The 54,771-nt window shown below is 65.3% G+C and carries 57 protein-coding genes, 2 tRNA genes, 2 rRNA genes and 1 pseudogene (1 of these 62 only partly in view); 22 read left to right on the top strand and 40 right to left on the bottom strand.

Annotated elements, in window-relative coordinates; genetic code table 11:
• Nucleotides 1-829: the 3' portion of a DHH family phosphoesterase gene (locus MU521_RS18680; RefSeq protein ID WP_092690942.1), read on the top strand. Its footprint begins 254 nt before the window's first position; 829 of the gene's 1,083 nt are visible here — the last part of the coding sequence; its start codon lies off the left edge, out of view; the stop codon is at nucleotides 827-829.
• Nucleotide 830: 1 nt separating this feature from the next.
• Here MU521_RS18680 and MU521_RS18675 read toward each other — a convergent pair whose 3' ends face one another.
• The 18 genes from MU521_RS18675 to MU521_RS18590 form a co-directional block, all read right to left on the bottom strand.
• The gene (locus tag MU521_RS18675) at nucleotides 831-1,319 is read right to left on the bottom strand and encodes a DUF5807 family protein (RefSeq protein WP_092690939.1); all 489 of its coding nucleotides are present in this window, start codon (nucleotides 1,317-1,319) and stop codon (nucleotides 831-833) included.
• A 350-nt stretch (nucleotides 1,320-1,669) separates the two neighbouring features.
• Entirely contained in the window at nucleotides 1,670-3,424 is a 1,755-nt protein-coding gene (gene arlJ, locus MU521_RS18670) for an archaellar assembly protein ArlJ/FlaJ (RefSeq protein WP_092690937.1), read from the bottom strand.
• Between the two features lie 2 nt (nucleotides 3,425-3,426).
• Nucleotides 3,427-5,097 (bottom strand): archaellum flagellar ATPase motor FlaI, encoded by a 1,671-nt coding sequence (gene flaI, locus MU521_RS18665; protein ID WP_092690935.1) that lies wholly within the window; start codon nucleotides 5,095-5,097, stop codon nucleotides 3,427-3,429.
• Nucleotides 5,098-5,099: 2 nt separating this feature from the next.
• Nucleotides 5,100-5,864, bottom strand: a complete 765-nt coding sequence (gene arlH / locus MU521_RS18660) for an archaellum protein ArlH (protein ID WP_092690932.1) — start codon at nucleotides 5,862-5,864, stop codon at nucleotides 5,100-5,102.
• The gene (gene arlG, locus MU521_RS18655) at nucleotides 5,861-6,322 is read right to left on the bottom strand and encodes an archaellum stator protein ArlG (RefSeq protein ID WP_092690930.1); all 462 of its coding nucleotides are present in this window, start codon (nucleotides 6,320-6,322) and stop codon (nucleotides 5,861-5,863) included. Before arlG ends, arlH begins: the two co-directional genes overlap by 4 nt.
• Nucleotides 6,323-6,338: 16 nt before the next feature.
• The gene (gene arlF / locus MU521_RS18650; protein ID WP_092690927.1) at nucleotides 6,339-6,794 is read right to left on the bottom strand and encodes an archaellum stator protein ArlF; all 456 of its coding nucleotides are present in this window, start codon (nucleotides 6,792-6,794) and stop codon (nucleotides 6,339-6,341) included.
• A 1-nt stretch (nucleotide 6,795) separates the two neighbouring features.
• Nucleotides 6,796-7,233 carry an archaellum stator protein ArlF gene (gene arlF / locus MU521_RS18645; protein WP_092690924.1) on the bottom strand — a complete coding sequence of 146 codons (438 nt, stop codon included), beginning with the start codon at nucleotides 7,231-7,233 and terminating at the stop codon, nucleotides 6,796-6,798.
• Entirely contained in the window at nucleotides 7,217-9,061 is a 1,845-nt protein-coding gene (locus MU521_RS18640; RefSeq protein WP_092690921.1) for a FlaD/FlaE family flagellar protein, read from the bottom strand. The genes arlF (MU521_RS18645) and MU521_RS18640 overlap by 17 nt, the downstream gene beginning before the upstream one ends.
• Nucleotides 9,062-9,269: 208 nt before the next feature.
• Complete coding sequence (locus MU521_RS18635; RefSeq protein WP_092690919.1) at nucleotides 9,270-9,788, bottom strand: chemotaxis protein CheD; 519 nt, start codon at nucleotides 9,786-9,788, stop codon at nucleotides 9,270-9,272.
• Nucleotides 9,785-10,990 (bottom strand): chemotaxis protein CheC, encoded by a 1,206-nt coding sequence (locus MU521_RS18630; protein ID WP_092690916.1) that lies wholly within the window; start codon nucleotides 10,988-10,990, stop codon nucleotides 9,785-9,787. Before MU521_RS18630 ends, MU521_RS18635 begins: the two co-directional genes overlap by 4 nt.
• A 1-nt stretch (nucleotide 10,991) precedes the next feature.
• Nucleotides 10,992-11,351, bottom strand: a complete 360-nt coding sequence (cheY, locus tag MU521_RS18625; RefSeq protein ID WP_092690913.1) for a chemotaxis protein CheY — start codon at nucleotides 11,349-11,351, stop codon at nucleotides 10,992-10,994.
• A 149-nt stretch (nucleotides 11,352-11,500) separates the two neighbouring features.
• Nucleotides 11,501-12,010 carry a hypothetical protein gene (locus MU521_RS18620; RefSeq protein ID WP_092690910.1) on the bottom strand — a complete coding sequence of 170 codons (510 nt, stop codon included), beginning with the start codon at nucleotides 12,008-12,010 and terminating at the stop codon, nucleotides 11,501-11,503.
• Nucleotides 12,011-12,031: 21 nt separating this feature from the next.
• The gene (locus MU521_RS18615; protein ID WP_092690907.1) at nucleotides 12,032-12,685 is read right to left on the bottom strand and encodes a DUF7500 family protein; all 654 of its coding nucleotides are present in this window, start codon (nucleotides 12,683-12,685) and stop codon (nucleotides 12,032-12,034) included.
• A gap of 118 nt (nucleotides 12,686-12,803) precedes the next feature.
• Nucleotides 12,804-13,499, bottom strand: coding sequence for a flagellin (locus tag MU521_RS18610; protein ID WP_092690905.1), 696 nt, complete (start codon nucleotides 13,497-13,499; stop codon nucleotides 12,804-12,806).
• Nucleotides 13,500-13,751: 252 nt separating this feature from the next.
• The gene (locus MU521_RS18605) at nucleotides 13,752-14,030 is read right to left on the bottom strand and encodes a DUF7521 family protein (RefSeq protein WP_077206593.1); all 279 of its coding nucleotides are present in this window, start codon (nucleotides 14,028-14,030) and stop codon (nucleotides 13,752-13,754) included.
• 149 nt (nucleotides 14,031-14,179) lie between these two features.
• Nucleotides 14,180-14,515, bottom strand: coding sequence for an ArsR/SmtB family transcription factor (locus MU521_RS18600; protein ID WP_077206592.1), 336 nt, complete (start codon nucleotides 14,513-14,515; stop codon nucleotides 14,180-14,182).
• A 162-nt stretch (nucleotides 14,516-14,677) separates the two neighbouring features.
• The gene (locus tag MU521_RS18595) at nucleotides 14,678-15,403 is read right to left on the bottom strand and encodes an RAD55 family ATPase (protein ID WP_092690903.1); all 726 of its coding nucleotides are present in this window, start codon (nucleotides 15,401-15,403) and stop codon (nucleotides 14,678-14,680) included.
• Nucleotides 15,404-15,540: 137 nt separating this feature from the next.
• Entirely contained in the window at nucleotides 15,541-15,999 is a 459-nt protein-coding gene (locus MU521_RS18590) for a chemotaxis protein CheW (RefSeq protein WP_092690901.1), read from the bottom strand.
• 250 nt (nucleotides 16,000-16,249) lie between these two features.
• On the opposite strand from MU521_RS18590, the gene cheB reads away from it, so the two are divergent.
• From cheB to MU521_RS18565, 5 genes are all read left to right on the top strand, one after another.
• On the top strand, nucleotides 16,250-17,368 hold the full coding sequence (cheB, locus tag MU521_RS18585; protein ID WP_092690895.1) for a chemotaxis-specific protein-glutamate methyltransferase CheB: 1,119 nt from the start codon (nucleotides 16,250-16,252) through the stop codon (nucleotides 17,366-17,368).
• Nucleotides 17,369-17,371: 3 nt separating this feature from the next.
• Nucleotides 17,372-19,369 (top strand): chemotaxis protein CheA, encoded by a 1,998-nt coding sequence (gene cheA, locus MU521_RS18580; protein ID WP_092690892.1) that lies wholly within the window; start codon nucleotides 17,372-17,374, stop codon nucleotides 19,367-19,369.
• A gap of 1 nt (nucleotide 19,370) precedes the next feature.
• Entirely contained in the window at nucleotides 19,371-20,189 is an 819-nt protein-coding gene (locus tag MU521_RS18575) for a CheR family methyltransferase (RefSeq protein WP_092690889.1), read from the top strand.
• Complete coding sequence (locus MU521_RS18570; protein ID WP_092690884.1) at nucleotides 20,189-21,436, top strand: HEAT repeat domain-containing protein; 1,248 nt, start codon at nucleotides 20,189-20,191, stop codon at nucleotides 21,434-21,436. The genes MU521_RS18575 and MU521_RS18570 overlap by 1 nt, the downstream gene beginning before the upstream one ends.
• A 78-nt stretch (nucleotides 21,437-21,514) precedes the next feature.
• Nucleotides 21,515-22,381, top strand: a complete 867-nt coding sequence (locus MU521_RS18565) for a CheF family chemotaxis protein (RefSeq protein ID WP_092690883.1) — start codon at nucleotides 21,515-21,517, stop codon at nucleotides 22,379-22,381.
• A gap of 13 nt (nucleotides 22,382-22,394) precedes the next feature.
• On the opposite strand, the gene MU521_RS18560 is transcribed toward MU521_RS18565, so the two are convergent.
• From MU521_RS18560 to MU521_RS18550, 3 genes are all read right to left on the bottom strand, one after another.
• Nucleotides 22,395-23,264 (bottom strand): CheF family chemotaxis protein, encoded by an 870-nt coding sequence (locus MU521_RS18560; RefSeq protein WP_092690880.1) that lies wholly within the window; start codon nucleotides 23,262-23,264, stop codon nucleotides 22,395-22,397.
• A gap of 142 nt (nucleotides 23,265-23,406) precedes the next feature.
• Nucleotides 23,407-23,841 carry a DUF7112 family protein gene (locus MU521_RS18555; RefSeq protein ID WP_092690877.1) on the bottom strand — a complete coding sequence of 145 codons (435 nt, stop codon included), beginning with the start codon at nucleotides 23,839-23,841 and terminating at the stop codon, nucleotides 23,407-23,409.
• Nucleotide 23,842: 1 nt separating this feature from the next.
• A complete protein-coding gene (locus MU521_RS18550) occupies nucleotides 23,843-24,238 on the bottom strand; it encodes a 30S ribosomal protein S6e (RefSeq protein WP_092690875.1) in 396 nt (131 codons plus the stop codon).
• Between the two features lie 166 nt (nucleotides 24,239-24,404).
• Here MU521_RS18550 and MU521_RS18545 point away from each other — a divergent pair, with 166 nt between their 5' ends.
• The 3 genes from MU521_RS18545 to MU521_RS18535 all read left to right on the top strand — a co-directional run bounded on the left by MU521_RS18545 (nucleotide 24,405) and on the right by MU521_RS18535 (nucleotide 28,716).
• Nucleotides 24,405-26,198, top strand: coding sequence for an alpha/beta hydrolase family protein (locus MU521_RS18545; protein WP_092690872.1), 1,794 nt, complete (start codon nucleotides 24,405-24,407; stop codon nucleotides 26,196-26,198).
• Complete coding sequence (locus MU521_RS18540) at nucleotides 26,195-26,530, top strand: WNWW family protein (protein ID WP_490166457.1); 336 nt, start codon at nucleotides 26,195-26,197, stop codon at nucleotides 26,528-26,530. The genes MU521_RS18545 and MU521_RS18540 overlap by 4 nt, the downstream gene beginning before the upstream one ends.
• 269 nt (nucleotides 26,531-26,799) lie before the next feature.
• Nucleotides 26,800-28,716, top strand: a complete 1,917-nt coding sequence (locus MU521_RS18535) for an ABC1 kinase family protein (RefSeq protein WP_245681164.1) — start codon at nucleotides 26,800-26,802, stop codon at nucleotides 28,714-28,716.
• A gap of 1 nt (nucleotide 28,717) precedes the next feature.
• On the opposite strand, the gene MU521_RS18530 is transcribed toward MU521_RS18535, so the two are convergent.
• Entirely contained in the window at nucleotides 28,718-29,950 is a 1,233-nt protein-coding gene (locus MU521_RS18530) for an MBL fold metallo-hydrolase (protein ID WP_092690868.1), read from the bottom strand.
• 362 nt (nucleotides 29,951-30,312) lie between these two features.
• Between MU521_RS18530 and MU521_RS18525 the strand changes: the two genes are divergently transcribed.
• The 4 genes from MU521_RS18525 (at nucleotide 30,313) to MU521_RS18510 (ending at nucleotide 34,217) form a co-directional block, all read left to right on the top strand.
• Complete coding sequence (locus MU521_RS18525; protein WP_092690865.1) at nucleotides 30,313-31,029, top strand: SDR family NAD(P)-dependent oxidoreductase; 717 nt, start codon at nucleotides 30,313-30,315, stop codon at nucleotides 31,027-31,029.
• 97 nt (nucleotides 31,030-31,126) lie between these two features.
• A complete protein-coding gene (locus MU521_RS18520; protein WP_139171085.1) occupies nucleotides 31,127-32,353 on the top strand; it encodes a TRAP transporter substrate-binding protein in 1,227 nt (408 codons plus the stop codon).
• A 2-nt stretch (nucleotides 32,354-32,355) separates the two neighbouring features.
• On the top strand, nucleotides 32,356-32,922 hold the full coding sequence (locus tag MU521_RS18515; protein WP_092690859.1) for a TRAP transporter small permease: 567 nt from the start codon (nucleotides 32,356-32,358) through the stop codon (nucleotides 32,920-32,922).
• Nucleotides 32,923-32,924: 2 nt separating this feature from the next.
• Nucleotides 32,925-34,217 carry a TRAP transporter large permease gene (locus MU521_RS18510; RefSeq protein WP_092691408.1) on the top strand — a complete coding sequence of 431 codons (1,293 nt, stop codon included), beginning with the start codon at nucleotides 32,925-32,927 and terminating at the stop codon, nucleotides 34,215-34,217.
• Between the two features lie 184 nt (nucleotides 34,218-34,401).
• Here MU521_RS18510 and MU521_RS21875 read toward each other — a convergent pair.
• Nucleotides 34,402-34,599 (bottom strand): annotated as a pseudogene (locus MU521_RS21875) (hypothetical protein); the annotation flags it as partial.
• Between the two features lie 330 nt (nucleotides 34,600-34,929).
• Here MU521_RS21875 and MU521_RS18500 point away from each other — a divergent pair.
• Nucleotides 34,930-36,801: a CocE/NonD family hydrolase gene (locus MU521_RS18500; protein WP_092690854.1), complete on the top strand. Its 1,872-nt coding sequence runs from the start codon at nucleotides 34,930-34,932 to the stop codon at nucleotides 36,799-36,801.
• 64 nt (nucleotides 36,802-36,865) lie between these two features.
• Here MU521_RS18500 and MU521_RS18495 read toward each other — a convergent pair whose 3' ends face one another.
• Complete coding sequence (locus MU521_RS18495) at nucleotides 36,866-37,102, bottom strand: hypothetical protein (protein ID WP_092690850.1); 237 nt, start codon at nucleotides 37,100-37,102, stop codon at nucleotides 36,866-36,868.
• Nucleotides 37,103-37,244: 142 nt separating this feature from the next.
• Between MU521_RS18495 and MU521_RS18490 the strand changes: the two genes are divergently transcribed.
• From MU521_RS18490 to MU521_RS18480, 3 genes are read left to right on the top strand one after another with little or no spacing between them, the layout of a single operon-like run.
• Nucleotides 37,245-37,556 (top strand): cupin domain-containing protein, encoded by a 312-nt coding sequence (locus MU521_RS18490; protein WP_092690847.1) that lies wholly within the window; start codon nucleotides 37,245-37,247, stop codon nucleotides 37,554-37,556.
• Between the two features lie 40 nt (nucleotides 37,557-37,596).
• Nucleotides 37,597-39,024 carry an FAD-dependent oxidoreductase gene (locus tag MU521_RS18485; RefSeq protein WP_092690845.1) on the top strand — a complete coding sequence of 476 codons (1,428 nt, stop codon included), beginning with the start codon at nucleotides 37,597-37,599 and terminating at the stop codon, nucleotides 39,022-39,024.
• Between the two features lie 26 nt (nucleotides 39,025-39,050).
• Entirely contained in the window at nucleotides 39,051-39,293 is a 243-nt protein-coding gene (locus tag MU521_RS18480; RefSeq protein ID WP_092690843.1) for a glutaredoxin family protein, read from the top strand.
• 9 nt (nucleotides 39,294-39,302) lie between these two features.
• On the opposite strand, the gene MU521_RS18475 is transcribed toward MU521_RS18480, so the two are convergent.
• The 3 genes from MU521_RS18475 to MU521_RS18465 all read right to left on the bottom strand — a co-directional run bounded on the left by MU521_RS18475 (nucleotide 39,303) and on the right by MU521_RS18465 (nucleotide 40,946).
• Entirely contained in the window at nucleotides 39,303-40,271 is a 969-nt protein-coding gene (locus MU521_RS18475) for an oxidoreductase (protein ID WP_092690840.1), read from the bottom strand.
• Nucleotides 40,272-40,301: 30 nt separating this feature from the next.
• Nucleotides 40,302-40,598: a CPCC family cysteine-rich protein gene (locus MU521_RS18470; protein WP_092690838.1), complete on the bottom strand. Its 297-nt coding sequence runs from the start codon at nucleotides 40,596-40,598 to the stop codon at nucleotides 40,302-40,304.
• A gap of 63 nt (nucleotides 40,599-40,661) precedes the next feature.
• Nucleotides 40,662-40,946, bottom strand: a complete 285-nt coding sequence (locus MU521_RS18465; RefSeq protein ID WP_092691405.1) for a DUF6360 family protein — start codon at nucleotides 40,944-40,946, stop codon at nucleotides 40,662-40,664.
• Nucleotides 40,947-41,108: 162 nt separating this feature from the next.
• On the opposite strand from MU521_RS18465, the gene MU521_RS18460 reads away from it, so the two are divergent.
• Complete coding sequence (locus MU521_RS18460; RefSeq protein WP_092690836.1) at nucleotides 41,109-42,143, top strand: hypothetical protein; 1,035 nt, start codon at nucleotides 41,109-41,111, stop codon at nucleotides 42,141-42,143.
• A 66-nt stretch (nucleotides 42,144-42,209) separates the two neighbouring features.
• Here the strand turns inward: MU521_RS18460 and MU521_RS18455 are convergent, their stop codons facing one another.
• Nucleotides 42,210-43,973: a nitrite/sulfite reductase gene (locus MU521_RS18455; protein WP_092690833.1), complete on the bottom strand. Its 1,764-nt coding sequence runs from the start codon at nucleotides 43,971-43,973 to the stop codon at nucleotides 42,210-42,212.
• An 87-nt stretch (nucleotides 43,974-44,060) separates the two neighbouring features.
• Entirely contained in the window at nucleotides 44,061-44,399 is a 339-nt protein-coding gene (locus MU521_RS18450) for a DUF8134 family protein (RefSeq protein WP_092691402.1), read from the bottom strand.
• 330 nt (nucleotides 44,400-44,729) lie between these two features.
• Here MU521_RS18450 and MU521_RS18445 point away from each other — a divergent pair, with 330 nt between their 5' ends.
• From MU521_RS18445 to MU521_RS18430, 4 genes are all read left to right on the top strand, one after another.
• Entirely contained in the window at nucleotides 44,730-44,870 is a 141-nt protein-coding gene (locus MU521_RS18445; protein WP_175452826.1) for a DUF8595 family protein, read from the top strand.
• Nucleotides 44,871-44,926: 56 nt separating this feature from the next.
• Complete coding sequence (locus tag MU521_RS18440; protein ID WP_092690831.1) at nucleotides 44,927-45,595, top strand: DUF7119 family protein; 669 nt, start codon at nucleotides 44,927-44,929, stop codon at nucleotides 45,593-45,595.
• Nucleotides 45,596-45,650: 55 nt separating this feature from the next.
• Nucleotides 45,651-45,762: transfer RNA gene (locus tag MU521_RS18435), tRNA-Lys, on the top strand.
• A 325-nt stretch (nucleotides 45,763-46,087) separates the two neighbouring features.
• The gene (locus MU521_RS18430; RefSeq protein ID WP_092690828.1) at nucleotides 46,088-46,294 is read left to right on the top strand and encodes a DUF8123 family protein; all 207 of its coding nucleotides are present in this window, start codon (nucleotides 46,088-46,090) and stop codon (nucleotides 46,292-46,294) included.
• An 82-nt stretch (nucleotides 46,295-46,376) separates the two neighbouring features.
• Here the strand turns inward: MU521_RS18430 and MU521_RS18425 are convergent, their stop codons facing one another.
• From MU521_RS18425 to MU521_RS18375, 11 genes are all read right to left on the bottom strand, one after another.
• Nucleotides 46,377-47,210 (bottom strand): hypothetical protein, encoded by an 834-nt coding sequence (locus MU521_RS18425; RefSeq protein WP_092690825.1) that lies wholly within the window; start codon nucleotides 47,208-47,210, stop codon nucleotides 46,377-46,379.
• Nucleotides 47,211-47,281: 71 nt separating this feature from the next.
• Nucleotides 47,282-47,527, bottom strand: a complete 246-nt coding sequence (locus MU521_RS18420; protein WP_092690823.1) for a UPF0058 family protein — start codon at nucleotides 47,525-47,527, stop codon at nucleotides 47,282-47,284.
• Between the two features lie 98 nt (nucleotides 47,528-47,625).
• On the bottom strand, nucleotides 47,626-48,933 hold the full coding sequence (locus MU521_RS18415; RefSeq protein WP_092690821.1) for a DUF7405 family protein: 1,308 nt from the start codon (nucleotides 48,931-48,933) through the stop codon (nucleotides 47,626-47,628).
• On the bottom strand, nucleotides 48,933-49,979 hold the full coding sequence (locus tag MU521_RS18410) for a DUF7350 domain-containing protein (protein ID WP_092690818.1): 1,047 nt from the start codon (nucleotides 49,977-49,979) through the stop codon (nucleotides 48,933-48,935). Before MU521_RS18410 ends, MU521_RS18415 begins: the two co-directional genes overlap by 1 nt.
• Before the next feature lie 53 nt (nucleotides 49,980-50,032).
• Nucleotides 50,033-50,965: a DUF7282 domain-containing protein gene (locus MU521_RS18405; protein ID WP_092690816.1), complete on the bottom strand. Its 933-nt coding sequence runs from the start codon at nucleotides 50,963-50,965 to the stop codon at nucleotides 50,033-50,035.
• Nucleotide 50,966: 1 nt separating this feature from the next.
• Nucleotides 50,967-52,034 (bottom strand): DUF7350 domain-containing protein, encoded by a 1,068-nt coding sequence (locus MU521_RS18400; RefSeq protein WP_092690814.1) that lies wholly within the window; start codon nucleotides 52,032-52,034, stop codon nucleotides 50,967-50,969.
• 50 nt (nucleotides 52,035-52,084) lie between these two features.
• Nucleotides 52,085-52,627 carry a DUF6789 family protein gene (locus MU521_RS18395; protein WP_092690811.1) on the bottom strand — a complete coding sequence of 181 codons (543 nt, stop codon included), beginning with the start codon at nucleotides 52,625-52,627 and terminating at the stop codon, nucleotides 52,085-52,087.
• Nucleotides 52,628-52,842: 215 nt separating this feature from the next.
• A tRNA-Cys gene (locus tag MU521_RS18390) sits at nucleotides 52,843-52,918 on the bottom strand.
• Between the two features lie 41 nt (nucleotides 52,919-52,959).
• Nucleotides 52,960-54,162, bottom strand: a complete 1,203-nt coding sequence (locus MU521_RS18385) for an acyl-CoA dehydrogenase family protein (protein ID WP_092690809.1) — start codon at nucleotides 54,160-54,162, stop codon at nucleotides 52,960-52,962.
• Between the two features lie 150 nt (nucleotides 54,163-54,312).
• Nucleotides 54,313-54,434 (bottom strand): 5S ribosomal RNA (gene rrf / locus MU521_RS18380).
• Nucleotides 54,435-54,596: 162 nt separating this feature from the next.
• Nucleotides 54,597-54,771: ribosomal RNA gene (locus MU521_RS18375) — 23S ribosomal RNA — on the bottom strand; the annotation flags it as partial.

The following is a 54,771-nucleotide window of genomic DNA, read 5'->3' as shown; positions in this document are numbered from 1 at the left end:
CCTCGAATACGTCGCCGAGTACGCCGAACCCGGGATTCCGGTGTTCGTCTGTGACCTCTGTCCCGACGCCGAGACTGACCTGGAACACCTCGAACTGGTCGCCGACCGCGCCAGCGAGATCCACTGGTTCGACCACCACCAGTGGGACGCGGACGTGGGCGCACGCGTGGACGACCTCGTGACTCGCCGCGTCGTCGGCGAGTCCGACGAGGAGTGTTCGGCCGACGTGGTCGCGCGCTCGCTCGACGCCGACGTGCCCGAGTACCTCGCCGAACTCGCGGTCGTCACCCGCGACCACGACCTCTGGCTCCGCGAGGACCCCCGGAGCGACGATCTGGCCGACTACGCCTACTGGGCCGACCCCGAGGAGTATATCGAGACCGTCCGCGAACACGGCGCTGACCTCCCCGAGGAAGTCGAGGAGTTCCTCGCCGAGCAGCGCGTCGAGAAGGAGGCGCTCGTCGAGCGGGCCGTCGACCGCGCGGAGATCCACGAGATCGGCGACTGGACCGTCGGCGTCACCTACGGCCGCTGTTCCCAGAACGAGGTCGCCGAAGCCCTCCGCCAGCAGGGCACCGACGCCGCCGTCATCGTCAAACCCGCCGGGAGCGCCAGCATCCGCGGCACCGACGCGTTCGAGCGCGCCCACGAAGTCGCCGCGAAGGTCAACGGCGGCGGCCACCCCAAGGCCGCCGGCTGTAAGCCAGATATCTACGACGACATGCTGGACTACGCCAACCACTGGACGACTCGGGGTGCGGTCGCTCGGCAGGTCATCGTCGAGGCCTTCCACGACGTGAAACGCGAGGCGGACGCCGAGGACGAGTAGCTCAGTCCTCGGCGACCCACTTCTCGGAGTAGGTCGTGTCGCAGTCACACCGCGCGTAGGCGTGGATCACGTCCCCCTCGGCGTAGAGCCCGCCGACCTCCTCGTTCTGTTCCTCGGCGAACGCGAAGACGAAGCGGGCGTGGTGATCACCGTCCTCGTCGGCGTCGTCTCGCGGTTCGCTCCGCTCGCCGCTCGATACGTCCGCGGAACTGCGTTCCGCACTCTCGGGACAGACCCCGCCGATACAGCCGCGGTCGATCTCGCCTTCGTTGTCCATCGCGGACTGGGCCAGCGTCATCGGATCGACGCCGACCGCCCGCTGGAAGGCCGACCGGCCCTCTTTGCCGGGGAGGATCAACACCACGCCACCATCGACGCTCTCGCCGACCTTCGCGAGGCGGTCCATCCCATCGACGGCGCGCTCGTCGAAGTACAGCAACACGTCGTCGGGGCGCTCGCCCGCTAAAAATTGCTCCCGTTTCTCGTCCATGCCCGCTCTCGCGCGCGTGGACACTAAAGGAGCGCGAAGGGGAGTCGTGGTGGTCAGCGTTCCGGGGGTACGTGTCGTCTCTCGCGGTGGCGCGCGCCGTCGAGCGATCGATCGACCGCGAGGGTGCGAGACGGACGCGCGAGGGATGAGCGAACGACCGACGGGAGTGAGCGAATCGGCTGGGGGGTGTGGGTCGCGATAGCCGTCGCGGGACGGGTGGTCCCAGCATCCGCGCGCCGCAGGCGCGCGGTTCTCGGGATTCGCGCCGTCGGCGCGAATCCCGTGTTTTTCCCCACGTTTTTGCGCAGGGGGACCGCCTACGGCGACCCCCCTGACGGAAAAAGTGGGTTTTAGATAGTGAGGAAACTGCTCACCATCGACTTCGTGAAGATGGCGATGATGGCACCGAGCCAGGTCAGGATCACGAAGTGCATGTAGGCGTTGAGCTTGTGCCCGCCGTCGGTCTCGCGGATCATCAGCGAGGACAGCAGGGCGTTGAACACGATGACGACGATCAGGAGGAACTCGATCAGCGGGATGTTGTAGACGCTGGTGTTGATCAGGGAGTTGACGTTGAACTCGGAGGCGGTCGTCAGGTCCAGGCTCATGCTGGCGAGGATGTTGACGACCTGCAGGCCGATGAAGAAGGCGAAGGTCGCGGCCGCCGAGATCCCGTACAGCAGGCCGATCAGCGTCGTCGCGGCCTGGGACCGGCGCTGGCGCAACTGGAGGACGACGTTCATGTTCTCGGAGATGAGTTCTCCGAGCTGTTTGGGCGAGCCACCCATCTCCCGCCCGATGAGGAACATCTCGGAGAACTTCTGGATCAGGTAGGAGCGACAGTCGGCCGTGAAGTACCGCCAGGCCGAGGAGGGCTCGATCCGCATGTTCAACCGCTTGTAGAGGTCGTCGATGTTCCCGGTGATCGCACCGAAGTCTTTCTTCCGGAGCGTCGAGAGGACCATCGAGGTGGTCGACTGCTTGGCCCCCTCGGCGGCACCGAGCGCGCGGATGAAGGAGGGGAACTCGTCGTCACGCGCGGCGATCCGTTTCTCGACGCGGCGCACGTAGAGGCCGGGGATCAAAAGCGGCGTGACCGGGACGGCCACGTAGAGCGGAAGCGGGATCGAGGACAGCGGCAGGATCATTTCGAGGGTGATCGGACTGATACCGAACATCCCACCCAGCGAGACGATCGCCAGCACGAAGGTTAACGAGACGCCCGTGGCGAAGACGGCGATCAGTTTCGTGTCGAGTTCGGTCGTGATCTCCTCGGGCTGGTACCACAGCGGGTCGGTGGGAGCCATCGTCCGGATGACGAGGTAGAACCCCGTCTGGACGAAGATGAAGAGGAGAATGACGGCGCTGACGGTCATCGTCGGGTTCGTCCCGGTCAGGATCGGCAGGACGACCGAAAACACCAGCGCGAACGTCATCGAGAGGATCATCGACATGTACAGGTCCTTCATGACCTCCAGATTCTCCAGGGAGCCGGTGTAGACGGTCTCGTAGTTCTGCATCACCTGCTCTTGTTCGGAGAGGAGGAAGTCTTCGAGGGGCTGGCCGGCACCCAGCGTGTAGGCGAGCCGGTCGAAAAAGTCCGCCAGGGCGTCGCTGGGAACCTGTCTGGCCCGACGGCGCAGCGCGTCGTCGAGGCTCTGGTTCCAGGTGTCGACCAGCTGGACGACCCGACGCATCTCCTGGGCCAGGGCCCCGTACTCCTCTTCCTCGGCCAGGGCCCGGAACACTTCCATGCGGTCGATCCGGGTGGTCGACAGCACGGTCATGTGCGTGATCACCAGGTGGAGCCGGTTGTTCAGCGCTTTCTTCTCCTGTGAGAGGAGGATCTTCGGGTAAAAGAGGGCGGCCCCGAACAGCAGGAGTCCCAGCAAGGGGACCGGCACCCGAACGAACGTCGGCGCGTTGATCAGGAGTGCGCCGACGACGGTCAGGAGCATGAAGCCGGTCGCCGGCAGCAGGATGACCAGCATGTACCGCCGCATCGGGACGTGCATCTGCTGATACGACTCCAGCAGGTCGTCGAGGACACTGGCGACCGAGAGTCTGAGTTCTTCGACGGTGCTGGTCGATTCCTTCGAGGCCATGGTCAGGTCTCGCGGTGGATGTCGAAGGGGAGGCCCTCGATCCCATCACGCTGGAAGTCGGCGATCAGCTCGTTGACCTCGTGGTACCCCAGCACGCCCTCCTGAATGGCGCGCTCGATGATCTTCGCCCGGAAGTCCAGATCGTCGTAGATCTTCCGGGTGTCCTCGTAGCCCAGCAGCGTCGCGATCTGCTCTTCGAGGACGTATGAGTTGTTCATCCCTTGGAAGACGATTTCGTCCTCGACGGGGTCCCAGTAGAACGCCTGCCGGGTGACGACCCCGTCCATCTCCTTGGAGTAGCCCTCGATCTCCTGGACGGAGGTCACCCGACGGAGGACCTCGTCGCCCTGCTTGACACGGTTCTGGAACAGCGCCACGTCGGCCACGTCCATGAACGTCTCGGGAACGTTGATCGGGTCACTGGTGAACCGCTGGATCATACTGACGATGTCGCTGGCGTGGAAGGTCAGCATCACGGGGTGGCCGGTCTGGGCCGCCTGGAACGCCATTCGACCCTCCGCCCCACGGACCTCGCCGAGGACGATGTAGTCGGGACGCGAACGCAGGGCGGCCGCCACCAGGTCGAACATGTCGACCCCGGTGCCTTCCTCCTCGCCTTCACGCGTGAGGAGTTGCTGCCAGGTGTCGTGGGGCGGGATGACCTCCGCGGTGTCCTCCGCGGTGTAGATCTTGGCGTCTCGGGGGATGAACGCGAAGGCTGCGTTCAGCGTCGTGGTCTTCCCCGAGGCCGTCTCCCCGACGACGAACACCGTCTGCTCGTTCTCCAGGCAGAGCCACAGATACGCGGCCAGCCGCGGACTGAGCGTGCCCCACTTGGTGATCTGGAACATCGACAGCGGCGTCTCGTCGCCCTGCCGGATGGTGAGGCTCGGCCCTTTGAGGCTCACGTCGTCGGAGTAGATGAGGTTCAGACGCGACCCGTCCGGGAGGGTGGAGTCGACGATGGGGTCCGAGTCGGAGACTGGGTCGCCGATCCGTTCGCCCATGTTCCGGAGCCACTGGTCGAACTCTTCGGGTTCGCCGAAGTCGACCGTCGTCTCCAGCATGCTGTAGACGGCGTGGTCGACGTAGGTCTCGTGGGGGCCGATGACGTGGATGTCCTCGTTGGCCGGGTCGCGCATGATCGGTTCCAGCGGGCCCAGGCCGACGATATCGCGGTTGAGGATGTAGCGGATGTCCTCGTAGGTCTCCCGGGACACCTCGACTTTCCCCATGTCGACGACCGAGGAGAGTTTGCTCATCACGCCGGCGTCTTCCTCGTCTTTGATCCGGGTGGTCTCCTGGAGCAGCTCCTCGATGCGGTCGTCGTACTCGGCCTCGTCGGTCGGGGCGGGTTTCGTCACCGACTTCTGGAGGAGTTTGTCGCGGACGTTCTGGTAGACAGTCGCCTCGGTCTCGTCGAGTTCCGGTTCGATGGCGTAATACTTGGTATCCTGGCCCACGTCGCCGTAGATGTGGACGAAGATGGGGCCACCGACCGGGTAGAGGACGTTCGGCCGGTCGGTCTCGTACTCGTCGTCGGCCTCGTCGATGAGCAGCGGGAACTCGCCCGTGATCTGCTTGAACTTCTTCAGGTGGTCCTGCAGATGCCGACGCCTGGCGGCGTACTGCCTGAGTTCGTCCGACGGCTGGGCGGTTCCGTGTTCAGTCATGGTTATGCGACGCTGCGGCTCTCGATCACGATGCCGGTCCCCGACCGCACGGAATACCCGATGGAGTCACCGACCTGTTCACCCATCCCGGCGAACCGCTTCACCGAGATCTGCCGGCGCACGTCGTTGCCGACCTCGACCATCTCGAGTTCGAGGAACACGTCGGCGATGGAGCGGAACGGGCCGATGGCTTCCTCGTCCAGCGTCGAGGGGTCGACAGTGAGGACGATCACCTTCCCCCGGGAGATCACGTCCCGGAAGAAGCCGATGATCTCCAGTGCGGCCTGGCGTTCCTCGTTCTGTCGGACCAGCGCCTCGAACTTGGGGTCGTTCCGGAGGATCGAGTCGAACGTGTCGATGATGATCACGTCGGTGCCCCACATCACTTCGGCCTCCATCAGACGCTTGAGCAGTTCCTTGCGGTCGCCCTCCTCCTCCTCGCCGCCGGTCAGCGTGTTCGTGTCGCCGATGTCGGCGTGGAGGAACAGACAGTTCTCCTGCAGGAGGTGATCGACCATGTCGTAGGACAGCGAGTGCATCTGGTCGAGGAAACTCCCGACGGTGAGTTCCGTCGACAGCATCGTCACCGAGTGGCCCTCCTCACAGAGTCCGTAGGTGAACCGCTGGCTCATGGCGCTCTTCCCGGCCCCGTAGTCGCCCTCGACGAGGACGATGCTGCCGGGCGGGATGCCGCCGCCGAGTTCCTTGTTGAGCCGGTCGTGATCCGTCAGGCCGAGCGAGTAGAGATCTTGTGTTGCGATACTCATATGCGGAACCTAAACACCTCCTCGTCTTCGTTGATGATGACCTTCACGCGGTGGTCACCAGTCGTGAGCCCGCCGCCGTCGTTCGGACTGATCTCCAGTCGAACCACGTCGCCGGGCCCCCAGCCGTCGGCCCCGTCGAGGATGGTCACCGTCACGTCGGTCTCGTACTGGCCGTCGACCAGCACGTCGATGGCTTCGGATTCGGATCGTAACTCCCGTGAGCCAGTATTTTTGACGTAGAGGGTGATGTTCTCCGTCGTCTCGTCGTAGACCGCGGCCGAGCCGCTGTCGCTGATCACTTCGATGTCAGTGCGAACGTTCTCACTGACCGATATTCCGCGGTCGTCGATGGCCTGGCTCACCTGACTGATGCTATCGGTGAACACGCCAGCGACGCTCGCGGCGATCATGATGGAGGCGATGAACAGTATCATGTGTGACACAGAGACGCTCGCCATCAGTCACGCACCTCCGTCAGCATGCTGACCCCCCGGTGATCGCACGAGTGCCAGCGACGCCCGGGCCAGTGACGACCTTGACGCGCTCCGGCGTCCCGTCGACGGAGACGTTGAGCGACAGACGTTCGGTCGGGAACCAGTCGCTGGTGTTCTCGTCGCCGGCGACGGTGGTCTCGGATTGCCAGCCCGTTCGGTAGACCCCGTCGACCAGCACGTCCGTGTCGCCAATGCCCAGCGTGGTCTGGCCTTCGTTGGTGGCGTTGACCTGGACGGTACAGGGCGTCGTGTCGATCACGTCGGCCGCCGTGACGGTGATCGCCGTCTCCTGCACACTTTTGAAGCGCTCGTTCTGGCCCTCGCTGGCCTCCCGGACGCGCTCGAAGGAGTTGGCCGAGGCGCTGTAGAACACGCCGAACGCGAGAAGCGCGCCGACGACGATCACGGCGAACGACGAGGTCACACTGATACCCATCTCAGTTCACCTCCGCCGTCCGGGCGACGCCGTTGCCGGTGACGACGGTCACCCGCGCCGGCACCTCGCTCGTCCGAACCGTGATATTGAGCTGTTCGCCCGGCAGCCACAGCCACGTATCTTTGTGCCCGGCGACGGTCGCCGAGGCTTGCCAGTCGGTCACGTACTCGTTTTCGATCAGGAAATCGGTCGCGTTGAGCCCGACCGCGGTCGCGCCGGTGTTCTCGACGAGCACCGTGAGCCGGTCGTTGGTGCCGGTGTACTCCGCGGACGTGACGTTGATCGCGGTGTTCTCGGTCTCGAGGGCGTCGTTGGTCCGGGCGTCCTGTGCGTCGGAGACACGCTCGTAGCCGTCGGAGACGGCACCGTAGAGGATGCCGAAGCCGATGAACATCCCGGCGAAGATGATCGCCGCCGAGCCGCTAACGCTGAAGCCCATCACCACCACCTCCACGGGCCAACAGTCGCATGGCCGCCCCGTTGGCGGCGTCCTCGCCCAGTTGGCTGATGTAGCGGAGACTCTGGGTGTGGTGATCGATCGTCAGCGATCCACCCGACCCGCCGCCGTCGTAGCCCGACAGGAACGACCGCAACTCCCCGGCGACCGACTCGCTCACCCAGTCGATTCGCTCGTAGTACTGGATGGCTTCGGCCGTCTCGCGCACGTCCGACTCCCCGACGAGGTACTCCAGCCACTCCATGACGATCAGATCGGCCGCGTACCCGTCCGGAAGCGTCCGCAGGTAGGGCTTGCCCGGCCCGTCGTCCGTCGCGGCCCCGTCCGTCTCGGCCGTACTCGCCTGATCCGTCGCGGGTGCGTCGGGCGTCGTGGCCGCGGGCTCGGGTTCAGGTTCGGGTTCCGGTTCGGACTCCGAGTCCACCGCCGGTTCCGGGTCCGGGTCCATCGCGGATTCGGCCTCGACGTTCGGTTCGGGCTCGGGTTCGGCCTCGACGGCCATTGCACCGCCCCCGTCGGCCGCGTCGTCGGCGTCCTCACCGGCTTCGCCGTCGTCGCCGGCAGACGGAAGGACGTCGTCGACATCCGTCGACTCCACCACGTCGCCGTCCGCGTCGTCGGCGTCGTCGAGATCGTCCTCCAGGTCGCCGAACCCGTCGTCGTCGGCTCCGTCCGCGAACCCGTCGTCGAAGTCGTCGCCGTCGTCCTCGAGGTCGTCGGCGGGTTCGACCACGGGCTCGTCGTCGGCCCCCTCCTCAGCGGCGTCGTCGGGCGCTTCGCCTTCGGCCCAGTCGGCGTCGCCGGACTCGTACTCCTGTTTGAGTTCCTGGAAGGACTTCCCGCCGTCGCCGTCACCGCCGTCGTCCAGGTCGTCACCACCGTCGTCGAGGTCATCGAAATCGTCGCCGCCGTCGTCGAAGTCGTCCATGTCACCGAAATCGTCCATGTCGTCGCCGCCGTCGTCGAAATCGTCGTCACCGTCGTCGTCGAACTCGTCGAAATCGTCGTCGAACTCGCCCATGTCGTCGCCACCGCCATCGTCACCGTCGTCGACCACGTCGCTGACGCCGCCGAAGTCGTCGCCGACGTCCTCCACGCTGTCGTCGCCCTCGTCCTCGACGAGGTCTTCGTCGAAAAAGCCCTCGGCGTCGGCGTTGGCGATCTCGTCGTCGATCTCCTCGTCGTCACCGTCGTCGTCGTCGTCGCTGAACAGACCGAAACTGCCCTCCTCGAAGCCGCCGCCACCGGCACCCCCCTGAATGTCGTCGGCGAAGGGGTTGACACCGCGGGTAACCATCTCGTAGATGTCGAGCAGTTTCCGGATATTCTCGTCGAGGTCCTGGACCTGCTCGCCGATCTGTTCGTTCTCGTTGCGGACGGTGTTGACCGTCGACTGGAGACTGCCGACTTCGTTTTCGAGTTCGTCAAGCCGGTTCTCCAGCTCGTCGGTGGCCGGACCGCCACCGCCACCACCGTCCATGTCGCCGAATCCGTCGCCGCCGTCGTCGTCGAACCCGCCCAGGTCGTCGTCGCCGCCGAGACCGCCCAAGTCGTCGAGGTCGTCGCCGCCCTCGTCGGCCATTAGGCCGCCGTCCTCACCCATGTCACCACCCATGTCGTCGCCCATATCACCGCCGAGATCGCCGTCCTCGTCCTCGTCGGAGAGTATCGAGTCGAAGACGTTTTTGATACTCATTCCGACCACGCCGCTGGCCAAGAGCGCCACCAGCGGGGCCAGTCCCTCCGGGACCAGCCCCTCACCGCCGGCGGCGAGCACGAGCGCGACCGGGCCCGCGGCGAGACTACTCATCACTGGCAGTATTCGCTCCTTACGGTCTTCAACCTGTCGCTTATAGTATCATGAGTGATACTCGTCAGACGCTTCAACTGGAGATTTCGGGCGAATTAGCCGAAATCGGGTTTCAGACCTGGCTCCAGTCGATAGGTCGTCGTTCCCGGAATCGGCGACCCTGTTATCACCGATAGAAACATCCGTCGTTTAAGTACCCCCCGGAGATTCAGATCGTCTTGCTTCCCTTGTTGGCGCTTTTGACCGTGAGGTCACCGGAGGCCCCGTCCAGACGGAGCGAGCGGCCGTGGTCGCCACCCACGTCTTCGCTGACGAGGGGGACACCGAGATCGTCGAGGGTCGACTCGACCTGTTCCATGTTCCGAACGCCGATGCCCGATCCGTTCTCCGAGAAGTCGAGCATGTCGCTGCCGCCGGCGACTTTCGCGTGGATGCTGTCGCGGTTCGCGCCGACGCGTTCCATCTCCAGCAACAGCGTCTCGATGCCGGTGTCGGCGTACTTGGCAGCGTTGGGATCCTCGACGCCGTCGGCCGACGGGAGCATCACGTGGACGAGGCCGGCGACGCCGGCCCCATGGTCGTACAGTGCGACGCCGAGACAGGACCCCAGACCGCTGGTCGTCAGTGTCGCGTCGCTGGTCGTCACCTCGTACTCCGCGATGCCGACCTTGACCCGCTCCTGTTCGGGACTGCTCGCCGTGCCCGTGCTACTGTCGTATACTTTCATTCGAAGATCGTTTCGACGTCCGGCTCGGTCTCGTCTTTCCGTGCGACGTCCAGTTCCTCGAGCGCCTGCCGTAGCTCCGCGTCGTCGGGGAGCGCGTGGATCTCACAGCCGAATTCGAGGTCGGCCGTCTGCATGTGGGACTCGATGATGAAGGCGTGTTCCTGGTGCTGGCCGACCTGGGCCGCCAGGGGGTCGATGATCGCTCGCCCCATATCGTGCACGACGCGGGGCGGCGTGTGATCGACGGACGTTTCCAGGACGTTCGCCCAGCCGTCGATGAAGCCGCTGGTCATGATGTTGCCCATCTCCTCGATAGCACTCTCGTGCATGTCGGTAAAACCCTCGCCCTCGGGCTCCATCGGCATCAGCGCCTCCGCGACGTTCATCGCCGACTCCTCGTCGAACAGGATCATCAGGTAGCCGCTGGGCGTCCCAGAGAACTCGACGGCGGTCCCGACGTAGGCCTTGTTGTCGACCTGTTTGGGCACGTCCTCGACGGGCGCGAAGCTGATCTGGGTCACCTCCGCGTCGGTCTCGATGCCGGTCATCTGCGTGACGTTGGCCGCCGCCGTCGCGGTCCCCTCCTTGGTCATCTCGTTGAACACGGAGAGTTTGTCGACCGGGACGGCGTCCTCGCCGGTCCCGCTGTCGGCCATCAGCTCGGTGAGCTGATCGTAGGCCGGCAGCATGTAGATGTAGAAGTACAGGTCCTCGCCCGGCCACTCGATGTGGCTCTTGAACACGAACACCTGCTCGTTCGGATCGTCCGCGGCCGGCAGCACGTCCGCGCCGGTCGCCTCGACGTACTCCGGGGGCGAGTGTTCGATGGTCGTCCCGAGGAAGTCGGCCCACCCGTCGATGAACCCGCTCATCATGATGTTGCCGAGCTCCTTGACGCTCGACTCGACCATCTCGTCGCCGGCCGCACCGCCCGGCAGTGCCTCGACGATCGGGCCAGTACAGGCCTCCTCGAAGACCAGCGTCGTGTCGCCGACCAGCGCCCCTTCGAGGTCGAACCCGATGCCGACCAGTTCCTGTCCGGCGAGTTCCTCGCCGATGTCGGCCCGGTCCATGAGCGTGATCTTGGTCACCTCCACCTCGGCCTGGATGCCCGTCATCTGGGCCAGCATGGCCGTCGCTTGCTGGGCTCCCTCGGCGGCGAGCTGGTTGAACGTCTCGAGCGACTGGATGTCTACTTCCATCCTACGCCCCGACTGCGTCCTCGATGGCCTCGATTACGCTGGGCTTCTGGAAGGGCTTGGTGATGTACCCGTCCGCACCGGCCTTGACCGCCTCTTTCATCTTCTCTTCCTGGCCGACGCTCGTACACATGATCACCGTCGCCTCCGGGTCACCGTTCTTGATCTCGTCGGTCGCCTCGATCCCGTCACGGATGGGCATCACGATGTCCATCATGACCAGATCCGGCCGCTCTTCTTTGTACACTTCGACTGCTTCGACGCCGTTCTCGACCTCGCCGACGATCCGGTGGTCTTCCTCCAGGATCTCCCGCAGCAGGTTCCGCATGAACTCCGAGTCGTCCGCGATCAGTACCTCTGACATTGTTACCGATTCGTACTGCGAATATCGGCATAAACCCTTCCGTCAGATTATCGTGTTTGAATACGGGCTACGCCGCGTGACGTGGACGTTCGGAGCCCGGAATGGATCTGGGGCGGGACGAAACGTTATCAAGTCTGCAGGCGTCGGCGTCAGTCTCGGACCGGCACGGTCGCCGTTCGCCGGTAGACGGTCCGACTCACCTCGAAGCTCTGGACCCGGACGACGACGGTCGCGTTGTAGCTCTCGTTGCGGATGCGCGCGTGCCGGAACGCGCGGTCGTCCATCCGGAGCGTGACGCGACCGTCGACGCGTTCGTCGAGCGGTTCCGTCACGGAGCGTTCGAAGTTCAGGGCCGGCACCCGCACGATGTAGAGCAATCGGGGCCGGTCCTCGACCTGTCGTACGTCGACGACCGCCGGGGGAACCCGGAGATAGGAGACGTTGGTCCCGAACCGACCGGGCGTGATCGCGAGGTCGGCGGTCGGGTCGCCGACGACCGACGCCTCGGCCGTGCCATCCCCGAGCTCGGCCGCACCGCGGGACTCCGGCGTGAGGTCGACGACGCCGACGAGCGGGCCCGAGAGGACGAGGACGACGAGGACGACGGCGGCGGTACCGAGCTGGAGTCGCCGGACCGACGGCACCGAGCGGTCAGCCATGCGTTGGCGGGGTCGGGAGCGTCACAGTTGGAGCCCCTCGTCTTCGCGGATCTCCTCGAGCAGATCGGCGATGGAGTCTTCGGGCGAGAGATCCGTCGATTCGAGCGTCCGAACGATGGCGTCGGGCGGATACCGGACCGGGACGTTCGCCTCCATCAGCAGGATGCCGAGTACCTCCTCGACGGGCGTGTTTCGGTCGATCTGCTGGGCGTACCACATGACGAGGCTCTCGAAGATGGTGACCACGTCGTTCGAGACCATCCGCTGCTGGGAGACCTCACCGTCGAACGCCGCGGTGATGTCGAACCCGTACCGGGAGTTCGCCGCACCCATATCGTCGGTGAGCCACTCGTGAACCGTTCGGGCCGTGAGTTCCGGTTCGGCATCGGGTTCGGACTCCGGTTCGGGTGGTGTCGGTGCCGACGGTGCGCCGGCCGGCTCGGGATCGGTGTCGGGTTCCGGCGGCACGGGCCGGTCGCTGGCCGTCTCCCCGTCGATCTGGCCGGCCGGCTCGGAGCCGGTGTCGGCGATGGGGTCGCCCGACGAGACGACGTAGCGGCCGTCGTCGAGTTCCTTGACCCGTTCGTCCTCGGCGATGTCGAGTTCCTCGGGTGAGAGGACGGGGCCCTCTTCGGGGTCACCGCCGGTCGGCTCCTCGTCTCGGCCCGGGGGCATGCTATAATCTGCCGTGACCGAGGGCAATAATTCCGTCGGTGGTGTCAGACGGCGTCCGTGGCGAACGGACCGAGATGTCTCTGGCCGGCGTGAAGAAAACGAAAAGTGTGTGACCGGATTACAGCGTGGCGGCCGTCTGCCCGCTCAGCGACTGGGGCACGGTGATCCGCACTGTCGAGGCCGAACTGTCTTCGGTCGCGACGTTGAGCGTGACCGAGTCACCCTCTTCCAGACGGTCCACCGCAGTGGTGGGCGTACCGTCCGTATCACCGAGATCAATGTTACTTGTCGCACCCAGCGTCATGACCAGCTCCATCCGGTCGTCGGGACTGTTGACGATCGTGCTGGAGCCGTCCTCGTCTTTGACCGGGTTGATGACGAAGTATCCGGCGTTGTTCCCTGCGCCATCCCTGGCTGCTTTCTCGGAGACGATGTTGTACACCCCGGAATCGTCGACCCACTGAATCGTCACGTCCCGCAGGTCGATGTCCGATGCACCGGGTGCCTTCGTCACCATCAGCGTCACTTTCCCGAGCGCTTCGTCTCTCGAGTCGACAGTCCCGTAATCGTCGTTGGTAATCGTCGCGTCGGCACCGTCCGTCTTCTCACCGGTCTTGGAGACGATGTCCAGACGGTTGGTGACCTGCTGACTCGATTGTTGGCCCGTCTCTTCTGACTGACTCTGCAGGAAGCCGGCCGTGTTGATCAGGACGCCCGCCGCGATCGCCGCGACCAGCACCATCGCGATGAACACGATGAGGGTCCCGATACCGACCTGGCCTCGGTCTTCGTCTTCTTTGAATATCTCGAACATGGCTATGTTACCTGTGCCCGAGCGACCGTCACGGCCGACCCGGACTCTACACGGACAGAATCAATTCTTGGTAATAAACCTGACCTGCCGATTATCGAGTCTGAAAACAACCGATTAGCCGGCGATTATAGAGATTTGTAACGCCAGTCTGGAGGATTTGGATATGATAATCGAGATTGGACTGCGATTTCATCGGTGATAATACCGTCTCCGTCTGGTGGTTCGGCTGCTGGAGGGCGCCGGGAGCTGCGATCACTCGTAGGTGACGAGGCTGTACATCACAAACAGGTACCCGAACGTCGTCAGGCCGCTGTTGACCAGCAACAGCCAGCGGGTCCCCGAGAAGTCGTTGATGAACGCACTGATCATCGTCGCGGCGGCACCGGCAACGGCCAGCGAGAAGCCCAGCGAGAGATGCAACATCGCCTGCCGTGACGTTTGCACGTACGCGCGTATGGCCATGCCGACCATCGTCAACCCGGCCACGACGAAGACCAGGGTGGAGGCGGCATAGAGGATTTCTACTGTCATCACAATCTGTCCCTACGACAATAGAGGGAGGACCTATACCTTAAATCCACCCTTGAAAATATCTATGCTGATAACTACCCGTTACAGCGGGGGCAAAAACCGCCCGACTGCAGCGCCCCTCGGTTCCCCCAGCGGATCGAATGCTGAAATCAACTCTCCGAGAGCGTCCGCCACGCCTCGTCGAGTTTGTTGGTGACTTCCGACCGTTCCTCGACGGCCACGGACAGCTCTCCCGAAAAGTCCACGGTAATCTCGTCGACGTTCCGGCGGTAGACCTTGATCCGTCGGCGGTCGTCCGAGAGGATGTTGTCGTGGAGTTCGAGCAGGTCGTGCTCGGTCAACTCGTCGATCCGCCGGTAACAGGTGGCGATGGGGATATCGAGTTCCTCGCTCAACCCCTGTGCCGACTGGGGCTCGTCGGTCGCCTCCAGGATCTCGGCACTGTACTTGTTTCCAAGCGTTCGTAGAATCTCAGCAGGTGGCATTGATTATCAGATAATGAATTTACCCAAGTATAAAATTGACGGGTCCAACGAACGATCGAAACGGCCCGATATCTGGAGTATCGCCGCCGATTTCAGATCCTCGTAACCGGACAGTAGTGGGTTACATCCGTTATCGAAGCAAATAACAAGTGGTAGAGCGACTCAGATCGGCGATTCGTCTTCACTCATCATCGAGAACGCGCTGGCGTTCTGGTGGACCGTGATCCCGCCGTGTTCGATCTCCATCGGGAAGATGTCGGTCTCGATGTTCTGTTTGCGCATCTTGGCCACCCAGACGTAGCGGTTGACCCCCGATTCAGTGGGCGTCTGAATCAGGTAGATGTTCCCGTCAGTGAGGTAGTTCTCCAGTCCGATATCCGTGTCGGGGAACACCGCGCCCTGTTCGTTGGTCATCAGCGTCGTCAGTTCGTTCTTCCGGAGGATGTCGGTGAACTTCAGCAGGTAGGTCCGTTTCTCCTGTTCGTTCTCGAAAAAGAGCTGGAACATGGTCAGCGAGTCCAGCACCATCCGCTGGTAGTCATCGTCCTGGATGTCGTCGAGCAACAGGTCCAGCGAGGAGGTGAAATCGTTCTCCCGGAGCAGGACCTGCTTGTCGAACACTTTGATATCGCCGTTCTCGACGTGGTCGGCCCAGTTCTCGAAGCCGATGGACTCGGCGGCCTCGCGGATGTCTTTCTCGTTTTCCTCGAAGGAGAGATAGATCCCCTTCTCGTCGAACATCTCGACGCCATTGTAGATGTACTGCAGCCCCAGGATGGACTTGCCGGCCCCCGGATTCCCGCTGACCAGCGTCGTCGAGTTCTTGACGATCCCACCGTTGAGGATCTGGTCGAGTCCGTCGATCCCCGTCTTCGTTAGCTCGATCATGTTTCCTTGAAGAGGCGTACACGCCGCGAATTAAAAAAGGGTCCGCCGTCAGGGTAGAAAAACCTTGTTCTCTAACTGGTCGTGAACGGCGGCCAGACGTTGGCTCGGGGCTGTATCTGGAACGGGGCCGGACCGGTCTACTTGTGGACGGCCTGTGGATCGACCCAGATGACGAACCCGTCCTCCTCGTCGTCCTCGTGGTTGATGACGCCCCGAACCGCCTCGCGCCCGCTCTCGGGGGCTTCCTCGATGGTGTCGGGGTCGAGCTTGACGACCTGGTGGACCTCGTCGACGAGCCACCCGGCGGCCTTCCGGTCGGCGATGATCTCGGGGTCGAACACGATGATCCGCTGGGCGTCGGCGTCGGCCCCGTCGATGTCGAAGATCGTCTTCGGGTCGACGATGGCCGTCGTGCGCCCGCGCAGATCCATCACACCTTTCACGTAGTCGGGTGCGTTCGGGAGGCCGGTCAGCTCGCCCACGTCGACGATCTCGGTCACGTAGTCGATGTCGACGCAGTACGTCTCCGGCCCGAGTTTGAACTCCAGTACCTGCCCCGTCGCCTCGGCGGTGTCCGTCGGTGTCGCCTGTGACATAGTAGATTCGACCGTCGGAGTCGGTCTACTCCCAACTGAACGTGGATCCGGACTTAAGATTGGCCCCTGGGCTATCACATTTGATTACGGGGGCGGTGTCTTTATTGGTTGCTCGCGGATACCACCGGGACAGAACTCACGGATGCCGAAACGCCCGACGCGGACGGACCGTCTCGCACACGCAACGGCGACCGTCGGCGACGCGTCCCCCCGTCGCGACCGGCCGGCCGGTTCCCACGGAGGGAGCTGAATGGCACGGGCGACCCGGGCCGTCGTCACCGACGATTCCCACTTCATGCGGAGTGTCATCTCCGATATGCTCGAGGAGAGCGGCGTCGAGGTCGTCGCGGAGGCACGGAACGGTCGCGAGGCCGTCAGCGCCGTCCGCGAGCACGAGCCCGACGTGGTGACGATGGACGTGGAGATGCCCGAGATGAACGGTATCGAGGCCGTCGAGGAGATCATGGCCACTACGCCCACGCCCGTCCTCATGCTGTCGGCCCACACCGACGAGAACGCAGACGTGACCTTCGAGGCCCTGGAGAAGGGCGCAGTCGACTTCTTCACCAAACCCGGCGGGGAGGTCTCGATGGAGATGTCCCGGCTGGAAGACCAGCTGGTCGAGATGGTGCAGTCGGTCGCGGAAGTCGACGTTCGCGTCGGTCCGGGTACCGACGCGACCACGCCCCAGGAGGCCTACACGGAGGCCATCGAGGCCGCCGAAGCCTCGGCGACGGGCCCGGCCGCTGGGGCCGACACCGGTACCGTCGCGGAACCGGCCGCCTACGTGGACAACCCGACGCTGTTGCTCGGGTCGTCGACGGGTGGCCCGACGGTCGTCGAGCGGATCATGGCCGAGTTGCCGCCGGCGGCGGACCTGCGCGTGCTGATCGTGCAGCACATGCCCGACGGCTTCACTGGCCGCTTCGCCGAGCGCCTCGACAGTCGCAGCGACTACGACGTGGCCGAGGCGACCGACGGCGCACGTATCGGCGGCGGCGAGGCGCTGGTCGCCGCCGGCGGCAAGCACATGGAGGTTTCGAACTACGCACGCGGGCGACTCCGCGTGGCACTCACGGAGGCGCCGCCGGAGAACAGTGTTCGGCCAGCCGTCGACGTGACGATGCGGACCGCCGCCGACTGTATCACGGACCCGATGGTCGCGGTCATCCTGACCGGGATGGGGACCGACGGTGCCGACGGCGTCCGCGCCGTCGCGCGAGCGGGCGGTCGCGTGATCGCCCAGAACGAGGCGAGTTCGGCAGTGTACGGCATGCCGAAACGAGCCGTCGAGACCGGCGTCGTCGACGACGAGCTCGCACTGGAGTCGATCACCGACGCCGTACTCGACGCGCTTACGGAGGCCTAAACTATGGACGACCAGTATCTCGACGCGTTCATCCGCGAAAGCGAGGAAGCGATCACCGAACTGAACAACTCCCTGCTCGCCCTGGAGTCAGACCCGGAGGACGAGCAGGCGATGGAGTCGATCTTCCGGACGGCCCACACGCTGAAGGGCAACTTCGGCGCGATGGGCTTCGAGGACGCCAGCGATCTCGCCCACGCCATCGAGGACCTCCTCGACGAGATGCGAGAGGGCAACATGGAGGTCACCCCCGAGGTGATGGACATGATCTTCGCGGGCGTCGACCAGATCGAGGTCATCGTCAGCGAGATCGAAGAACACGGCGAGTCCACGACCGACACCGACGAAATGGTCGCCGAGATCCGGGGCGTCCTCGAAGACGGCCCCGACGCCGCCGACGACGGGGGCGACGCGGGCAGCGACGCCGCCGAGGAAGCCAGTGACGACACCGCCGAGAGCGAGGGCGACGACGCCGACGACGGCGCGGACGATGGCGAGACTGACGTGACGGTCGACACCTCGGTGTTCGCGGACGCGAGCGTCGACGCCGACGAGGCCTACCACGTCCGCGTCGAGATCGGCGACAGCAACATGCTCGGCGTCGACGGGATGCTCGCCGTCGAGGCGGTCGCCGACACCTTCGGATTGCTGGCCGCCGAACCCGCCCGGGCGAAGATCGAGGACGGCGAGTACGAGGGCGGGTTCGACCTGCTGGTCGACGCCCCGGACACCGACGTCCTCCGCGGGAGTCTCAGCAGCGTCTCCAAGATCGACGCCTTCGCCGTCGAGCACGTCGACCAGTTCGCCGACGATGGCGAGGACGGCAGCGATAGCGGTGAGACGGCGGCGTCGACGGACTCGTCGGTCGACGAGATCAAGTCCGTCCGCGTGGACGTGGACCGGCTGGACGAACTCCACGGCCAGGTCGAACAGCTCGTGACCAGCCGGATCAAGCTCCGCCGGGCCGTCGCCGACGGCGACATGGACGCTGCCGGGGAGAACCTCAACGAGCTGGACAAGATCAGCGCCAACCTCCAGAACACGGTGATGGACATGCGCCTGATCCCGCTGAAGAAAGTCGTAGGCAAGTTCCCGCGACTCGTGCGGGACCTGGCGCGTGAACTCGACAAGGAGGTCGACTTCCGGATCGAGGGCGAAGACATCGAACTCGACCGGACGATCCTCACCGAGATCTCGGACCCGCTGATGCACATCCTCCGGAACGCCGTGGACCACGGGATCGAACCTCCGGAGGAGCGCGAACGGAAGGGCAAGCCCCGCGAGGGGACCGTGGAGTTGCGCGCCACGCGGGAGCGCGACCACGTCATCATCGAGGTCGAGGACGACGGCGCAGGGCTGGACGTGGCGGACATCCGCGAGCAGGCGCTGGAACACGGCGTCCGCACCGAGGAGGAACTCGACCGGATGGAGGAAGGTGAGATCTACGACCTAGCCTTCCACCCCGGCCTCTCCACCAAAGACGAGGTGACCGACACCAGCGGCCGCGGCGTCGGGATGGACGTGGTCCACGACACCGTCACGCAACTCGACGGATCGGTGAGCGTCGATTCCGAACCCGGCGAAGGGACCACCGTCTCGCTGCGCCTGCCCGTGACGATGGCCATCGTCAAGGTCCTGTTCGTCCAGGTCGGCGACGAGCAGTACGGCGTCCCGATCAAGAACATCGACGAGATCAGCCAGATGAACGGGACGAAAATCATCAACGGCGAGGAAGTCATCGAACACAACGACGACATCTACCCCATCGTCGACATCGCCGAGGCGTTCGACGTGCCCGACGCAAAGACAAACGGCGACGGCATGCTCGTCCGGATTCGCGAGTCCGAACGCCAGGTCGCGCTGAAGTGTGACGCCGTCACCCAGCAGGAGGAAGTCGTCGTCAAACCCCTGGAGGGGATCCTCAGCGGGACGCCGGGCCTCTCGGGGACGGCGGTGCTAGGGGACGGCAACATCGTCCACATCCTCGACGTGGTGACGCTCTGAGATGACCGACAGCAGACAGGAGTCCCGCGAGGCCTTCGACGACCTGCTCGGGTACATCCAGCGCGAGGTCGGGTTCGAGACCGGCTTCTACAACGACGCCTACCTCGACCGGCGGATCACCGCCCGGATGCGCCGGACCGGGGCCGACAGCTACGGCGAGTACCGCGACCAGTTGACCACGGAGGACGGCGAGGCCGAGCGCCTGCTCGACTCACTGTCGATCAACGTCACCGGCTTCTTCCGCAACCCCGAGGCCTGGACGGGTATCCAGGACGTGCTGCGCCGCCTGACCGGCGAGCGACGGTCGGTCCGGGTCTGGAGCGCCCCGTGTGCCGACGGCCGCGAGCCGTACTCGCTGGCGATGCTCGCGCTCGACGACGACGAGATCAACGCGCGCCGGCTCTCGATTCTGGGCACCGACATCAGCGACGACTCGCTGAACGTGGCCCGCCGGGGCATCTACGAGACCTCACAGACGACCGACATCGGCGAGGAACTGGCCCCGCTGGCGGACTCGACGAGCTACGTCGAGCAGGACGGCGACCGGTTCCAGGTGAAAGACCGGGTGAAAGACTTCGTCGAGTTCGAGAACCACGACCTCATCCGAGGCGACCCGAAGCGTGATTTCGACCTGGTACTCTGTCGGAACCTGTTGATCTACATCGATTCCGAATACAAGGTGCCCATCTTCGAGACCATCGAGGGGTCGCTCCGGGGCGACGGCTATCTCGTCATCGGCATGACCGAGACGCTCCCCCACGAGTGTCGGGACACGTTCGAACCGTTCGACAAGCGCCACCGTATCTACCGCAAGGCATAATGTCACTCTACCAGCTCGAACGCGAGGGTGAGGTCGAGGAACTCAAGTCCGTGGTCCGGACCAGCGACAACCCGGAGTTACGGGCTCGTGCCGCCGAGATTCTCGGCGATTTCGACGAGGAGACGCTGGACGGCCACGACGTGGTGACGCCGCTGGTCGACCTGGCCCAGTCGACCGACGACGACCGCGTGACCGCCGCCGCCATCGACGCCCTGAATCAACTCGGGACCGACGCGATGGAGGAGTTGATCGCCGAGATGGCCGGCCTGGATCTGGGCGCGGACCGGCAGGCCGACTGGGCCAAGGCCAAGGCCTTCTCGAAGGCACTCACCGCCGACGTGCCCGAACTCCGGATGGCCGCCGCCAACGCACTGGGCGAACTCGGGAAGACGGACGTGTTGCCCAAACTGCTCGACTCGCTCGACGATTCGGACCCTCGCGTCCGGGCGCGGGTCGCCCGCGCCTGCGGCCGGTTGGAGGACGCCCGCGCGACCGACGCCCTGATCGAACGCCTCTCGGACCCGAAAGCCGAGGTGCGCCGCGAGGCCGCCGAGGCCCTGGGGGCCATCGGCAACCGGCAGGCCCTGACCGCACTACTCGACATGTTCGACGACGAGCGCGCGCCGATCCGGCGGATCGCCGTCGGGGCGATGGGGAACTTCGGCAACTCCCGCCCGGTCGAGGGACTGGTGGGTGCCCTGAGCGACGACGACGCCTCGGTCCGCCGGACGGCGGTGTACTCGATCATCGAACTCCTCTCGAACGTGCCGACCGACCAGAGCCACGAGATCCGCGAAACCGTCGTCGAACAACTCAACCGGACCGACGATCAGAGCGTCCTCGTGCCGATGATCGACATCTTGGAGGAGAGTACCCAGAACCGCCAGCGCCGCAACACGGCCTGGCTCCTGGGCCGGGTCGCCGACCAGGACAGCGCCGGCTACGGCCGGATCGTCGAGGCGCTGGTCGAGATTCTGGACGACGAGGACCAGATGACCGCCCAGTTCGCCTCGACCAGCCTCGCCGAGATCGGCGGGGAACAGGTCGAGAGCCGTCTGCTCGAGGTGGTCGACGACACGGATTACGACGAGAACGTCCGCGCACAGGCGGTGTTCACGCTCGGGAAGGTCGGCGGCGAGCGCACGCGCGAGCGCCTCGACGACCTCATCGACCAGACCGAGAGCGAACAGCTCAGGAAGAAGGCTTTCTCGGCCATCTCGAAACTGGGCGGACGGGGTGTCCAGTGAGCCGTGTATCGGCAGTTCGTACGGTAGGAAGGTTAATACACGGCGAGAGCCAAGAATCCGACGGATCGATCAGGACGCATGAGCGAGGGTGAACAGAAGCTAGCCGACGACCAGGGGAAGTTCGCACGGGTCGTCAAGGACGGTCGGAAGCTCAACGACATCGAGTGGCAGAGCGGCCGCATCATCCTCTCGAACAAGCGCATCGTCCTCGTCAGCAACGACGGCAAACGAACCATCCCGCTCTCGAACGTCGACGGCCTCAAGGGCCGAGTCGACGTGAACCAGACCATCGCCCGGGTGTCGGGCTACGTCTCCCTGCAGGTCGGCAAAGACGTGACGCTGGTCGCCCCCAACGATACCGAGGCGTTCAAGAACAAGCTCTACGGCGCACTGCTCAACCAGCAGGTCATCCTCACGAAACACCCGGCCGTCGAGGGCGGCGTCGTCCAGGACACCCAGTGGAAGAAAGGCCGGCTCAAGATCGGCGACGAGCGCGTCGAACTCGCCATCTCCGACGGCCAGTTCGTCGAGATCCCGCTCGACGATATCGGCGGCGTCGACGAGGGGAACCGGACGGTTATGGACGACGAACGCCTCGTGCTGGAGGTCGAACACACCGAGGACGACGGGACGAGCGTCCAGACCCACATCTCCGGGACGCATCGCCACACCGTCTTCCTCCGGAGCCTCCTGCGGGAGGGGGAGCAGCGCGCGGAGGTCAACGCCGACCTCTCCGAGCGCGAACACGAGGTCCTCATGGCACTTTATTCGGGCGTCTCGCCCTTCGAGATTCCCAACTTCGTCGGCATGGACGTGGAGAAAGTCGAGGAAGTGTACGACCGGTTGATCGAACTCGAAATTCTGGAAGAAGTGCGGGTTCGCAAGGAGGTCCGGCTGAAAGCCCGCGGCCGGAACATCGCCAGCGACGTGATGGACGAACGGTAGAAACGATCGCCAGTCAGGTATTGACGTCTTCGAGTTTGTCGCTGACGACGATGCGACCCTTGGCGGTGAGTTCCGTCTCGTCCTGGCCGTCGGCGATCAACCCCTTGTTACGCAGGTCGCTCAGCAACATCTGGACCTGACTGGGTTCGACGTCGACGACCTTGGCCAGCGAGACGCCGGAGCCGGTCGAGTAGACCGCGACCAGCAGTTCGGTCTCGTCCTCGGACAGGGAGGTATCCTCGAGGTCGGCGACGATGTCGCTGTACTCCAGTCGCAGGTACCGACCGAGAATGGACATCTTCCGCCCGGAGTCGATGGCCGCGAGCGAGGTCATTGCCTGCCCGTCCTGCATGTGCCGAACCGACAACACTTCCCGCGGTTTCCCGTCGATCTCGCGCTGACTGCGCTCGAAGCTCGTCACCGTCGAGAGATCGACGGTGAACGTCGAGTCGGGACCCTTGAACCGGACCATCCGCGGTTTGAGGTAGAGCTTCGCGGGGTGGAACGCGGCGTCGGTGACGCGGCCACCGAGCCGCGCGGGGTGTTTGACTGTCATCGTCGTCTCGTTGAGCAGGGCCTTGAACAGCACCGTCGAGAACTTCTCGATCTTGTCGTCGCCGGCCTCGACGGCCGCGACGTGGCGGTGGTCGCCCTTGCGGAACGCGATGGTCACCGTCGAGTCGAAGAACTTCCCCAGGTCCTGTGGAACGTGGCCCACGGCCACGTCGAAGATCGCGGACAGCGGGATCGTGGTCTTGCCGGCGTCGGCGGCCAGCACCAGCCGTTTCTGGCTGAGCAGGATCCGACCCGTCGCCGGTTCCCCGCGCTCGGAGGCGCTGGCGTTGAATTTGCCCACGAAGTCCGCGATCACTGATTCCGACATGCTAGGGGGAGAGTGACGTCAGTACGCGTGGCCGCATCTTGAGGGTTTCGCGCACGGCTTCCCGTACACTTGCCAGTGCGTAGACAGTCAAAACGTTTGTGCGCGTATCGACTCCGGAGCCGTCGGCGAGTCTCGTTCGCGGTCAATCCTCGCCGAGATCGTCGGCAATCGAGGAGAGACTGTCGCTCGGTTGCTCGGTCGCCTCGTAGACGGTCCGTTCGCCGGGGGCGCGGAGGCCGTACTTGAACCCCTCGGTGACCACGTCCAGCAGGACCGAGCCGCCGACGGTCACGTCGGCGTCCGCGACCCACGTTTCGAGGCGGTTCTGTCCGTCGCCCGGGTCTCGCGCCAGCGTCGGCGTGTCGTAGGCCCCGGTGATCTCGGGGTCGCCCTGCAGACTCGTCTCGATGCGAGCGTGACAGGTCCGGCCGTCGAGGACGACGCGGACCAGTTCGTCGGTGGGGACCGCCGCGTCGTCGGGAACGACGACTTTCGGGCGGTCGGTCCGGCCGACGCGTTCGAGACTGGCCCGGTGGGTCACGACGGCGTCGTGATCGCTCGGGAGGCGGTCGGACACGCTATTCGTCGTCCTCGCCCTCGCCCAGCAGGTCGGCCACGTCGGCGGAACCGCGTTCGGTGATCTTGGCGTTGATCTGACGGACTTCCTCGCTAACCTCCCGACCGCGGACGGTCACGCGCTTGCGCTCGCCGTCGCGGGTCGGCTCGAAGCCGGTGCCGCCGTCCGAGAGCAGGGACGTGAGGTTCGGGCCGCGCACGTCCGACCGCATCGGTCGGCCCGCGTTGTCCGAGCCACCCGTGAGTTCGAGCGTGTAGCCGTCGAGGCCGACGGCCGCGCCGTCGACTTCGTCGCCGAGTTCGCGGCCGATAAAGCGGTTCGCGTCCTGTCCGTCCACGTCGATCTGGTAAGTGTCGCCGCTCTCGGGGTCCGCGACGACGACGGTGAAATCTGCCATTGGTCGATTCAGACCGTGCCGAATAAAAAGCCCGTCGGAACGCACCTGCCCCAGCCTCGCCCACCGGACCCGACAGGTCACGGCTGTATCATTACATCCGATGTGTTGTGTTCGTTCTTGATGAACGATGGAAACAGTTTTGTCCCTTTGTTTCCCGCTACCACCCATGGTAGACGTAAAGATAGATGGACGGGTCGGACTACTCGTGCTGTCACTGGTCCTGGTGTTCGGCGGCGGCGCACTGGGCTACTGGGGCCATACCGCGGGCGGTTCGGTCTCGGTACAGGACGTACAGTTCGAGGGCACCAACGGCACGACGATGTCAGGGCATCTCTACGTCCCCGAGGGCGTCTCGGCGAAGAACCCCGCGCCGGGCGTGCTGGCCGTCCACGGCTACATCAACACGAAGCAGGTCCAGGCACCGTTCGCGACCGAGTACGCCAGACGGGGCTACGTCGTGCTGGCGCTGGACCAGACGGGCCACGGTGGCTCGGAGCCGCCGGCGTTCGCCAACGCCTTCGGCGGCCCCGACGGCCTGGCGTACCTCCAGTCCCGGTCGCTGGTCCAGAACGACTCAATCGCGCTGAGCGGCCACTCGATGGGGGGCTGGGCGATCACTGCCGCGGCGGCCGTCCATCCACAGAAGTACGACGCGGTCATCTACCAGGGGTCCGGCCCGGGACCGATTCCCGGGTTCCCGATCCCGAACGCGACTGCACCCAACGGGAGCGCGACGTTCCCGCGGAACGTCGGCGTCGTCTTCGCCGAGTACGACGAGTTCCACTGGCTGATGTGGGGCGCGCCCTCGGCCGACAGCGCGGCGGTCCGGAGCGCGACCAAGACGAAAGCCGTCTTCGGCACCGAGAGCGCCGTCGAGGAGGGCCGGGTCTACGGGTCCGTCGAGTCGGGATCGGCCCGGCGGCTCACCACGCCGGCGACGACTCACCCCGGCACCCACCTCTCCGGAGCTGCGGTGGCGGACTCCGTCGAGTGGCTCCAGCGAACCGTCCCGACCGAGACCGACCTGTCCCCGACGAACCAGGTGTGGTACTGGAAGGAAGTCGGGACCCTGCTCGCCCTGTTTGGGGCCGTTCTCTTCGTGTTCCCGGCGGGGAGTCTCCTGCTCGACCGTGACCCGCTGTCGGCGGCGGTCGACACCGTGCCCGACGCCGTCACCGAACGGGGCGGCTGGTGGTACGCGAACGCCGCCGTCGCCGCGATCGTGCCGGCACTGACGTACTATCCCGCGATGATCCTGGGCGATCAGGTGCTGTCGGCCAACGCCATCTTCCCGCAGACGATCACCAACGGCGTGGCGATCTGGGCGCTGGTGAACGCGCTGCTCACCATTGCCTTCGTAGGTATCTTGCACGTTCGCCGGGACACCGAGGGCGACGCACTGGCCCAGTTGGGGCTGGGGACCGGCGAGAGCGGCGGCGCGGTCGCTCGTGCGCTGGGCGTGGCCGTCGCGGTCGTCGGCGCGGTGTACCTGTCGCTGGTCGTCGTGGACGCGCTGTTCGACGTCGACTACCGGTTCTGGTTCGTCGCGCTGAAACTGCTCCAGCCGTGGCAGGTCGGGGCCTACCTCGTCTATCTACCGGTGTTCGGCGCGTTCTTCGTGGCGCTGGGCGTCCTCCTGCACGGCCGCCTCCGGACGCCGGCGACCACCACGTCGCTCCGGCGCGCGATGGCGACCAACACCGTCGTCGTCGTCGGCGGGTTCGTCCTGCTGGTGGCCGTCCAGTACGTGCCGCTCCTGCTGGGTCACGCGCTCGCGGTCCCGCCGCTGGCGCTGTACGCCATCGTCTCGCTATCCTTCCTGCCCGTGTTGACCGCGGCGGCACTGATCTCGACGTACTTCTATCACCGGACCGGCCGAGTCTGGACGGGGGCGTTCGTCAACGCCGTGTTGATCACGTGGTTCCTCGTCGCGAGTACGGCGACGCAGGCCCCGATCTGACCCCGAGACGGCTTCGAGAACGTCAAGTATGTCCAGTCCGGAGCGAGCGTGTGGACCGAGATTCGCTGGAACGTGAACTGGGAACGGTCTTCGGGGGGACCGAGCAGGCGCGACGCGTCGTGGCGCGACAGGCCCGCGATCTGGCCGACGCCGGAAAGATCGAGGCCGAGTTGGGCTTCGAGTTGACCGTCGACGCCGTCGTCGATAACCTCGAAGACGCGCCCGACGACTACGGCCTGGCCGAGCGCTGGAACTGGTGGCTCGACTCGCTGGAACTCTCACACGGCGGGTACAACCGATTTCGGGTTCGTCCCGACGCCGTGGAGGAGTAAGGGGACGCGACCAGGGGGAGCGTCCCCGGATGTGCGAGCGGTGACAACGGAACCGCGAGCAGGGAGGTTCGACTGAAAGGAGAACCTCCGGAATGCGAACGGCGAGGAAGGAGCCGCGAGCAGGGGGACGCGACCAGGGGGAGCGTCCCCGGATGTGCGAGCGGTGACAACGGAACCGCGAGCAGGGAAGTTCGAGCGTCGCGAGGACGACCGAAAGGAGTCCTCGAACGGTCGAGCGGTGAAACCGCGAGCCAGGGAGACCCGCCGGAATGCGAACGGCCGACCACCACGGCCTTGAGTGGGGGACTCCTACCGACGACAACATGGCCGAATCGGACGCGGAGGTGACACCGGATGCGTCGGCGCGACGCCGAACAGCCGCGGAACCCGACGCCACGACGGCCGGCGACCGCGAGTCTGCCACCGGCGACGACAGCCGGGCGGCCAGCGCAGGGACCGACGGCAGCTGGCTCCGTCTCCGCGTCGCCTGGCGACTCCTCGTCGTCGTCCGGCAGTTCCTCCCGCTCGCCCTCGCCTACGCCCGTGACCGACGGCGCTTTCTCCTGTTCGGGCGCGGTCGGCAGGTCGATCACGAGACACAGGTCGACCGCGCCGAGGAACTGCTGGACACGCTGGTGGCGCTCGGCCCGACGTTCATCAAGGTCGGCCAGATCCTCTCGACCCGGCCCGACGTGCTCCCCGGCCCGTACATCGTCGTCCTCCAGCGGCTACAGGACCGTGTACCCCCGGCCGCGTGGGACGAGATCGAACCCATCGTCGAGGCCGAACTCGGGCCCGTCGAGGAGGCCTTCGACAGCTTCGACACGGAACCGATCAGCGGCGCGAGTCTCGGCCAGGTGTACACCGCTCGGCTGGACGGCCAGCGCGTCGCGGTGAAAGTCCTGCGGCCGAACATCCGGCAGCGCGTCGCGGCCGACCTCCGGGTGATCGAGACGCTCACGCCGCTGCTGATCCGGGGGGCCGAGCCGGGACAGGCGTTCACCCTCGAAAATCTCGCCGACGAGTTCTCGACGACCATCCGCGAGGAGATGGATTACGTCCACGAGGCCTGGATGCTTCGAACCGTCCGAGAGAACTTCGGAGACGACGACCGCGTGCGCGTGCCCGAGCCCGTCGACTCCCACTCCGGGCCCCGCGTGCTGACCATGGAGTACGTCGAGGGGACGAAGATCACCGACGTGGAGCGGTTGGACGCCATGGGGATCGACCGCCAGGCCCTGGTCGAGCGACTCTTCGAGGCCTACATCGAGATGGTGCTGGAGGATGGTGTCTTCCACGCCGACCCCCACCCGGGGAACCTGGCGGTGCAGGCCGACGGCACCATCGTCTTCTACGACTTCGGGATCACCGGCACGGTCGACGAGCAGCTGCAAGCGCAGATCTTCGATTTCTACGTCGCCATCGCTCAGAACGACGTGGACGGGATCATCGACTCGTTCGTCGCCATGGGCGCGCTCGACCCGACCGCGGATCGCCGGCTCCTGCGGGAGATGTTCGAGATCGTCATCGAGAGCTTCCGGGGCCAGGACGTGGACCAGTATCGCGTCCAGCAACTCGTCGCGGACTTCCAGGCCGAACTGTACGAGTTCCCGCTCCGTCTCCCCCAGGACCTGGCGCTGATCGTCCGGATCACGACGGTACTGGAGGGGGTCTGCCGGACGCTCGATTCCGACTTCGACCTGATCGAACTCGTCACCGAGTACGTCCGCTCCGAGGGGTACGCGAGCCAGGGGGCCCGGGAACTGCTCGACCGCGCCGGCGACGAGTTGCGGGCCACGACCGAGGCCCTGCTGGTGACCGGCCCGAAACTGGAGCGCACGCTCGACCGCGCGAACAGGGACGACCTCACCGTACGCACGGCGTTGGGCGACGAGAACGGCCTGTTCGACCAGCTCGCGAAGCAGGCCGTCCTCGGGCTCGGGTTCGTCGCGTCGGCGTTCGCCACACTCGTCCTGTTCGTCGCCGGCGACCGGACGGCCGCCGCCGTCGCCGGACTCGGCGCTCCGGTCGCGCTCGTGGGCCTCTACCTGTCGCTCCGGCGTCGGTCGGGAATCAGTGCGGAGCCGCAGTTCACCCGACAGAACCTCCAGGCCCGTGAGAGCGAGCGCGAAGACGAGGGATACGCCACCGCTTATGGGAACGTCGACGACGACGGGCGAGAGTAGCTCAGATCGACACCCGATCGCCGTTCTCGGGCGCGCTCGCCTCGAATCCGTCGGCGACCAGTTCGTCGGCGAAGGCCCCACATCTGTCGCCGTGGTCGATCAGCACCGGTGTGTCCCGGTAGGAGTCGAGCAACTCCAGTAGGCCCGACCGGTCGGCGTGGGCGGAGAAGTCGTACTGTTCGACCTGTGCGGCGACGGGCATGACGCGGCCGTCGATCTCGGCGCGCCCCGTTTCGAGTAACTCCCGACCGGGCGTGCCCTCGACCTGATAGCCCGTCATCGCGATCTTGTTCACCGGCCGATCCCGGATCTCCGGGATGTAGGTCATCGCCGGGCCACCGGAGAGCATCCCGCTAGTGGTGATGATAGCTACGTTCTTCTCGGCAATCCGTTTGCGGTGCCCATCTCTCCCGGTAACGAATCGAGCATGTGACTTTGCTCGCCGAAGTGCCTCCCCATCACGGAGGAAAGCAGGATACTGACGAAGCGTCTCAGTCACCTGCTTGCCCATCCCGTCGACGTAACAGGGAATGTCATGCGACTCACAGATAAGCAGCAGCTCCTGCGTACGCCCGATTGCAAAGGCAGGAATGACAACCGTGCCCCCCTCCCACAGGGTCGTTCTGACACTCGTGGCAAACTGTTCTTCGAGGTCTCCTCTATTTCCGTGCGTGACATCGGAATACGTGCTCTCACAGACGACAACGTCCGCGGCAGGACGGGCGGTCGTACCTGCGACGAGTCGCTGATCCTCGGTGTGAAAATCACCCGTGTACAGTAGTCGTGTGTCTCCATCGTCAATCAGCACGTGCGCGCTCCCGGGGATGTGGCCGGCGTTATAGAAGGTGACCTGGTGATCTGCCGCTTCGAATGTTTCACGGTAGCCGTGTGTTTCGGAAACCTGGGTGACGCGTTTGATTTCTTCTTCGGTGAACGGACAATTGTACGTACCGCCATGGAGCTTGAGCGTATCACGAGCGAGTGTGAGCGCGAGTTCGCGCGTGGGCGGTGTCCAATGAATCGGTGATCGATCATCACCTGAGAGGAGTGACGGAAGCGCTCCGACATGATCGAGATGGCCGTGACTGGCGACGACTGCGTCGGGACTGGGCGATGCCACGGGAAACTGTGGTGGGGTGGCGCTTTTCATTCCGTAATCGAGAAGGAGAGAACCGTTGACAAGAACAGCACTACGCCCAACCTCCTCAGCCCCACCCAGGAACCGAATATCCATTTGAAAGGACTATGCGTTGGGACTGTTTGGATGCGTCGGAATAGTCGTATCAAACCTACTATCTCTCTGAGCGAGGAAACCCAGTCCAAGACCGACAACGTCTCCGCTGCCGCCGAAGAACAGGCCGCGGAACTGAACGAGGTCACCGAGCGAGCCAACAACTCCAGCGGTACGCCCAGCAGCTCGTGACATACTCGACTGCTTCGAGAACGAAGCCGAACACGAGTTCGACGTCTCGGTCGGTCCGACCGGCAGCGGTGGTCTGGCCGGCGAGAGCGAAGCGGGAGAAGAGTAAGCCGTCGACTCCTGTTTCGACGCGCTCGGTCCGTGGACTGTTTTGTCTTCGACCCAAACGACCGACGATGACACGTACTGCACTCGTCACTGGCGCCAGCGGCGGCATCGGAAGCGCGACGGCACGGAACCTCGGGGCGGACCACGACGTAGTCGTCCACTACAACAGCGACCAGGAGAGCGCCGAGGCCGTCGCGGGCGACGTCCGAGATCAAGGGCAGGACGCTCTCGTCGCTCAGTGTGACGTCACCGACCCCGAAGCGGTCACGGCAATGGTCGAGGACGTACGCGAGCAACTCGGCACTATCGACGCCCTCGTCAACAACGCCGCCGTGTTGCACGAGGCACCGCTTGAAGATGCCGACGACGAGACGATTCAACAGACCCTCCGTGTCAACCTCGAAGGAGCAGTCTACTGTACCCGTGCCGTCCTGCCTGCCATGCGCGAACAGGGCGAGGGACGGATTGTCAACATCTCCTCGACCGCCGGGACGGGCGGGAGTCCGACTGACGTGGCCTACGGCGCGTCGAAGAGCGGGCTTCTCGGCCTCACAAAGTCGCTGGCGAAACAGTACACCAAGGACGGTATCCGCACAAATGCCGTCGCACCGGGGCCGGTCAAGACGGAGATGTTCGCGGAGGAGCGACGCCCCGACGTGCGGGACATCTCACCGCTGGACCGTCTGGTCGAACCCGACGAGGTAGCCGAGGCCGTCCGGACCTTCGCCACGACGTCTGCGATGACCGGCCAGACGCTCGTCGTCGACGGCGGCATCCGTCTCTGAGCTGCCGGGTCGTTTTGCGGTTCGCGTGACTCGTTGACAGGGGCCGATATTACGAGAAACCACGGCTTTCTTGAGGCTCAGTCGATGGAAACCGACCGTGTCTGACACAACAGCGACGGGTATCTCCCGACGGAGGTATCTCAGTGGTATCGGTGTCGCAGGTACTGTCGGTCTCGCTGGCTGTCTCAGTGGCATCAGAAACGGAGGCGGGACGTCCCCGAGCACGTTCAAGTACGGGACTGTCGGCTCCGAGAGCGCAAACGGCATGGGCAACGTTGACCCGTACGGTGCCTGGACGCTCGCCGACCGACTGGCGGAGAAGTCCGATGGCGACGTGAAAATGGACATCATCGGCGACTCGCAGGTCTGTGGCGAGTCGGACTGCATCGGGAAGATCCGAAACGACATCGTCCAGGCGGGCACGACCTCGGTCGGGAACACGACGAAGTTCTCGCCGGAGAACAACATCTGGGCGCTGCCGTACCTGTTCCCGCCGGACAACCGCGCCGCACTCTCGTATGGCATCTTCAGCGAGACGGCGTGGAAGCAGTTCTGGGTCCCCTTCGCCAAGCAGTACAACTACGTTCCGTTCATCGGCTATCCGGCCCAGCATCGGGTCATCCACATCGGCCAGTCCGGTGCGAAACAGGTCGACGGGGAGCGCGTCACCACGCCCGACCAGATAGAGGGAATGGACATTCGCCGGACTGTCTCTCGAATTCCCGCGAAGGCAATCACCGAGTGGGGTGGCAGCCCCGTCAAGGTCAGCTGGGGTGACGCCATTCAGGGGCTTAAATCGGGCCTCATCGGCGGTATGGAGACGTGGCTGACGAACGTCGCCGCTTACGGAATGCTTCCTTCGCTCGACCAGACCGTTCTGAACAACTGGTCGCTCGGCATCGAGATGAGCTGGGCCAACGTCGACTGGCTCAAGAGCCTCTCCGACGAGCACCGGTCGCTCGTCGCTCAGGAGAGTGAACGGGTCACAGAAGAGCTCATCCACAACACCGAGGAGGTCATCACCGACCGCGCCGGTGCCGTCCAAGAGCCGCCCGAGGGAACGGACTACGGAAAAAGCAATATCAAGATCAACGTTCCGTCCGAAAGCGAACTCGAGCAGTGGAAAGACGCCACCGCCTACAAGCGGAACTCCGAGCTCTACAGCAAGACCTTCGAGCAGGCCGGCACCCTGCTGGGAGGCCCCGACGCGGCGCGGGACTTCGCGGACAGTATCTACGAACTGACTCGGAGTTCTTCGGCTCCCGAATCGACTGCGGACTTTACCCTCACGTCTTGGTGGGACGACCACCTCGACGAAATCTAAGTATGTCCCCGCTTCTCGATTCAGAGTCAGCACCGCTTCCCCAGCGACACCTGTCGCGGCTCCGCGACCTGGAGAAGAATCTCGAATCGTATCTCGCTATGGGGTTCATTCTCCTCTATGCCGTGCTCGTCGTCTACAAGATTCTCAGCCGCCTCCTGTTCGACGCCTACTCGTTCGTCTGGCTTCAGGAGGTCATTATCGGGCTGTTCATCTGGGCGGCGTGGCTGTCGACGGCGAGTCTCGTTCGCTCTGACGACCACATCCGGTTTTCGGCCGTCATCAAACGGCTCCCTCGCTGGGGCGTCTACGGCGTCTACTGTATCGAGTGGCTGCTCTGGTTGACGCTCTCGGGCGTCATCGTCCAGTACTCGCTGCGCTACATCGAGCAGTCCGTCCGGTCGGGCACCACGATTACCGGAACCCCGATTCCGGAGTATCTCCTCTATCTCTCCGTCACCGTAGGGTTCGCGCTCGTGTTTGTCCGGACCTGCCAGCAGTTCGTTATCGTGACCCGCAAGTACCGCGCCGGTGAGGAGTTGCTGACCGGCAGTGATCTCGGGAGTGAGTGACGATGTTGGGTTTCCTCGAGGGGAACATCCTTATCGTCCTGACGATTATCGCCGTGGCCCTGTTCCTCCTTGGCGTGCGCATCCTGCTCGTGTTTGGCGTGTGGGCGCTGGGCTATGCAATCACGCATACGCTGTTCCCACCGATCAACATGCCCATCGTGGCCTACGAGTCGCTGAACTCCTTCCCGTGGGTCGCTATCCCGCTTTTCGTCATCGTCGGCTCGCTCATCAACGAGTTCGGCATCTCTGAGGACATCGTCGAGTTCACCAACGCCGTTGCCGGCTGGCTGCCAGGCACTATCGGCAACACCGCTATCTACACGGCCGGCGTGTTCTCGGCGATCACCGGCTCGAACGAGGCGACGACCGCCTCCGTCGGCGAAGCACTGTTCGACGAACTCCAAGAGGAAGGCTACTCCGACACCTTCGCCGCGGCGACGGTCGCTTCCGGTGGCACGGTCGGTATCATCATTCCGCCGAGCGTCCTCTTTATCATCTACGGCGTCACATTCGACGTGCCAGTGACGGACCTGTTCATGGCGGGTATCATTCCCGGTATCGGGATGTTGCTCGTCCTCTCGGCGTACTGTAGTTACACGGCCCACAGGAACGGCTACGGCGTCGAGGACTTCGACTTCGAGGCGACCCGCGTCGTGCGGGCGGCGTGGCGGGCCAAACACGCCTTCGTCACTGTCGCACTGCTCGTTGGTGGCGTCCTCGCCGGTCTGTTCACCCCTTCGGAGTCGGCTGGCATCGCCTTCGCGTACATCCTCGTGACCGGGACCCTTACCGGCCGACTCGGCGACCGCAGTCAGGTCGTCAGCGCACTCCAGCAAGGTGTCACACTGACAGGTATCACTGTCCCGCTGTACGTGATGTCGGTGATGGTCCAGCAGAACCTCTCCTATGAGGGCGTTCAAGAGGTCGTTGCTGGCCTCATCGCCGGCCTCCCCACGGAGTGGCTCATCATCTCGGCGATGGTGGCACTGATGCTGTTCACCGGCTCGGTGCTCGCGTCGCTTCCGAACATGATTATCACCGCCCCGCTGTTGGCCCCCATCGCCACCGGAACGCTCGGACTGCATCCTGTCACGTGGGGCGTCGTGTTCATGATGAGCGACGCTATCGGGTTCATCACCCCGCCGTACGGATTGAACCTCTTCGTCATCAGCGAACTGACCGACCAGGAGTACATGCGCGTCGCGATCGCTGCTGTCCCGTATCTCCTGCTGTTGATCGGAGTCTGGCTACTCTTTTTCCTCTTCCCCGGACTCAACGTTCTCTCGCCTGTCTGACGGGCACCACTTCTTTCCCCGCTGCGAGCACGCACCGATACCCTCACAACACGTTTTCGCGATGGAGAGAGTCTACAAACGAATGTTCGTTACTTTTCGAACGAGTCAAAAGAGTGCTGCGTGGACTCCATAAAATAATCACTTTCTGTATAATCTGACGGTCAGTCTCTGCTGCTACCGCGGAGTAGATCAAGGCAGGTCCCACGATTTTGGCGAATTGAACTACTAGTATTTCTTCACCACCGAGCAGCCCGCTGGTCGTGACGATCGCGGTATTCTGGTCGGCGATACGTTTTCGCTGACCGTCGCGACCGGTGACGAAGCGAGCGTGGCTCGTCGCCCGCTGGAGGGCGTCGGGGTCGGGTGTCTCGACGGGAAACTGGGGTGAGTCGGCCGTCTTCATGCCGAAATCCAGCAGGAGGGTGTCGTCGATCAGGATCGCGCTGCGGCCGACCTCGCCCGCACCACCCAGGAACCGCACATTTATCGCCTGGAACTTACGAGCCACGGGGTTTGACTGCACTGGTTCACGCTGCGAAGTCGACGACCGACCGCTGGCCCGAGAGCGTACACTGTTCGCTCGAATATCGAACAGGAGTTACAGTGTTGGTTGACCCGCACGGATCGCTTACCTGAACAGGTTTCTTTTAAGTATATCCCTTTACAATCCTCCCAAAATTTAAAATGTGTTTTGTGAGTGTAGACTGATGGTATGGTAAATGATAGCGAACTGCCGGCAGAGACACGGCGGGATGTGCTGAAGTATCTCGGTGCGGCCGCCGGGTTGGGAGTCGTCGGGAGTCAGACTGCGATGAATCCGTTCGCGCATCCGGTCGCGGCGCTACAGAGCGACGAGGACGCCTTCCAGAGCGACGAGCGGCGGCTCGAGTCCTTCGACGGGACGGAACTCGACACGACGTTCTACGAACCGACAGCCGACGGGCCACATCCTGCTATCTTGATGACCCACGGCTGGGGCGGGAACAAGACGGACCTCCAGCCACTCGCCTCGGTGTACGCCAGCAACGGCTTCGTCGTGCTGGCGTACACGTCCCGCGGGTTCGGCCAGGGCGGGGACTCCGGGGGCTCCGGTGGCCAGGTCCACTCGACGAGCGAACTCGAACAGCAGGACGCGAGCGCGTTGATCGATTACCTGGCCCAGCAGGACGCGGTCGTGACCGACGAGGAGAACAATCCCCGGATCGGGATGGACGGCACCTCCTACGGTGGCGGGATCCAGTTGCGGACGGCGTCGGTCGACGACCGACTCGACGCGATCGTGCCGCGGGCGACCTGGAACAACCTCGCACAGTCGCTCGCGCCAAACGGCGTGATCAAGCGCGGGTGGATCGAGGCGCTCGAATTCGGCGCGCAGACCGGCAACATCGCGCCGGAGAACTCCGAGACGACCGCGGGTATCCTCGAACGTGGGCGCATGACCGAGGACGACCGCGAGTATTACCGACAGCGTTCGCCGGTCACCTACGACGCGATCGAGGACACGCCGGCGCTGTTGATCCCGGAGTTGACCGACCAGTTGTTCCCGATCAACGAGGGCGTGCGCAACTTCCGCAAGCTCCAGAACGACGGCAGCGAGGTGACGCTACTGCTCGGCCAGGACGGCACGCACATCCTCGGCCAACCCAGCAGCTACCCGCCGGGGTCGGAGACCTCCCGGCAGTTCGTCGGCCGGATGGCACTCCAGTGGCAGGAGGCACATCTCAAGGACGGCGATCTCGACGTGTCGACGCTGCACTACTACGACGCAGCCGCCGACGCGTTCGAGGCTGCCGAGGAGTTCCCCCCACATCCCGAGCGGTCGACGACCGGGACGGTCTCCGAGTCGGTCCAGCTCAGCGGTGCGGACGGCAACGTCGCCAGCGTCGACGTCGAGATCGAGGCGGCGACGGAGATCCTTGGGCTCCCGACGCTCACACTCGACGCCACGCCGACCGGCGAGGGACGGAGTCACCTGTTCGTCGCGCTCCAGCGCGTCCGTGACGGCGAGGCCACGACGATCAAACAGCGGGTGACGCCACTGGCAGTCACGGAGGCTGGCGAGATCGAACTCGAACTGTTCGGCGTCCACGCGACTCTGGAAGCCGGTGACCGACTCCGGGTGGCGATGAGCGCCCGCGAGGACGCCCTCACCTCGGCGGAGGTCAACGACCTCTTCGGCGGGTCGCTGTACCGGCCGTCGGACGACAACGCAGGGATCGAGATCAGCGGCGACTCCGAGGTACAGCTGTCGGTCCCGGCGAGCCAGGAGCTCCCGGCGGCCGGCACTGTCGGCGGCATGGACGGCGGAGACGGCGAGATGGACGGGACCGAGGGGACGGAGACTGCCGAGGGAACGGACAGTGACGGTGGAATGGAGACCACCGAGGGAATGGAGACTACCGAGGGAATGGACGGCGGCGACGGAACGGCCGCCGCCACCGACGACGGGACGACGACGAGCGGGAGCGGCCCCGGCTTCGGAATTCCGGCCGCCCTCGGCGGCGCGAGCGGGCTCGGCTATCTGCTCTCACGACGGTTGGGTCGCACAGAGTCCACGGTATCCGACGCCGAGGCCGACGACTGAACGCCTGTCCCGGGACCGGGCTTGGGGGACGGCGGCTCGGTCTCGACGCGGGAAACGGCACCGCTCAGAAGGGGAACGACTGCGACCCCGACCGGTGACGCCGCCAGGACCGACAGAACTCCGCGGTCGGGTCGCTACCGGTGTCACCATCCTCGCCGTCGGCCGCGTCGTCCCCGTTCTCGTCGGTCCGGTCGTCGACGGCCCTGACGGTGAGAATCCCTGCCTGGCCACCGGCCAGCAGGTGGTCGGGCAGGTACGTCGTCGTCGGCACAGTTTCGCGTGTGGTATCTGAATCACTCATACAGCCACTCTGTGCCGATACCGTCATAAACGCGCCAGCGTGTTTTCTCCGCGTGAAAGGGGATATATATAGGCTCTTTCAGCGCGTGAAAGAACGGGGGCGTGCCGTAACGCCCAACCGCCTCTCCGTCGAAGCGGGGTGTATGAAGCGGACACGTGTCGACTCGGATCGCTGGTTCGACGTGCTGGAGGAGACCGAAACGGCACAGGCCGCCGTGATGACGCTCTCGCCGGGCCAGTCGACGGGCGGCCCCGACAACCACCACGAGAAAAGCGACCAGTGGCTCTACGTGATCGAGGGCGAGGGCCGTGCCATCGTCGAGGGCGAACCGGTCGCGCTCCAGGCCGGCGACCTCGTCTGTATCGAGGCCGGGGAGACCCACGAGATCGAGAACACCGGCGACCGACCACAGAAGACCCTGTCGCTGTACGTTCCGCCCCGGAGTTACGACTAGGTGACCTGAAGCCTATGTGCTGGCCGGCGAATGTGGGAGTATGCCCGAGCCATTCGTCGTCATCGGCGGGGACGCCGCCGGACTGAGCGCCGCCAGCAAGTGCAAACGCGAGTCCCCCGACCGTGACGTGATCGTCTTCGAGAAGGGGCAGTGGGTCTCCTACGCCCACTGTGGCGAACCCTACTTCGTCAAAGGCGAAGTCGACAAGCTGGAGAACCTGCTCTCGCTGACGCCTGCGGACATCGAAGAGCGCGACATCGACCTCCGACGGGGCCACGAGGTCGTCGCCGTCGACCCCGACGCCGGGACGGTCACCGTCGAGGGCCCGAACGGCAAGTTCGAGCAGCCCTACGGCGACCTGCTGGTCGCGACCGGCGCGCGGGCGGTGACAGGCCCCATCGAGGGGCACGAACTGGACGGTGCCTTCCCCCTGCACGGGCTCGACGACGCGGCGGCGATCCGGGCCTTCCTGCTCGACCCGAGCGAGGACGCGCTCGCGGACGTGGGCGGCGAGGACTTCGTCGACCGCGAGCGCGTCGAGCGGTTCGGCGCGATGACCGCGCCCGAGACGGCGGCCATCGTCGGCGGCGGCTACGTCGGTGTCGAGATGGCCGAAGCCCTGTCGGCCCACAGTCTCGACGTACACGTCTTCCAGCGGTCGGGCCACCTCCTCTCGCCGTTCGGCGAGGCCGTCGGCGAGGCGGTCGCAGAGGAACTCCGCGAGCAGGGCGTCACCCTCCATCTCGGCGAGGAAGTCGAACGACTGGCCGGCGACGGCCGCGTCGAGCGCCTGGAGTGTGAAGGGGGGACCGCCCTCGATATCGACCTCGCGGTCGTCGGGGTCGGCGTGGTACCCAACACGGACCTGCTGGACGGAACCGAGGTCGAACTGGGCGCGGACGGTGCGGTCGCGGTCGACGAGTACGGCGAGACCAGCGTGGACGGAATCTACGCCGCCGGCGACTGCGCCAAGGACGACCACACCGTCACCGGCGAGTCCGCGTGGGTCCCGCTCGGACTGACCGCCAACCGCGCGGGCCGGGCCGTCGGGACGACCGTGGCGAGCGATCCCACGCCGGTCGGCTCCGTCGCGGGCACGGCCGTCGTCAAGGCCTTCGAGCAGGAGTGTGGCCGGGTCGGACTGCTCGAAGACGGGGCTCGCGAGGCCGGTTTCGATCCCGTCAGCGAGACGATTACCACGCGCTCGCGGTCGGGCTACTACCCCGGCGCGGCCGAGACGACGGTGACCCTCGTCGCCGACCGGGCGAGCGAGCGCCTCCTCGGGGGCACCATCGTCGGCACTGACCGCGCGGCCGTCCGCATCGACACCGTCGCCACCGCGCTGGAAGCGGACATGACCGTCGACGAACTCGAACGCGCGGACCTGGCCTACGCCCCGCCATTTAGCCCCGTCTGGGACCCGATTCTCGTCGCCGCGAAGGTGCTGAACGGGAAGCTGAAAGATTGATCCCCGCGGCCGCCCAGCACTCGCGTATGCCCGAAGTCACCGTCTACTCCCGGGAGAACTGCCACCTCTGTGACGAGGCGAAAGCGACCATCGAGACGGTGGCCGATGAGATGTCGGTCGAGGTCGAGATCGAGGAGATCGACGTGGACGAGGACCCCGACCTCCGCGAGGCGTACGGCGAACGCGTCCCCTACGTCCTCGTGGACGGGACACCCAAGTTCAAGTTCCGAGTCGACGCGGCCGAACTCCGCCGGGAACTGGAGAGCTGACGGTCGGTGTCAGTCGTCGCCGGCCCCGGCCGTCGCGGTCGCCTCGGGCAGGTCGTAGGTCACGCCGGTCAGGTCCTCGGAGACATCCCAGAGCCGGCGCGCGCGCTCGGGGTCGCGGGACCGGCGGGAGGGCGTGTCCTCCGCAGGCGGCCCACGCATGTTCATGAACCCACTGGGCCCGATGTACTCGCCGCCCTCGAGGTCGGGCGCCGTCGCGGCGTACAGCATCGGGAGCGCGCCGGTCGCGGCATCCTGTGCGAAGACGGCGTTGGCGACTTGCATCATCGCCAGTCGGAGCGTCGAGCCGGCCTGTTCGGGGCCGCGACGCTGGAGGTTCGTGTCGGCGTAGCCCGGGTGACAGCCGACGCTCGTGACGCCGTCGACGCCGGCCGTGTCGAGGCGGCGATCCAGCTCGAAGGCAACGAGCAGGTTGGCCAGCTTGCTCTGGCCGTAGGCGTCCCACTTGCCGTAGTCGCGCTCGCTCTGGAGGTCCGAAAAGTCGATCTCGCCGTTCTCGTGGAGACCACTGGACTGGGTGACGACGCGGCTCTCGCCGTCGGTGTCGCGCAGGGTGTCCAGCAGATGGCCCGTCAGCGCGAAGTGGCCGAGGTGGTTCACGCCGAGTTGCATCTCGAACCCGTCGTCGGTCTCGCTCCGGGGAACCGCCATCACGCCCGCGTTGTTACAGAGCGCGCGCAGGGCGTCGTACTCGTCGGTGAACGTCTCGGCGAAGGCCGCGACGCTGTCGAGGTTGGCCAGATCGAGTTCCAGCACGGAGAGGGCACCCGGGGGTGCGTCGCGGCGGATCTCGTCGGCCGCGGACTCGCCGCGCTCGACGCTCCGGCAAGCCATGACGACCGTCGCGCCCGCGTCGGCGAAGGCCCGTGCTCCCTCGAACCCGAGACCGCTGTTCGCGCCGGTGACGATCACTGTCTCGCCCGACAGGTCGGGCATCTGTGCCGTCGTCCACTCGGACATACCCTGTCTTGGAGCCCCAGCGACAGAAAACTATTCCTCGTAGGGCCAGTTGGGGTCCCGGCGCTCGTCGTCGCGGGGGGCGCGGGTGTCCGGCGCGGCCCCCGGCGTACAGGCCCCGTGTTCCTCGAAGTTCTTCCGGGCCTCGGCCAGCGAGACGTGGTTGGTGTCCCCGACGTAGGCCGGATTGTGGAACTGGACGGGGTCGTCCATCCAGTCACAGACGGGACAGACCTCGTAGGACCCCGGCTGGTCCTCGGGCAGGGACTGGTAGCCACAGCACGGACAGAAGCCGAGTTCGCGCGAAGCGGGGTTCCCGTCGGGGTCCATCGACGGTGTGAGATTCGGACCCATCCCACATAGTAGTGCGGTTCGGTCGGCCCCCGAGCCCGCTCACTCGGACTGTGCGGCCTCGACCTTCCCGGCGTACTCTTCGAGTTCGGCCGCGAGTTCCCGGGCTTCTGCCGCCGAGAGCGTGACGTGGTCGGCGTGGGGCTCCACCGAATCGAGTTGCGTGTTGTCCATCTCCAACTGGAGTTTGACGTGGTCTGGGTCTTGGCGCGGCGCGGTGACGTTCAGAACGGCCAGGGCCTCCTCGTCGAAGCCGTGGCCCTCGACGCGGCCGTCCAGCAGGTCGAACGTAGTGTAGGCGTTGACTTTCAGGAGTCGGTCTACCATACTGGCGATTGGGCGGGCCGACACTTCCACTTTTTTCATCGTCGTGTCGTCCCGGACGACCGTCGCCACAGACCGTCCCTTGCGTCCGGTGCGTTCGCCGGGCCAGAACTCAGTACAGGAGGTCTCTCGAACGTTTAACTGTCGAGCCCCGTCACCGTCGGTATGGACGAGAACGCCGAGGAGGTCTGGGTGACGCGGCTCTCACGGGTGTTCGTCGAGCGCAGTCCGGTCGGCCCTGTGCCGACGATACTGCTCACCGTCGGACTGGTTCCGTTCGCGCTTACAGGAGTGTTTCTGGCGTTCATCGGTTTCGACGTCCGGCGGGTGTTCCTCGGAAGTCAACTGCTCGCGTCGGCGATGATCGCGGTCGCAACGGTACTGATCTGGCGGTACGACACCGTCGTCCTCCCGACGTTCGTCGAGCGAGCCACGGAGGTAACACCCCACGAGGACAACCGGGAACTCCGGGCTATCGCCGCCCGGTACAGGGCGTTTTTTACCGACATGGGGGCGACGACCGTCGTCTGGACCGCGTTGATTCTGTTCGCGATCCTCGCCAACGACGGGTATTTCCGGGCGCTCGGGGTCCCCGGGTACACCGATCCCGCCTACCTCGTCTATCTGGTCTTTACCGCCTGGGGTGGCGCGATCACCGCCGTCGGCATCCGCATGGCCGCCACGACGACGCTCTGTATTCGCGAGATCGGTCAGTTGGATTTCAGCATCGATCCGTTACACCCCGACGGCCTCGGCGGACTCAGCACTATCGGTTACTTCGCGATCCGGACGACGACGATGCTCTCGATCGGCGCGCTGGGGCTCCCCCTCGCGTTCGACGTCGTCCGTGTCGGCGGCGGCAGCGGCATCATCTATCTTCTCGTCGCGGTCTACATCGGCCTGATCGTCGGTTCGTTCGCGTTCCCGACGGTCTACATCAACCGTCGTGCGAACGAGATCAAGCAAGCGCAGCTAAACGACACGCGCGAACGGATCCACGACCTCAGCGATCGGCTCATGGCGGCCGACGACCCCGAAGAGATCGAAACACTCCAGATGAAACTCGAGGAACTCCGGACCGCGTACGGGACCTACGACAGCGTGAGCCTGTACCCGATGTCGCTGTCGATAGCATCACGGCTCGCCTCGTCAGTGCTGTTGCCGTTGTTCTTTCTGCTGTTCGAGACGTACGTTATCTGAGCCGCGTGTCCGCGAACGGACGCGGTTCGGGAAAACGGATTCGCTCGGTCGGCGGGAAAACGCTCCTCAGTCGTCGGAGGGAAGCGGCTGGCCGGAGCCGTCCGTGGGTGCCGGCGAGGCGTTCATGTCGTCGTCCTCGGCGTATGGGTACCACGTCATCTTCGTGTTGTGCATGTACGGGTCATCGTAGCTGGTCTCCTCGGCCTCCGCGAGGTCCTGCAGTTCGTCCTCGTCGCGGGCCGCGACGAACTCCCGGAAGGTCTCGCCGTCCTCGCGCTGGTCCTCGTAGGTCGCCAGCAGGTTCTGGATGTAGCCGGGGACCTCGTCGGCGGCGACGCGCATCTCCACCCAGTCGGCGAAGTGCGGGTCCTCGCCGAGGCCGCCGCCGAGGCCGATGTCGAAGGCCTCGACCGGCTCGCCGTCCTTGCGCGTCTTCATACCGCGCAGGGACACGTCGGCGATCTGGGGCTGAGCACAGGAGGCCGTACAGCCCGACAGGTGGATGTGGAAGTCCTCGACGCCGTCGGGGAGGTCGACGTTGTCCTTGAGCCAGCGGGCGTACCGGACCTGGCGGTTCTTCGTCTCGGTGATCGACAGCGAACAGAACTCCGAACCCGTACAGGCGATGGAACCCCGCATGAACGGGTGCGGGTCCGGCGAGTAGTCCTCTAGCAGCGGCTCGTCGAGCAGGGCGTCGAGGTTCTCCTCGGGCACGTCGGTGACGATGACGTTCTGGCGCTGGGTCAGGCGGACCTCCCCGGAGCCGTACTCCTCGGCGAGTTCGGCCAGTTCCAGCGTGTCGTCGGCACCCATCCGGCCGACGAGCACGTCCAGGCCGACGTAGTAGTTGCCGTCGGGCTGTTCGTGGACGCCCACGTGGTCGCCGTGGCCGTCGTCGTGGCCGGCGTTGTAGGTGTACTGGTCGCGCATGTCCTCGCCCGCCGTCGGGAGCTCGAAGTCGACGAACTCCTCCTGCAGGACGCGGCGCATCTTTTCGGGGCCCCACTCGTCCATCAGGAACTTGATGCGGGCGTTGAAGCGGTCCTCGCGGTCGCCGTACTCGCGGAACAGGGCACTCATCCCGGCGGCCACGTCGCTGGCCTGTTCCGGAGGTACCCACACGTCGATGTCGCGGGCGAAGCGCGGTTCCTTTCGGGAGAGCCCACCGCCGACCCGGACGTTGAAGCCGAGTTCGCCGTCCTTCTCGGCGGGCTCGAAGGCCAGGTCGTTGATGTCGCCCTGACCACAGCCCTGGTCACACCCCGTCACTGACACCTTCCACTTCCGGGGCAGGTTGGCGTAGTCGTCGTTGCCCTTGAACTCCTCGTGGAGGTCTTCGGCGACGGGCCAGGCGTCGATGTGTTCGTGCTTGTCCTTGCCGGCGACCGGACAGCCGACGATGTTGCGCCAGGAGTCGCCGCAGGCCTGCTGGGTAGAAAGACCGTTAGATTCCAGTTTCTCGAAAATTTCCGGCACGTCTTCCAGTTTGATCCAGTGGAGCTGGATCGACTGGCGGGTCGTCCAGTCACAGTACGCCGCACCGAACTCGGGGTTGTCGACGGGGCCGGTCGCGTACTCCTTGGCGATCTCGCCGATGACCTCGAGCTGGCCGGACTCGATCACGCCGTTGGGCGTCCCGATACGCATCATGAAGTAGCTCTCCTGGCCCGACCGCTGGTGGTACAGGCCCCACCACTTGAACCGCTCGAACCAGGCGTCGTGTTCGTCTTCGGGAATCGCGTCCCAGCCCTCCTCCGCGAACTCCATGAGGTGCTCACGGATCTCCGATCCGTAGACCTCAGATTTCCAGTTCTCGACCTTGCTCGGCATATCCAGAGGTCTAGCGCTACACTCATATACAGTTCTGCCCACCGACAAACCTCCCCACCTCTTCGTGGTAGCGGATTATGTTGCCGGCTATTCCGGACGGGCCAGTCGCGTTCGTTTCCGCGGTACGTGGACGCTCTCGGGGACGACGCCGTAGAATTGCCCGTCTTCGGGGTCGATGACGCGGCCGACGGTGAGCCAGTCGGTGACGCCCTCTGTCCCACACTGGATACAGCGCCCGGCGAACCGGGCGTCGATGTCGGGGTAGTCGACGCCGACCTCGACGACGCCTTCCGCGAGGAAGTCCGCCATCTCGCAGTCACAGAACTCGTGGCGGGCCAACAGCCACAGATCGGAGACGTTGATCTCCCGGGAGTCGTTGACGCTGATCCAGGCACCGTCGTCGAGTTGGTGGACGTCGGTGGTCATTCGCTCGCTCTTGATACCCAAGCCACCTGAGTGGTCCGGCGCGGACAATACTCGCCGGGGTCGGGCCGCCCACAGGGATCGGACGGGCATCTGACCGTCCCCAGCGGCCAGTGTGACGCGATACCACGAATCGTAGTCAGAGGAAGAGACATACTTTGCCGGTAGTCGGGAGTACGGGTGAGGATTACAGTTGCGGGAGGCCTTATGATGGTAGGGCCATTACAGAGGAGTGATGATTGACAGTGACGGTGTGACCGACGGCGTGGCCCGACAGGCCCCAGCGGACGTTGCGCCGGAGCTGTACGAACCAGACCAGGAGCTGGATTATCGATGAGCGAACACGCAACAGACCCTGACACGGAGGAGGAAGAGGACGTGCCAACCGACCATCTCGACGACCTGGATGACGGCTGTGGCTGTGCCGAAGTCTGGGAGCACACCAGCGAGCGCCGCGAGGCCGCGGACGACTGACGAATGTCCGGCGACCTACGGGACTCTTTTATCATTCGTCGCCTTACCACGAATCGATGACCGATGGGCCCGCGGAGGGACCGCCCACGGACCGCGAGTCGCCAGTGGGCCGTCCCGTCATCAGAGGCGACCCGACGCTCACTGGCGAGCACGCCGAGCGTGCCGTCGCGTTCGATCCGGAGGACCTCGACAGCCTCGCGGAAGCCGCCGAAACCGTCCGCCAGTTCTCACAGAACACCGCCGGTGCCCCCGACAACGTCTACATGCTCCGGGGCGCGGCCGCCTGTGCCGCCCTCGTACGGGGCGAAGGGTCCTACAAGGCCGCGGCCGAGCGCGCCGGCGGCGACGCCACCGTGGCGTTCATTCGGAAGTGGTCGCGGGTCCACGACCTCCCGCGGTCGATCCGCCGCCACGTCGCCAAAGGCGAGATCGCACCCACCGCCGCCAAACACATCGCCCGCGTGGCCGGTGAGGCCCGCCTGTTGCTCGCGTGGGCCGCCCTCGATCACGATCTCACCGTACGCCAGATCCGCTCGGCGGCCAGCACCGTCAACGACGGCCACACCGTCGAGGAAGCCCTGGCCGCCAAGGGCGTCACACTCGGCGAGATGTCGATGGAGTTGTCCCAGGACGCCTACTGCGAGCTCCGCCGGCAGGCCGCGCTGGAAGACGTCGATCCTGGTCGGCTGGTCGGCGAGGCACTGGAATCGTACCTCGACGACTGATCCGCTTGCAGTGGATCGAAACTGTTTACCACCCGACCGCCTCACGTTCGCACGAGGGCCGGTAGCTCAGTTAGGCAGAGCGTCTGGCTTTTAACGAGTTCGCCCGTTCGATCCGGGCGAATTCGGGAGTGACCAGATGGTCGGGGGTTCAACTCCCTCCCGGCCCGCTATCGCTGTCGCGAACAATTCGTGAGCGACAGTATTGCGTCCCGGAGGGATTGAATCAGACCGAGGTTCTGCGCGGAGCGCAGGTTCTCCGGCGTGGTTCAACTCCCTCCCGGCCCGTACGTCGCCGCGAACAATCCGTGAGCGGCGACTCCGTCAGAGGGAGTTGAACCCGGGGAGACACAGCGTGAGCTTGCGAGCGACCGTCTCCGCTCGGTTCAACTCCCTCCCGACCCTGTGTCTCCTCGTCCGGGACGTGTTCCCGACCGATTAGCCAGCCGAAACGAGACCGGGGACTTTACGGGGGTGACCGAGTAGGTGGAGCATATGCGAGGCTTCAGTGACAGACTGGAACTGCTGGGACTGCTGACGGGGGCGTTCCTGGTCCTCGCGGGGCTGGGAACCGTCGCGGGGACACCCTGGACGACGCTCGGCGGGGCCGTCGGCGGCGTGAAGGTCATCGGCGGGCTGTTGGCGATCGGCGTCGGTGTCGGACTGGGCTGGCTCTCGCGGACGGACGCGGGGCCGGCGTAGACGAGACGCGACGAGAACGAGAGGCAAACGCCTGCGGATCGAGACGAGCCGTTTTCCGAAAACCGAGTCCGACGAGTCGCAGTTAGTCCTTGACGGGGAGGTACGCCGCGCCGAGCAGGATGATCGCGGCACCCAGGCTGACGTAGACGATGCCCCAGAGCCCGTTCTTGCGCTCGGTGAAGTAGTCCTGGCGCTCGACGTCTTCGAGGTACCCGTCCACGTTCTCCGAGAGGATCACGGTGCTGTTGTCCGGGAAGTGGGCGACGTACTGGGTCCCGCCGAGGGTGACGTTCCCACCCTCGGAGAGCGAGATGGTGTTCTCCTGCGGGGAGGTCCAGGTGAGTTCGGCCGCGGACGTGGTCACGTTCGTGACGGTGGCGGTGACTTGCCCGTCTTCCTCGGCGACGTACTCGTACTCGTCACCGACGGTGAAGGTCCGCGTCTCGGGCGCGGGGAGGTACTCGTCGAGGCGGACGAGTTCGCGGTCAGCGGTCTCGTTGGCCGGGTAGACGACGTACTCGTCGCCCTGGAAGGTGGCGGTCTCGTTTTCCACCGCGGGGTCGTCGAGCAGGATGGCGCTGACGTTGAGCTCCTCGCGAAGGTCGAACTCCGAGACGTCGGTGCGGTTCTCGATGACGACCGTCCACGACTGGTTGTTGTAGGTCGTCGTGGCGTTGTTCTCCAGGGACGCGGTCGCCAGCGCGGACTGGTTGGTCCAGGCGAGTTCACCGCTCCCCTCCGAGACGGAGGCGACGTAGATCCGGTCGCCGATTCTGAGCGTATCGCCGTCGCCGAGCTCCTGGCCCTGCACGTCGATTTCGGGTCGCTGGGCGTCGACGACGCTGATGTAGCCGAACGACCCCGCCCCGATGGCGAGGAAGAGAACGAAGTATATCGCCGCGGCTCGTCGTTGCATACTTCGAGGCTGGGGAGGACAGCTTTTAATCGTTACTTTTCGCCAGCGAGACCGTCACCGGCCGGTTCCGATCAGTTCGGCGCCTGTCGCGGCCGGTCACGCGCGTTCTGTGCCGCATCTGACTCGTCGACCGTCGCCGTCGCCAGCGTCGCCGCCAGCGCCATCACGGCCCGCTCGTGGTCCGCCTTCGACGCGTGGGCCGCCATCGGCGACACCGTCTCCGCAGTCTCGTCCACGTCAGTCACGCCCCGCGCCGCCAGCGTCCGCTGTGCCGCGGCGAGCAACTGGTGGAGGTACAGGAATTCGTCTTTCCGCATCGCTATCCAGTAGGGGCTGAACGGCCCTAAACCGCACGACTGCAGTGTTACCATCCCGCACGGAGTCGGCACGGGGAGCGGATGACGTGACGACCGAATCAGGCGGGTCGCGGCGTCGGGAGCGCGCGGTGGCGCCGCGGCGGCACCAGGAAGTTCCCGCGGTTCTGGACGAAGATGTACTCGAGGATGCCGTTGTTGACCCGCTGTCGGATCGCCGGGTTGTCGGTGAGGTCGTCGCCGTTCATGGCCTCCCGAACGTCCTCGAACGTAGAGAGTCGGCGCTGGAGCGACGGGAAGTGGAGGCTCGCCACGTCGTCGTCGGTCGATTCGACGTGTCGCCGGAGGATGCGGACGTTGCCGTCCTCGTCACGGTTCGCGCGGGCGGCCTTCTGTGCGTGCCCGACCCGACCGTGGTCACCGATCGACTGCTCGATGGTCTCGGGGTCGAGGAACTGGTCGATGCCGCTGTCGGCACCGAGGTTGTCGCCGACGCCCTCGACGAGACCTTGCTCGGCGTGGCTCGGGCTGAACATCTCCATGACGCGTTCCTCGAAGCTCTGTTCGTCGTACCAGTCGCCGAGTCGCTGGCGGAGGTTCGCGACGTGTTTGGTCGTCCCGTCGGCGAAGGGACCCTCACGGATCGTGACGTAGTCCTCGGTGGCCTGGTTCCCCGCGAAGCCAGCCTCGAAACCCATGAACAGCGGCGACTGCTCGGGCACCGGCAGGGAGTCGGGGATGCCGCTGATCGGCTCGCCGCCCTGGGCCTGGCGCTCGGCGGGCAGCCCCGCGCCGATGAAGCCCGTCCGGCGGTCGTCGACGGTCAGGGCATCGCCGAGTGTCGCGTCGACGGCGACCCCGTTGGCCTCGCTCCGATCGCCGAACATGGCTTCTTCGGCCTCGAGCACCACGTCCGCGCGGTCGCTGGCCAGGTGGAGCAGAGCGTCCTGCGTGTCGAACGTGGGGTTCTCGAAGCCCGAGAGCCGCCGGGGTTCGGGCAAGTCGACGCTGTCGGGCAGGGATTCCTCGAACCGCTCGAAATAGGCTGGCGAGTACGCGAGCGAGTAGACCAGCCCCTCGTTGCTCCGCTCGTAGGCGCGATCCAGCGTTCGCAGGGCCGCCGCGACGGTCTCGCGGGCGTCCTCGCCGGGCGGCCCGTCGGCGTCGACGGTCAGGTAGAGAAACGCCTGGTGGCGGGGCAGGTGGACGTTGCCGTCGGCGTCCACGCGCACGCGGTCGTTCCAGGCGTGCTGTCGCTGGGGGAGTGTCGAGATGTCGGAGACGCCCTCGGGGACTGGCTCGCCGGCCCGCGGTGCTCGCCCGAGGCAGGCGCTCAAGGCGCTCGCCCCACCCACCGCGACGGCGGCTTTCATGAACTGCCGGCGTGGCAGTGACTCGTCGAGGTCCATCAGAGTTGCACCTCCATGTCGGGCATCGTCAGGAAGGCCATTTCGTAGCCCTCGTGGCGGGCCAACTGGGGCGGCGTGTCGACCGTGATCGAGAGAGTGGCGCCGTCGGCCACCTCGGAGACGGCCGCGCCGTAGTGATACCCCAGGTCGGGGTCGAGCGTCGATTCGAGGGCCAGCGAGTCGCCGGCCAGCGCCCCGGACAGCGTCATCGACGGCAGGACCATCCGGTTGTACGGCGTGTGCGCGAACACCGCCAGGTACTGCCCGTCGCCCTCGATGCCCGCGGGCACCGTGTCCTGCACCGTGACGACGAACACGGCGTCGCCGCTCGTGGCCGTTCCGCGGACCTCGCCCGGCAACTCGCCGTTGGGCGGGACGGTCGCGCTTGGCGCCATCGTGTCCATCGGCTTCAGGGCGGCACGTTTGCCCGCGTCGTCGTACTCCTGATAGGGGAGGTCGTCGCGGGCGCTCTCGCTGTACTCGAACTCGATCTCGGCCGTCTCCGGTTCGGTGAACCGGCCCTGGAAGTCACCGGATCGGCGAACGCGGTCTTCCGGAACGGAGCCGATGTCGATGCTGGCGGTGTAGGTACCGTCGCCGTTCCCCTCGAGGTTGTTGCCGTAGTGCAGTCCCATCGGCTGGGACAGCATCGCGTACATGTTGGTCTGGTCTGCCAGCGATCCGTCTTTCGTGAGTTCGACGGTCAGACTGGCGTTTGGCAGGACCGTCTTCGTCTCGGGGTCCCAGACGACGGCCATGAAGTGCATCGCCGTGCTCCCGTCGAGTTTTTTCAGGTTCGTGTCCGACCCCGTGACCTCCCAGAACCGGTGGGGGTAGCTGTACATCGCGGCGGTCTCGTACTCGCCCGCAGTCGTCGACCCGACCATCTTCATCCCTTCGGAGTGGGTCGGGTAGTAGACAGCGTCAGGGCGATTCTCGGCCAGCGGCGGCGACCGAACCGACCGCGACTCCGTCTGGAGACACCCCCCGACGATCCCCGCGCCGACCAGTCCGGCCCCCGCCCGGAGGACAGCACGTCTGTTCATCGCCGGACAGTAGGCATCCGACACAAAAGCCCGTTCCGGTTCACGGCACCGGGTCACACACCCTTGCGACAGGCCAGCCACGCAGCGATCACGACGGCCGCGAGCGCGACGCCCCGGATTCCCGGGCCCGCACCGTCCGCCGCGGTGCCGACGGGCGCGTCGGTCGTGGGCGTCCGGCCGACAGTCTTGCTATCCCCGCCCGAATCGGCGGGCGTCGGCGTATTCACGCGAATCGGGTCGCGCCCGTCGGGGGGTCGCTCGTATCGACTGGCGACCGGTTCGCCCGCGACGCGAACAATCGAATCGTTCCCCGATTCGAACCGACCGTCGCCGTCGTCGACGTGGACGGTGACCGCGACGACCGCGCGCTCGTCGAGTCCGGTGGTATTCACGGGCACGCGGACGTTCGTGTGTCGGCCCGCCGAGAGCGCGCGGGACCCGAGTGGTCTGCCGAGCGTCCCGTTCTCGGCCGTGTGGACGACGAGGGCGCCGCTCTCGGGGAGCGTCGCCGCGACGACCGGAAGCGTTCCGTTTTCGAGCGCGCCAGCCCCACGGGTGACGACCGAAACGGGTCGCTCCCCCCGTGCGACCGGGAAGCGCTGGCCGGCCGGGCCGCCGAACCAGCTGAGCATGCTGTCCGCGGCCGGGTCGAAGTCGTCCCCCGCCGCGGCGTCGGTGTGCAACACCGCCCACAGCGTCACGTCGCCACTCGTGTTCGCCCAGAACGCGCCGTCGGCCCGAACGGTGACGCCGCGGTGGCGACCCCGGTCGAGTGGCCGGGCACCGACGATCCGTCCGGGCTCACCGCTGTCGTCGGCCCGCAGGACCAGGTACCCGTCCGTCGAGAGGAATGCCTCCTCCACGACGATGGTGCCGTTGGCCGACACCTGCGGGTTCGCCGTCGCGTGGTTCCCGTGGGCGACCGCGAGGCCGGCCCCCGCGACGGCGAGAGCGAACAAGCCGACGAGGAGAACGCTCGCGCGCATCTCAGATCGACAGCTCCATCGGCGGCATCTCCAGAAACGCGCGTTCGTACCCCTCGTGACGGGCGATCTGTGGCGGCATCGCGACGGTCAAGCGGAGTCGGTCGGCCTCCGCGAGCGAGGGGATCGTCGCTCCGTAGTGATACCCCAGGTCGGGATCGAGCGTCCGGACGAGGTCGCCGTCGAACGCGCCGGCCGACGCCGTCAGCGACATCGCGGGGACGAGGAGCCGGTTGTACGGCGTCCGGGCCGACACCGCGAGGTACGGTCCGTCACCCGCGATGCCCGCGGGCGGATCGGCTAGCCGGACGACCCCGAACACCGCGTCCCCGCTCCGGGCAGTCCCGAGGTGCGTGCCCGGCATGGCCTCGATTTCGGGCGCTCGACCGAGCGGGAACGCGGCATCCATCGGCGCGACCGCCCCGCCCTCGCCGGCCTCGGGGATCGAGTGTGTGCCGATTTCGCGGCGGTCTCCCGCGGTGAACCGAAACGTGATCTCGGCGGTCGCCAGCTCGTCGAAGCGGTCGCGGAACGCGCCAGTCCGGCGGATCGAGAGCGCACCCACGTCGATCCGGGCGCGGTAGTCCCCGTCGGCCGGGAGCGTGAAGTTGCCCCCGTAGTGGACGCCCATCCGCTGGGAGAGCATCGAGTAGATAACCTCCTCCGAGACCAGTCGCCCGTCCCGTTCGAGTTCGAGCGAAAGTCCCGTCTCCGGGATCGCAACGCCTGTCTTGGGGTCCCAGACGACCGCCATCAGGTGGAGGCGGTAGCCGCCGCCACTTCCCTTCGGGACGAGCGACCGCTGATCGTTCGTCACCGTCCAGAACCGGTGGGGGACCGTGTACAGGAGCGCCACACGGCAGGGACCGGCGGTCGCCGTCCCCAGTCGCCCCATCTCCTCGACGAACGGCTGGACGTACACGCGGCCGTCGGCCGATCCGGTTGGAGTCGAGGGAGTCGCGGTCCAGGCTCCCCTCTCGGTCGACGTTCCCGCTGTTCGCGGTCGGTTACAGCCCGCGAAGCCAGCGGTGCCAGCGCCGGCGAGGAGGGTGAGCAGGCGTCGCCTGTGCATTCACGACCGAGTTCGGGCGGCGAGGAGTTAGGGGTTCCCCTGTCGCCCGCTCAGACCAGCGTCTCGGGCCGGTCCGAGAGGTAGTCGAAGACAGCGCCGAGACTGAACCCGTACGCGAGGTGGCTCACCAGCGTCAACACTGCGTAGAGCGCAAGCGTAAGCACCCCGCCGCCGACGCCCTGGGAGAACGCCAGCACGAACCCCGTCCAGAGGACGAATCCGTAGGGCAACCCCTTCGTGGCGAACCGCTCGCCAGGGAGGTACGCCGCCGTCGCGGCGAACAACAGCGGCCAGGTGACCATCCCGCCGCCGAGAAAGACCAGGAAGCCGACCGCGACGGCGTTCGCCGGGAAGATCACGTCCAACCCGGTCAGGTCCGCCAGGATACCGAACGAGGCCATGTCGAACGCCCCCAGCGACGACGCCACGAACAGCCCGATACTCATCGCGGCCGTCCCGACCAACCCACCCAGGGCCCCGATCAACCCGTCCGCGACGATACCCGCGAGATGGGCGAAATCCGGCTCCGCAACTTCACCTTCGACCGCCGGCTCGAACTCTTCGGTGCTCGTTTGTGCGTCATTGTCAGCCATGACAAGTATACACGTGACGGAGCGACAAAAACGATGCGCACACGTTCGCCTGTGCGTTCGTATTACCACCACCCAACCCATGGTCCTGGTGGCTCAGAAGTTGCGAGCGGCAGGAAGTCGCGGGCCGGATTTGAGCCCCGGTCGCGCCAGAGCCGCTCCCTGCTTCAAATCACGGCCGATGGTTCTGGTCGCTCACGAATTGTTCGCGACACAGAAGCCAAGGGCCGGATTTGAACCGGCGATGATCCGCTCTGCAGGCGGACGCGTTCGGCCAGACTCTGCCACCTTGGCGCAGTCGGTAGTAGTCGAGAACCGCGTTTAAGCGTAGCGGTCTAATACGAGCGTGGCAGTCCCAGCGTGTGCTCGGCGATGTGATTGCGCATCATCTGTGACGACCCCGGTGCGACCGTCCCCAGACGACTCCCCTTCCACATCTCGACGATCATGTAATCACGGCTGAACCCGTTGCCGCCGTGCGTCTGCAGCGCCACGTCCGTCGCCTCGTGACCCGCCTCCGACGCCCGGAGTTTCGCCATGTTCGAGACCTCCGCCGTCTTTTTCATGTCCTCAGTCCCCTCCGTCTCGTCCATCAGCCACGAGGCCTTCTGCACCAGCAGCTTCGCCGCCTCGACCTTCGAGTACGCGTCCGCGAGCGGGTGCTGGATCGCCTGGTGAGCCCCGATTGGTTCGTCGAACACCACACGATCGTTCGCGTACTCGACCGCCCGCTCGATGGCGTTGCGTCCGACGCCGATTGCCCCCGCCGCACCGACCAACCGTTCGGGATTGACCGTGTCGAACAACTGGTACAGCCCCATGTCCCGCGTTCCGATGATGTCGTCCTCGGTCGCCTCGTACCCGTCGAAAGAGAGTTCGTACTGGTTCTCCGGCGTCGGGATCCCCACGTCCAGCTCCCGCCGCTCGATGTTCTCGTCCTGTGGGTCCGCCAGAAAGAGCGTGATCCCCTGCGTCCGCTTGGCCACCTCGTCTTTCGGCGTCGTGCGCGCCACCAACAGCATCTCGTCCGCCGTGTCCACCCCGCTGATCCACTGCTTGCTCCCGTCGATCAGAAAGGTCCCGTCGTCCTGTTCCTCGGCGAACGTATCCAGGTTCGGCGCGTTGTGCCCCGCGTTCGGCTCCGTCAGCGCCATACAGAAGTTCAGGTCGCCGTTCACCAGCGGCTCCAAGAGCTCTTCTTTCTGTGTCTCGGAGCCGTGATTCGTCAGTGTCACCGCACCGAAAACCACGTTCACCACGAACAGCATCTCCGCCCCCATGCTCCCGTGAGCCACCAACTCCTCGACGATCGTCGTCAGCTCCGAAATCCCCATTCCCTCCCCGCCGTACTCTTCGGGCACCGTGACACCGAGAAAGCCCGCGTCCGCACAGTCCTGCCAGAACTCCGTCGGCTCCATGCCATCCGACACGTCCCGCCAGTAGTCGTCACCGTACCCGCTGGCCACCTCTCGCGCCGTCTCCCGCATCATCCGGTGTGTCTCCGACTCCGCGAACCCAGATTCGTCAGTGAATGACATGCACCCTACCAGGGGCTACCGGCAAATAAATGTGTGAACTTTCAACGGCCGGACGGTTGCCAACTGTTCGAAAGCGAGCGTCCGCTGTCGCTGTTGGTGTTCGAAATGAAAAGACCCGCACCAGCGCGATGCTGGTGCGGGTCGAATGAACGGAGGCGGCGAACCGGGTCTCCCAGAGGCTCGCGCACTCAAGTAGGCCCCGGAACGCTGGCGGGCTTAACTTCCGTGTTCGGGATGGGTACGGGTGTACCCCCGCCGCTGTGGCCGCCTTAACGCCGACTCGCGGAATCGAACCGCGATTCTCCAGTGTCGGTGTCTCGAACGTTTCTCGACGTTCGAGGCGTGAAAGGCTTGTCTTTCGGTGGGACGGACTGTGTGTTACGTGCGATCCAGTTAGCGCCTGGACTCGTGTGGAATCGAGTCTCAATGCGGTATGATTGGTGGCTTCGATCGGTTAGTGCTCGCGGGCTAAACGCCTCGTCACCTCGGCGCGTACACCCCGAGTCTATCGATCTCGTCTTCTACGAGTGATCTCGGCGGTATCTCTTTTCCAGGTGGGTTTCGAGCTTAGATGCGTTCAGCTCTTACCCCGTGTCGCGTGGCTGCCCG

This window comes from Halorientalis regularis, assembly GCF_023698535.1.
Taxonomy (GTDB): Archaea; Halobacteriota; Halobacteria; order Halobacteriales; family Haloarculaceae; genus Halorientalis; species Halorientalis regularis.
Note: the sequence above shows the minus strand (reverse complement) of the source record. Positions and strands in the feature narration are given on the sequence as shown.

Coding starts and splice junctions, on each gene's coding strand:
- MU521_RS18600 (WP_077206592.1), bottom strand. CDS start 14,515: ATGCCACCTGCTGAGATTCTACGAACGCTTGGAAACAAGTACAGTGCC.
- MU521_RS18450 (WP_092691402.1), bottom strand. CDS start 44,399: ATGACCACCGACGTCCACCAACTCGACGACGGTGCCTGGATCAGCGTC.
- MU521_RS18455 (WP_092690833.1), bottom strand. CDS start 43,973: ATGCCGAGCAAGGTCGAGAACTGGAAATCTGAGGTCTACGGATCGGAG.
- MU521_RS18610 (WP_092690905.1), bottom strand. CDS start 13,499: ATGTTCGAGATATTCAAAGAAGACGAAGACCGAGGCCAGGTCGGTATC.
- MU521_RS18425 (WP_092690825.1), bottom strand. CDS start 47,210: ATGCAACGACGAGCCGCGGCGATATACTTCGTTCTCTTCCTCGCCATC.
- MU521_RS18605 (WP_077206593.1), bottom strand. CDS start 14,030: ATGACAGTAGAAATCCTCTATGCCGCCTCCACCCTGGTCTTCGTCGTG.
- MU521_RS18415 (WP_092690821.1), bottom strand. CDS start 48,933: ATGGACCTCGACGAGTCACTGCCACGCCGGCAGTTCATGAAAGCCGCC.
- MU521_RS18405 (WP_092690816.1), bottom strand. CDS start 50,965: ATGCGCGCGAGCGTTCTCCTCGTCGGCTTGTTCGCTCTCGCCGTCGCG.
- MU521_RS18480 (WP_092690843.1), top strand. CDS start 39,051: ATGCCCGAAGTCACCGTCTACTCCCGGGAGAACTGCCACCTCTGTGAC.
- MU521_RS18470 (WP_092690838.1), bottom strand. CDS start 40,598: ATGGACCCCGACGGGAACCCCGCTTCGCGCGAACTCGGCTTCTGTCCG.
- MU521_RS18590 (WP_092690901.1), bottom strand. CDS start 15,999: ATGTCACAGGCGACACCGACGGACACCGCCGAGGCGACGGGGCAGGTA.
- MU521_RS18565 (WP_092690883.1), top strand. CDS start 21,515: ATGAGCGAGGGTGAACAGAAGCTAGCCGACGACCAGGGGAAGTTCGCA.
- flaI (WP_092690935.1), bottom strand. CDS start 5,097: ATGACTGAACACGGAACCGCCCAGCCGTCGGACGAACTCAGGCAGTAC.
- MU521_RS18575 (WP_092690889.1), top strand. CDS start 19,371: ATGACCGACAGCAGACAGGAGTCCCGCGAGGCCTTCGACGACCTGCTC.
- MU521_RS18395 (WP_092690811.1), bottom strand. CDS start 52,627: ATGGCTGACAATGACGCACAAACGAGCACCGAAGAGTTCGAGCCGGCG.
- arlH (WP_092690932.1), bottom strand. CDS start 5,864: ATGAGTATCGCAACACAAGATCTCTACTCGCTCGGCCTGACGGATCAC.
- MU521_RS18430 (WP_092690828.1), top strand. CDS start 46,088: ATGCGAGGCTTCAGTGACAGACTGGAACTGCTGGGACTGCTGACGGGG.
- MU521_RS18500 (WP_092690854.1), top strand. CDS start 34,930: ATGGTAAATGATAGCGAACTGCCGGCAGAGACACGGCGGGATGTGCTG.
- MU521_RS18640 (WP_092690921.1), bottom strand. CDS start 9,061: ATGAGTAGTCTCGCCGCGGGCCCGGTCGCGCTCGTGCTCGCCGCCGGC.
- MU521_RS18545 (WP_092690872.1), top strand. CDS start 24,405: ATGGTAGACGTAAAGATAGATGGACGGGTCGGACTACTCGTGCTGTCA.
- arlJ (WP_092690937.1), bottom strand. CDS start 3,424: ATGGCCTCGAAGGAATCGACCAGCACCGTCGAAGAACTCAGACTCTCG.
- arlF (WP_092690927.1), bottom strand. CDS start 6,794: ATGGGTATCAGTGTGACCTCGTCGTTCGCCGTGATCGTCGTCGGCGCG.
- MU521_RS18490 (WP_092690847.1), top strand. CDS start 37,245: ATGAAGCGGACACGTGTCGACTCGGATCGCTGGTTCGACGTGCTGGAG.
- MU521_RS18485 (WP_092690845.1), top strand. CDS start 37,597: ATGCCCGAGCCATTCGTCGTCATCGGCGGGGACGCCGCCGGACTGAGC.
- cheA (WP_092690892.1), top strand. CDS start 17,372: ATGGACGACCAGTATCTCGACGCGTTCATCCGCGAAAGCGAGGAAGCG.
- MU521_RS18475 (WP_092690840.1), bottom strand. CDS start 40,271: ATGTCCGAGTGGACGACGGCACAGATGCCCGACCTGTCGGGCGAGACA.
- MU521_RS18570 (WP_092690884.1), top strand. CDS start 20,189: ATGTCACTCTACCAGCTCGAACGCGAGGGTGAGGTCGAGGAACTCAAG.
- MU521_RS18560 (WP_092690880.1), bottom strand. CDS start 23,264: ATGTCGGAATCAGTGATCGCGGACTTCGTGGGCAAATTCAACGCCAGC.
- cheB (WP_092690895.1), top strand. CDS start 16,250: ATGGCACGGGCGACCCGGGCCGTCGTCACCGACGATTCCCACTTCATG.
- MU521_RS18510 (WP_092691408.1), top strand. CDS start 32,925: ATGTTGGGTTTCCTCGAGGGGAACATCCTTATCGTCCTGACGATTATC.
- cheY (WP_092690913.1), bottom strand. CDS start 11,351: ATGTCAGAGGTACTGATCGCGGACGACTCGGAGTTCATGCGGAACCTG.
- MU521_RS18635 (WP_092690919.1), bottom strand. CDS start 9,788: ATGAAAGTATACGACAGTAGCACGGGCACGGCGAGCAGTCCCGAACAG.
- MU521_RS18385 (WP_092690809.1), bottom strand. CDS start 54,162: ATGTCATTCACTGACGAATCTGGGTTCGCGGAGTCGGAGACACACCGG.
- MU521_RS18530 (WP_092690868.1), bottom strand. CDS start 29,950: ATGGATATTCGGTTCCTGGGTGGGGCTGAGGAGGTTGGGCGTAGTGCT.
- MU521_RS18620 (WP_092690910.1), bottom strand. CDS start 12,010: ATGGCTGACCGCTCGGTGCCGTCGGTCCGGCGACTCCAGCTCGGTACC.
- MU521_RS18630 (WP_092690916.1), bottom strand. CDS start 10,990: ATGGAAGTAGACATCCAGTCGCTCGAGACGTTCAACCAGCTCGCCGCC.
- MU521_RS18445 (WP_175452826.1), top strand. CDS start 44,730: ATGAGCGAACACGCAACAGACCCTGACACGGAGGAGGAAGAGGACGTG.
- MU521_RS18420 (WP_092690823.1), bottom strand. CDS start 47,527: ATGCGGAAAGACGAATTCCTGTACCTCCACCAGTTGCTCGCCGCGGCA.
- MU521_RS18465 (WP_092691405.1), bottom strand. CDS start 40,946: ATGGTAGACCGACTCCTGAAAGTCAACGCCTACACTACGTTCGACCTG.
- MU521_RS18525 (WP_092690865.1), top strand. CDS start 30,313: ATGACACGTACTGCACTCGTCACTGGCGCCAGCGGCGGCATCGGAAGC.
- MU521_RS18495 (WP_092690850.1), bottom strand. CDS start 37,102: ATGAGTGATTCAGATACCACACGCGAAACTGTGCCGACGACGACGTAC.
- MU521_RS18550 (WP_092690875.1), bottom strand. CDS start 24,238: ATGGCAGATTTCACCGTCGTCGTCGCGGACCCCGAGAGCGGCGACACT.
- MU521_RS18615 (WP_092690907.1), bottom strand. CDS start 12,685: ATGCCCCCGGGCCGAGACGAGGAGCCGACCGGCGGTGACCCCGAAGAG.
- MU521_RS18595 (WP_092690903.1), bottom strand. CDS start 15,403: ATGATCGAGCTAACGAAGACGGGGATCGACGGACTCGACCAGATCCTC.
- MU521_RS18410 (WP_092690818.1), bottom strand. CDS start 49,979: ATGAACAGACGTGCTGTCCTCCGGGCGGGGGCCGGACTGGTCGGCGCG.
- MU521_RS18675 (WP_092690939.1), bottom strand. CDS start 1,319: ATGGACGAGAAACGGGAGCAATTTTTAGCGGGCGAGCGCCCCGACGAC.
- arlF (WP_092690924.1), bottom strand. CDS start 7,233: ATGGGCTTCAGCGTTAGCGGCTCGGCGGCGATCATCTTCGCCGGGATG.
- MU521_RS18535 (WP_245681164.1), top strand. CDS start 26,800: ATGCGAACGGCCGACCACCACGGCCTTGAGTGGGGGACTCCTACCGAC.
- MU521_RS18460 (WP_092690836.1), top strand. CDS start 41,109: ATGGACGAGAACGCCGAGGAGGTCTGGGTGACGCGGCTCTCACGGGTG.
- MU521_RS18400 (WP_092690814.1), bottom strand. CDS start 52,034: ATGCACAGGCGACGCCTGCTCACCCTCCTCGCCGGCGCTGGCACCGCT.
- MU521_RS18440 (WP_092690831.1), top strand. CDS start 44,927: ATGACCGATGGGCCCGCGGAGGGACCGCCCACGGACCGCGAGTCGCCA.
- arlG (WP_092690930.1), bottom strand. CDS start 6,322: ATGGCGAGCGTCTCTGTGTCACACATGATACTGTTCATCGCCTCCATC.
- MU521_RS18515 (WP_092690859.1), top strand. CDS start 32,356: ATGTCCCCGCTTCTCGATTCAGAGTCAGCACCGCTTCCCCAGCGACAC.